The sequence below is a fragment of the Actinobaculum sp. 352 genome (assembly GCF_003957265.1).
Taxonomy (GTDB): Bacteria; Actinomycetota; Actinomycetes; order Actinomycetales; family Actinomycetaceae; genus Asp313.
Genome location: NZ_RQSN01000009.1, coordinates 57,672 through 104,273, shown reverse-complemented (window position 1 = coordinate 104,273; position 46,602 = coordinate 57,672). Strand labels below are relative to the sequence as shown.

Genomic DNA, 46,602 nt, shown 5'->3' with positions numbered 1-46,602 from the left:
CTCGCCGTCTCGTGGATCATTCCCCTGGCTCATCGACCGTTAGTATTCGCCGACGGGCAAACACTGCGACGATGATGCAGAGACAACAGTGCCAACCATGAAAACCAACAAGGACGGCGGCAAACACCGTCCCCAGCAGCACCTCGACCAAGATCCACCACGCCGACCCACAAGCCACATCACGCCGACACGGCTCGCCCGTGCCAACCCACCAACCAAATTTCCCGGGCTTTCAGCAAAACGCCGGATCATTCACGCAAAACCACGCAAAACCACGCAAAGCCACGGAAAACCCGAAGAACCCAACGGCACCCCACGACACGCACCACCAACACTCGCACACGCCACCAGCACCGCGCCACAGCGCCCGGCGCTCACCGCACCAAACACGAGCAACAGGCACACCGTCTAAAGCCATACCCGAGACCTAGCGAACACCCAAATGGCATTCCCACCTATGCCTAGAAGCAGGTACACTCTTAGCGTTGTCTCTACAACCATGATGCTTGCTTATAACTGAACCGCGAGGGTGGAAATGTCAGAGGATCAGAATACGTCGGGTGAATTCGAGCGCGAGGAGCGCCCATCCTCCGGGTGGCAGTCGGCCTCAGATCGACGCGCTAGGTCGTCCCGAGACGATGGTGGTCGTCGTCGGGATGATCGTGGGTGGAGTCGTGGTGATGATCGTCGTCGGGATGATCGACGCGGGTATGGCCGGGACCGTTACGAGCGTGGTGAAGGACGCCGCTGGGAAGACCGCCGTGACGACGACGGACGCGGTCGTGGTGGCTACCGGGAGGACCGGTACGGACACTCTGATTCCCGCCCACGCCGAGACGACCGCTACCAAGACCGTGGCGGCTACAAACGCAACGACCACCGAGACAACGACCGCCGCTGGGACAACGGCGACGGTTACCGAGGCCAACGCGAGAACCGGCGGGATCGTTACGGCGATGATGACCGGCGTGACTACCGCCCCCGCGGGCGCGACGACCGCGATGGTGGTCGTCGTCGGGATGATCGTGGGTGGAGTCGTGGTGATGATCGTCGTCGGGATGATCGACGCGGGTATGGCCGGGACCGTTACGAGCGTGGTGAAGGACGCCGCTGGGAAGACCGCCGTGACGACGACGGACGCGGTCGTGGTGGCTACCGGGAGGACCGGTACGGACACTCTGATTCCCGCCCACGCCGAGACGACCGCTACCAAGACCGTGGCGGCTACAAACGCAACGACCACCGAGACAACGACCGCCGCTGGGACAACGGCGAGGATCATAGGCAACATCGCGATTCTGAGCCCGAATTGCCGGAGACGGTATCAGCGAAGGATCTTGATTCCGAGTCGCGGCGGCACCTCATGGCTCTGCGAAAGGAAACCGCAGACAGAGTTGCGCGGCACTTGGTCTTCGCGGGTTCGATGATGGATGTCGACCCTGAGATCGCCTACGAGCACGCGCGCGCAGCGTATCGTCGCGCAACGCGGGTGGACGTTGTGCGGGAGGCCCTGGGGGTGGCGGCCTACCTGACGGGGCGTTATTCTGAAGCGCTTCGCGAACTGCGGACATATCGTCGCATGACAGACGACTATAGCCATGTTGCGCTGGAGGCAGACTCAGAGCGGGGACTCGGGCGTCCGGAGAAGGCGTTGGCATTCATATCGGAGATTCCGCTCAAGCGCCTTGCTCCCGAGGAGCAGATTGAACTGGCGTTGGTCACCTCAGGCGCACGCGCGGACAGTGGAGACTCTGCCGGTGGTCTGGCAGTCCTGGAACGTATCAAGGTCGAGAATCTAGATGAAATGTTGCGGGCTCGCGTCGAGCTAATCCGCGCTGATCGACTGGCGGAGTTAGGACGAGAAGAAGAGGCCGAGGAACTTCGTTCGACCTGGAAGCCGGTGTACGACGAGAACGGTGAGGTCGAGGTCCTTGAGGATGAGGAGCTTGTGTCTGAGGGTGAGGGAGAGATCGATTCCGCAGGTGCAGGTGAGGAAATGCTCGGCGACGTTGACGAGCCTGAGCTAAGCGAAGGCGATGACGATGATCAGCGAGAGTTTGAATGGGACGACGACGCGTTCGCCGAGGAAACCGCCAGCGCTGGGGCTGAGCATGGCGATGGTCCGGAGGGCGTTGATGGTCCGGAGGGCGTTGATGGTCCCGAGCGCATTGATGATGCGCGAGACACTGATCAAGAGGAGTACGAGTGATGACCGAGACTTCTGCGGCCCAGACTCTTGCCTCCCGGTTTGATGTAGGACTCTTCGACCTAGATGGCGTCACCTACACCGGGAAGAATGCGGTGCCCCATGCGGCCGAAGGCATTCGCACCGCCCTGGCCAACGGCATGCGTGTCGCCTACGTCACAAACAATGCCTCTCGCACCGGCGAACAGGTGGCTGAACAGCTTGTTTCCTTAGGTATGCCTGCACGCCCCGAAGAGGTGGTTTCTTCGGCTCATGTCGCCGTTGGTCTTGCGCAAGAACGGCTTGCGCGCGGTGCGCGGTTGATGATCATGGGTGGCCCGGGCTTGCACGATGCCGTTGCCAAGGCCGACTATTTCACCGTTGTGCAATCGGCAGATGACTATCCGGAAGCGGTTATTCAAGGCTTTTTTCCGGAGGTCAACTGGGAGGCACTATCCGAGGTGGCGCTGGCAATCGCCAATGGAGCCATGTATATCGCTACCAATCTGGATAAGAGCGTCCCGCGAGAGCGGGGAATCATGGTAGGCAATGGCTCTCTTGTACTGGCGGTATGCAATACCACCGGCGCTGTCCCGCTGTCTGCCGGTAAGCCAGAACCAGAGATCTATCGCATGGCGGCACGCTTCAAGAACGCGGAGAACCCGTTGTTCATCGGGGACAATCTGGATACGGATGTAAAAGGGGCAGTGACCGCGGGCATTCCGTGTCTGCATGTTCTCACGGGCTTGGCCTCTGCCCGCGATATCGTTCTGGTTGAACCTGCACGTCGTCCCACCTACTTGTGTGACGATCTACGCGGACTTAATGAGCCCTATCCGGAGCATAGTCGCGACGACGATGGCTGGCATGTGGTGGGAGACCGCCGCGCCCGCTGGACCGGCACTGCCTTCGAATTGGGCGGAGCGCAGTTGACGGACCCGCTTGACTTGAACACTTATCGTGCCCTGGCGGCGGCGGCGTGGGCGGCCAGTGACGCCGGTACCGATGCGAAGGCTCTTGCCGCTGCCGTTCCGGAACTAACAGTGCGCCGGAAGTCCGAGCACTGACAACATGACGACCGCACCATCGGCCCGGTCAAGGGACGTGCGATTGAGGCGGGAGGGCGGCAGCTCCCCGTCGTCTGCGTGCATTTGAGGCGAAGGCGCGCAGGTTTGGATCGCGGGAAACCCCGTCGTCGGCGCCATACAGCGATGCCCGTGTTCTAAAAGTGTACGCTTCTGTTGCGGATGGCGACAACCACGGAGAATTATCATGACTGACGGTACACCGGTTCCACAGGCTCCCCTTGATCCGGAAAAAGCACTACAGCAGCTTGCCGAGCAGGATCTTGATGGGCAGATCGAGTCACTTGAAGCAGTGCACTCGGCCCTGACACGTAAACTCTCGCAGGCACAGGGTTAGACCATGGCACGGCTCATCCGCGTCGATGCCGAGCTGGTCCGCCGCAAGCTAGCGCGGTCCAGACAGCACGCTGCAGAACTGATTTCGCAAGGGGCGGTCTACCTTGACGGAGTAGTTGTGCATAAGGCGGCTCGACAAATGGATCCCGCGCAGGCACTGGTAGTGAAAGAAGGAAGTGGCGAGTCCTATGTTTCACGCGGTGCCTACAAGTTGATTGGCGCACTGGACGCATTGGCTGGCGACGGTCCGGTTATCAAAGGAAGGCGTTGTCTCGATGCAGGGGCCTCCACGGGAGGTTTTACCGAGGTGCTGCTACGCCGGGGGGCTGAACACGTGGTCGCCGTCGACGTCGGATACGGACAAATAGCGTGGAAACTACGAGAAGATCCACGAGTTACGGTGATCGAACGGACGAATGTACGTACTCTTGATCCCGCCCTTGTCGCCCCCGCGCCGAGCCTGGTAGTCGGTGACCTTTCTTTTATCTCTTTAGCGCTCGTGCTCCCCGCGTTGATCGCAGCGGCCACACCGGATGCGGACTTCCTGCTCATGGTCAAGCCCCAGTTCGAAGTCGGACGTGAGCTGCTCGGCTCGGGTGGTGTGGTTCGTGACCCCGCCTTGCATCACCAGGCGGTGCTGCGCGTTGCACAGTCCGCTCGCGATGCAGGCCTCGCAATCAAGGCGGTAGCGGCATCGCCGCTGCCCGGACCCGCCGGCAATGTAGAGTACTTTCTGTATATGAAGGCGGGCGAGCCGGATAGACTCGGTGAGACCCTGTCACGTGCTATTCAAGAGGCCATTGAGACAGGGCCGGTCGGCCCAAGGGTAGGAGACTGATGGATCGAAAGGTGGCGCTGATCGCCCACCCGGCGCGCCCAGACGTGGACCGCTCCGTTAAGGCGGTAACAGATGCTCTCACGGCCAGGGGAATTCGGGTGGAACTGGGGGAGACCCCGCAGGCCGTACGCGGTGCGGAGCTGATCCTGGTGATCGGCGGTGACGGCACCGTATTGCGTGCCGCGGAACTCGGTCGACCGGAAGGAACCCCTATCCTCGGCATCAACTACGGCCACGTAGGCTTCCTGTCCGAGGCAGATCCGGATGATTTGCCACGCGTTGTCGATCAGATTGCCGAGGGCCAGTGGGCCGTTGATCGCCGCATGACCATCGATCTGACGGTCACACTTCCCGACGGGACGGTGTTGCGGGACTGGGCTCTTAACGATGCCGCTATCGAGAAAGACGAGACCTCACGCATGATTGAGGTAGAAATCGGTGTGGACTCTCGGGAGCTTTCCGCCTTCAAGGTCGACACCGTTGTCTTCTCGACACCCACCGGTTCCACCGCTTACAGCTTCTCGGCGGGCGGCCCGATCGTATGGCCCGACGTCGAAGCGATGCTCCTGACACCGATCGCTGCCCATGCTCTATTCACCCGGCCGTTAGTGGTCGGGCCGACTTCAACGTTGGAATTGCGTGTGCATGCCGATAATGCGCGTGTATGGTGCGACGGGCTACGGATCCTGCCGGCTCCCTGTGGATCAACTGTTACTGCGGTACGTGGTGAGCATCCGGTGTTGTTGGCGCGACTGAACGATTCGCCGTTCTCCGGCCGTCTGGTGACGAAGTTCCAACTTCCTGTGACGGGATGGCGTGAACAGAGCAACTTACGATAGTAGATGAGCTGCCACAGTCGATGAGTTGTCATACGGTGGTGAGGTGCAATGATAGAGCGGGTTCGAATCTCAAATCTGGGTGTTATCGAGCACGCCGAACTTGAGCTTGGTACCGGCCTGACTGCCTTAACCGGTGAAACCGGAGCCGGCAAGACGATGGCTGTGACGTCGTTGCAACTCCTATTAGGTGCAAAAGCCGACCCGGGCAGGGTTCGTCAGGGGGCAGACTTGGCGGAAGTGGAGGGAACTTTCGTCGTCCCCGCGGATGCCCAGATTCTCGCGCGAGTGGCCGAGGTCGGCGGGCAGTGGGACGACGACGGCGACGTGGCGGTGCTCATCGTGGCCCGCCATGTGCCCGCCTCCGGACGCTCCCGCTCCTTCATCGGAGGCCGGTCCGTTCCAACCGCGGTGTTGCGGGAGATCGCCGGCGATCTCGTTACCCTACACGGCCAGTCCGATCAGCTCCGCTTAGCTACCCCAGCGCAACAGCGGCGCGCACTTGACATGTTCGGCGGCCAAGCCGTGGCGAACGCCGCCCAGGCATGGGCGGACGCATGGAACCAGCACGCCGCAGCACAAAAGGCACTCGCGGACTTTGAGGCTGATATCCGTGGCCAAGCAGAGCAGCGCTTGGCCTACGAAGCGCTGGTCCAGAAAGTAGATGCGGTTCGCCCGCAGCCCGGTGAGGACGATGAACTGCGGGCACAGGCACGGTATCTGGAGATGATCGAGCAGAACTATGCGGGAATATCGGAAGCTGCGGCGCAGCTCGCGGGATCCGACACCGTGGAGGAACCAGCGTTGACAACCGTGGCCATGGCGCGGCGGGCCTTAGATGACGTTGCTGCCGACGACCGGTTGAACGAGCTCCGACTACGTCTGTCGAGCGCCGAGAATGAGCTCAATGATATCGCCGCCACGCTGGCAGATTTGGCGGCGCACACGGCAGCGGACCCGGAGAAGCTGGCAGCGATCTATGAACGTCGGCAAGAACTGTCGGGATTACGCCGCGAGCTCGGCATGGGCATTGACGAGGCCTTGGCGGCTACCGCACGGGCTCGTGCGGCCTTGGAGAGACTCGGCGACCCCGAAGCCACGCGTGAAGAGCTTGTTCGCGAACTGGAAGAAGCGGAGGCGCGACGGCGGCGCTGCGGAGCCGACCTGCACTCGGCACGTGCGGAAGCAGCACGCGGGTTAGCGCAGCTGGTTCAAGCCGAACTCACGGATCTTGCCCTCCCGGATGCCAGATTCGAGATTAAGGTGGCGACCCACGAACCCGCTCCGCACGGAGCAGACGCAATCAGCTTCTTACTTGCCTCCCACCGTGGCGCACCATTGCGCCCGCTCGGAGAAGGCGCTTCCGGTGGAGAACTCTCGCGTGTCATGCTCGCCGTTGAGGTTGCGCTAGCAACACGGGACCATGAAACGGACCACACCTTTCTGTTCGACGAAGTCGACGCCGGAATCGGTGGGCGCGCCGCCCTGGCAGTGGGAAAACGTCTTGCGAACCTCGGCAATACAAGCCAGGTCATCGTCGTCACTCACCTCGCTCAAGTGGCGGCATACGCCCAAACTCAGGCCGTCGTCGTCAAGCGAGACGGCGCCGAAGCGGCGCGCACGGACGTCCTTAGCGTCGAGGGTGAGGAACGCCTCAATGAACTGGCGCGGATGCTGGGGGGAACGGCCTCAAAGACGGCACGCGCGCACGCCGCTGAATTGCTCGAGGGCGTGGATGTGGCACGATGACTTTGTGGCTATTCATTTCCGGCGGAAAAAGGACCCGCAGGATCCCGGTGAATCGGCGGGACCCGCGCGGGTTGATGCGCGCACCAAGAATCTGACCAAACGCCTGGAAGCGGGCGACGTCGCCATTATTGATCACAGCGATATCGACCGCGTGGCGGCTGAGGCGCTGGTCGGTTGTAAACCCGCAGCGGTGCTTAACGCCGCGAAGTCGACGTCGGGACGCTATCCGAACTTGGGGCCGGGGATCCTGCAGGAGGCCGACGTCTTGTTGATAGACGACCTCGGTTCGGCGGTCATGGACATCCGCGAAGGGCAACATGTACGCCTGGAAGAGGGGCGCGTGTACGTCGGCGACGAACTTATCGCCGAAGGCGTGGTACAAACTGCCGAAACCATCGCGGCTGACCAGGAGGCCGCGCGGGCGGGAATGAGCGTGCAACTCAAGGCGTTCGCCACCAACACCATGGAATATGTTGAACGCGAGCAGGACCTCATTTTTGATGGCGTCGGCGTGCCCGACGTCAAGACCAAGTTCGAGGGACGCCAAGTACTGGTGGTAGTGCGTGGCTATCGGTACAAAGAAGATCTTGCCGCGCTGCGTCCCTACATTCGCGAAACTCGTCCAATCATGATCGGCGTGGACGGTGGGGCAGACGCAATCCTGGAAGAAGGATTGCCACTGGACATGATCGTTGGTGACATGGACTCGGTATCGGACAAGGCATTGGCATCGGGTGCGGAAGTCATCGTTCATGCCTACCGCGACGGCCGGGCCCCGGGCCGGAAACGCGTTGAAGATCTCGGTGTTCCCCATGTCGTTTTTCCGTGCACGGGTACATCTGAGGATGTTGCGATGCTGTTGGCCGACGACAAGGGTGCCAAGCTCATTGTGGCAGTGGGAACCCACAACACTCTTATCGAGTTCCTGGATAAGGGCCGCTCGGGAATGGCCTCCACTTTTCTGACTCGACTGGCGATCGGCGGTAAGCTGATTGATGCTAAGGGAGTTTCGCAGCTCTACCGTTCGCGAATCTCCAACTGGCAGATTTTCGCGCTCATCCTCGCGGGATGCGTGGCTATCGGTGCTGCACTGACCGCCACGGCGGCCGGCCAAGCGCTCGTTGAACTGGTGTCGGTGTGGTGCGGCGACATTGTGCGCTGGTTCCGGTCTATCTTCTGATGTAAAGGAATATTATGGTCGACTTCAGGTACCATCTGGTGTCTCTGGTCTCGGTGTTCATCGCCTTGGCCGTTGGGATTATTCTGGGCGCCGGGCCGCTCCAGAACACGATTGGAAACGCGTTGTCCGGACAGGTGGAGACACTGCGAGAGTCACGCGATGAAGCACGTGATGCGCTGGACGCGGCACAAGAGACGCTGGAGAATGAGAACACCGCTCTGAGCGCGGCCGGGACTCAACTTGTGGAAGGGACGTTGACCGGACGCAATGTCGGATTGATCATGCTGCCCGGTGTCGATGACGAAACGGTCAGGGGCCTCGAGGACAGGCTCGAAAGCGCCGGCGCGACCATCAGTGGTGAAGTCAGACTGACCGAGAATTTCGCCTCGTCAAACCAGTCAACCTACCGCCAAGCCCTTGCTTCCCAGTTGGCTGACTACGCCGATTCACTTCCAGACAACGCCGGTACGAATGAGATAATCGCGGTTTTTGTCGATATGTACCTTCGCAAGGGAACCAGCGACGGTAACGTGCAGGTGTTTGCGGATTCTCTCACCGCTGATGATAAGAAGCAGCTGGTTAATGTAACCCGTGAGGTAACGGCACCGGCAGATGCCATTGTGATCGTCACACCGGCAACCGCTGAGTCAAGTGATGCCACTGCATCGGCAAGCCCTGACGCAGCCGAGATCACTGCGCAAAACGGCGTCTATACATCCCTCTTTACGACGTCGGCGGGACGGGGACCGACCGTGGCCGTCGGGTCGATGGTTCAGGACGACGACCCACTGGTCGGCATGCGGCGGGCGGATGTCGGCTCAACGGTGGACTCGGTGGGAACAGTCTCCGCGAGCATCAATACATCACTTGCGGTCGCCGCCGAGATTGTCGGCACACATGTCTCGCTCGGGTCCCAGGAAGGCGCCGAGGCGGTGTTGGGCACTCGCGTGAACGCTGCGGCATCGGCGCAGAGCACAAGCGAACCCAGTGAGAACCCCAGCGACAGCCCTAGCGAGGACCAGTGACCAGGGTCGGGCTGAGAACGGGTACGGCCCGTAAAATGGGCGCAATCGTCATGGGTGCCGCCGCTTCCATATTGGCCAAAGCTGTGATTAAGCGGCGTGAGGCTTCCTTTCGCAGCTGGGAGAGAACATCGTTCTCCGGCGCGACCGTGACGCTTACTGAGGGAATCGAGGCTGCGGCCGGAGTCTTGGTGTCGAGCCTCGTCGTGCCGTCTCATGCACGGATGGGCGCCGTCTTCGCGGTAGGAGCCAGTGCGGCTGCAGGCTACATCGACGACCAGCTGGAAGACCGTTTCCCGGCGAAAGGGAAAGGCTTGAAAGGGCATCTCGGCGCGTTGCGACGCGGGCAACTGACCTCCGGGGCCCTGAAGATTGGCGTTATCGGCCTGGGATCTGCGGTTGGTGCCGCCGCCTTGCCACATGAAGGCGGGCATATGCGACGAATCGGTCAGTGGACGAATCAAGCGGCGTTGATTGCGGGAACAGCGAATCTGGTCAACCTCTTGGACCTGCGGCCCGGGCGTGCCCTGAAAGCATCCATGATGCTGGCAGGGCCACTGGCCGCAGGAGGAAACACAATTGGTGGCCCGCTTGCCTGTGGCGTTGTAGGAGCCAGTGCCGTCGCCTTGCCAGAAGACTTGGCCGGTGTTGGCATGCTGGGAGACCTCGGCGCCAACTGTGTTGGAGCAGCCACGGGAATGGCGCTGGCATCGCTGAAGAGCCCGCTCCTGCGGTGGGGAGCGCTTGGTGGTCTTGTCGGCCTGACTCTCGCCAGTGAGAAGGTGTCGTTCTCGAAGGTTATTGAGGAGAATCGGCTTCTGGCGTGGATTGACAGTATCGGACGGGCATGAGATCGCCTGCAGCATCCGTGCTTGGCGCGGCGGGATCAATCGCTGTTCTCACCCTGCTTGCGCGTCTGGTTGGTTTCGTGCGGACCTGGGCGCAGAACGGTGCACTGGGAGACACACTTGCCGGTGAGGCGTATTCCACCTCGAATACCGTGCCAAATGTTCTGTTCGAAGTGGCTGCGGGCGGCGCCCTTGCGGGCGCGGTCATCCCTCTGATTTCCGGTTTCTTGGCCAAACGTATGCGCCAGGAACTTGAGCGGACCGCCTCTGCCCTCATCACCTGGATCGCGCTCGTCGGATTCCCGCTGGCAGGTATTGTGGTCGTGCTGGCCGGCCCCATCACCCGTCTGCTACTGGGAAGCGGAGTAGATGCGGGCGAACTGGAGCTGGCCCAGCGCTTGCTGCAGATGTTCGCACTGCAGATACCGCTGTACGGGCTGTCAGTGGTTCTGACCGGCATCCTGCAGGCTCACAACCGCTTCTTGCTGCCGGCTGTGGCGCCCATGTTGTCGTCGCTGACCGTGATTGGTACGTTCGTCCTCTTTGGCCATTTGGCGAACGGCCAGCAGAACGCACCGGCGAATTTGAGTAGCGCCGCCGTGTGCTGGCTGGGGTGGGGAACGACGGCGGGTGTCGTCGCGTTCTCTGTTCCGCAGCTCATTCCCGTTCTCAAATTGATACATCTACGGCCCACGCTCCGGTTTCCAGCGGGCGTCGCCCGGCGTGCGTTGCGGCTCATGGGTGCGGGGTTGGGTGGCCTTGCCGCACAGCAAATTCAGATCGTCACAATCATGGTGGTTGCCAATGCGCGGGGTGGTACCGGCGCCTACCCGGTGTACACCTTCGCGAACGCGGTCTACATGGTGCCCTATGCGGTTTTGGCAGTTCCCATTGCCACTGCAGTCTTCCCTCGTCTTTCCGCGGCAGCTGCGCTGCCCGGCCGTCCGGGGCTCTCCGAGCTGACAGCGCGATCAACGCGGCTCGTGCTGGAGATTGGAATCGTATGCGTAGCACTGCTCGCCGTGCTTGCGACACCGGCACAGTTGATTTTTGATATTCTGCGGCCGGTAGCGGGCATGGATATCGCCATGCGCGCGATGGCGCCCGGCCTGGTTGGCTACGCCCTCATCTACCATTGCTCGCGGGTGCTGTATGCGATCAACGCACCGAAGGCAGTCGCGGCGGTGAGTTCGGTCGCGTGGCTGAGTGTCTGCGCGGTTCTCGGCGTTGCGATGGTGATCGGCGTGGAAGGCCGGTCATCGGTGCTCGTGGCCATTGGCATTGCCATCTCCGCGGGGATGACAATCGGTGCTCTCGGTGAAATAGTGGCAATCCGCAGAGCACTTGGACCCGAGGCGACCCGCGGATACGGCAAGTCGGCGCTCATGGTGGCCGTTGCCGTCTCGGCAGCCGCAGTGTTGGCGCATTTCGGGGTGCAGGGCCTGTTGGCACTACTGGGCAGTGGTCTTTTGGGTGCACTTGTGGCGGCAATGGGGGGAGCCATCATACTCATTGCCGCAGGAGGTGGCACTATTCTTCTCGTGGATCGCAGCGCACTGAGTCTTACCGGTCGACCGGATGCGGCTCGTCTAAAAGTGCGAAATGTGCTGCAATCCGAAGAAGAGCAGCAAAGGGACTGATGGCGGCTCGGGTAGTCTGCCGGAGGTGTACCGCAAGTCGTATTGTCAGCGGTGTCGTGATAGGAGGGGCTCCGTCACTCTGATAGTCTGAAGTTCCGTGGAACAAACTTCGGCCCGGCTCCCGGGAAACCAGAACTCGATCACTCGTCAGATTTTCGTCACCGGCGGCGTAGCCAGTTCCTTGGGGAAGGGACTAACCGCCTCCAGCCTGGGGCATCTTCTTCGCGCGCGCGGCTTACGGGTTGTTATGCAAAAGCTCGACCCCTATATCAATGTGGATCCGGGTACTATGAATCCCTTCCAGCACGGCGAGGTGTTCGTGACCAAAGACGGCACTGAAACTGACCTCGATATCGGGCATTACGAGCGTTTTCTGGATATCGAGCTCTCCGGGGCGGCCAATTCCACCACCGGGCAGGTGTACTCTCGCGTGCTGGCGAAGGAACGAGCCGGAGAGTACTTGGGCGAATGCGTGCAGGTGATTCCTCATATCACCGATGAGATTATCTCCCGTATGCGTGCCCAGGCCGAACCGGATGAGGACGGCCAGGTCCCGGATGTGATTATTACTGAGATCGGGGGCACAGTTGGCGACATCGAGTCGCAACCCTTCCTGGAAGCGGCCCGGCAAGTACGTCAACTCATTGGCCGCGACAACTGCTTCTTCATACACGTGTCACTTGTCCCTTACCTTGCTGCTGGGGGCGAACTGAAGACGAAGCCGACCCAACACTCGGTTGCGGCACTTCGTTCCATCGGTATTCAACCTGACGCGATCGTCTTGCGCTGTGATCGGGAGCTTCCGGAGAGCGTACGGCAGAAGGTTGCACTGATGTGCGACGTCGACAGGGAAGGCGTTATCGAGTGTCAAGACGCCGCTTCAATTTACGAGATTCCTGTGACCTTACATAACGAGGGGCTGGACGCATATGTCGTGCGTCGACTCTCCATGAGCTTCCGCGACGTCGACTGGACGGTGTGGGACCGTCTTCTCGACCGGGTGCGCCATCCGCGTCAGGATATCACCGTGGCGCTTGTCGGTAAGTACATCGACCTGCATGATGCGTACCTTTCTGTGGCGGAGGCGTTACGTGCCGCCGGATTCCATCACTATGCGCGGGTGACCATAAAGTGGGTCGCTTCCGATACATGCGAAACGCCCGAAGGGGCGGAAGAGCAGCTTTCAGATGTCGATGCGATTCTTGTTCCCGGAGGCTTCGGCGTGCGCGGGCTGGATGGCAAGATCGGCGCATTGCGCTACGCCCGCGAAAACGGCATCCCAACGTTGGGAATCTGCCTCGGGCTGCAGTGCATGGTGATTGAGGCGGCACGTAATCTCCTTGGGTTAGCCGAGGCCTCATCGACCGAATTCGACCCGCAGACGCCCGATCCGGTGATCGCAACGATGGATGAGCAGCGCAAATTCGTCGATGGCACCGGCGATCTGGGAGGTACCATGCGGCTGGGTGCCTATCCTGCCGCCCTGGGAGAGGGATCGCTGGTTGCCGAGTTGTACGGAACTCTCCATGTTTCAGAACGTCATCGCCACCGTTATGAAGTGAATGCGCAATACCGGGATCGTCTTGAGGAGGCTGGTTTGCACGTGAGCGGGGTGTCACCGGACGGCGAACTCGTGGAATTCGTCGAACTGGACCGAACGCAGCACCCCTATTATGTGGCGACACAGGCACATCCGGAATTCAAGAGTCGTCCGACGAAGGCCCACCCGTTGTTCGCGGGACTGATCGGTGCGGCATTGACGCGACGGCACGGCGCCGTGCCAGAGACCGCCGTCGCCGAATTCACCCCGGCACATGCCACCGAATTGTAGGCGCGGGCATGGAAACGATAGAACTACGCGACCAGCCGACGCCGCTTCATGCCCGGGTCACCGTTAGTGCGGCGCCGTATCGTGGGCATATTTTCGATGTTCTTGTCGACGATATTGTTTTAGAGACCACCGGCGCTACGATGCGGCGCGAGTACATGAAACATGACGACGCCGTTGCCGTGGTTGCCCTACGCCCCGGAGTCACCGGCGAAGAGATTCTGCTGATCCGGCAGTACCGCCACCCGGTGCGCGCCATGATGTGGGAGATACCGGCGGGTTTGCTCGACGTAGAAGGGGAAGACCCCGGCACCGCGGCGCGGCGCGAGTTAGCCGAAGAAACCGATCTGGTCGCGCAAACATGGGAACCGCTGGTCCAATTCCTCACCTCACCGGGCTGCTCCGATGAAGGGATTCACGTGTTCCTGGCACGGGAATTGCAACCGACCGAACAGAGATTCGCACGAGAAGACGAGGAAGCGGAAATAGAGACGCATTGGTTCCCCTTGGGCGATGTCGTGCAAGCTGTTCTATCCGGCAGGCTACGTTGCCCGACGTTGGTGGCCGGAGTTCTCGCCTATTGTGCGAAGCGGGGTGTGACTCAGCGAGAAGGCTGACCGCAGCCGCGTTGCGATCCCCTGACGACGGACCGACATTTCCGCGCGGAAGCGCCCTGCGGGATGCGCCCTAGCGTAGCACTTGTGTTTGACCTGTGGTGGCAGGCATTCTCAGTGGTAATCGCGCATCACGCCCTCCCGTGTCGCATATGGCGCCAAGGCTACTCGCCTACTTCGACGCACTCCGTCGGTAATTCGGTGTACCATCAAAGAAGTTTCGGATGTTCGAAAATTGGTGGAACAGTATGGGCGAACAATCCCGGGCGGACCGGCACACTCCGCAGCCTGCAGAAACAGGTGGGGATCCTTCGACGTCCCGCGTAACGGGCGGGCGAAGAAGGTTCTCCCGGTTCACCATGCTGGGACCGGGCTTCGTTGCAGCCGTAGCGTATTTGGACCCGGGAAACTTCGCCACCAACATCACCGCCGGCGCCACATATGGCTACCTCTTAGTGTGGGTGATTGTGGGGGCCAACCTGATGGCCATGCTCATCCAGTACCTCGCGGCGCGGATAGGTGTGCTCACGGGCCGTACTCTGCCCGAACTCATTGCCGAGCACTCGTCGAATCCGGTGCGACTCGGCTACTGGCTGCAGGCCCAAGTGGTGGCGATTGCTACCGACCTCGCCGAGGTCGTTGGCGGTGCGCTCGCTCTCCAAGTGCTCACCGGCATGCCCCTCCTGCTTGGTGCGGCGATTACGATATGTGCCTCCATGGTGATCCTCATGCTGCAGGGCGAGCGAAGGCAGCGACAGTTCGAGCGGGTTATCATCGCGATGGTCCTGATTATCGCCGGCGGTATCCTCTGGGACCTGCTCGCCGCACAGCCGTCCTTATCGGGAACGTTGTCTGGATTGACGCCGCGCTTCACCGGAGCGGATTCCTTAGTACTCGCGGCGGGCATGCTTGGTGCCACGGTTATGCCGCATGCCATCTATCTGCATTCCGCGCTCGTACGCGACCGTTTCGGCCGAGTCATGGACGAGGCGTCGGTCAACAATTTGCTCCGGGCCACCCGCCTCGACATCGTGTTGTCGATGCTTGTGGCGGGAGCGGTGAACCTGGCGATGGTGCTTCTGGCCGCTGGTGCGTTGCGGGGCAGTGCGGGAACGGACACGCTCACCGGCGCGCACAGCGCGCTGCTTGCGGGCCTCGGTCCGGGAGCCGCCGCTGCTTTTGCGGTGTCGTTGTTAATGGCCGGATTGGCCTCCACCACGGTCGGCTCCTACTCCGGATCGGTTATCCTCAACGGGCTGCTGCGCGTGAATGCCTCACCGCTGGTTGCACGTTTGATCACCGCTGTTCCGGCACTCATTGTGCTGGCGTGTGGGGTCGATGCAACACGAGCCTTGGTGCTGTCGCAGGTTGTTCTGTCCTTCGGTATACCGCTGGTGCTCATTCCGCTTGTCGGACTCTCCGCGCGCGAGGGTATTGCCGGACGAAGTTTGCCGCTGAGTGTTCGTATTCTCACATGGATATGCGTGACACTCATTGTGGCTCTGAATGTGGCGCTTCTTATCGCAACCTTCCGCGGTTGATACTGCCAGCTCCGATCCTACGACGTGCGAAAGTTCTCATAGGACCTCCTGCCTAGATCGGCGGGGTTGTGGATTTTGGCAAGGGAGATATTGTTAAATATATAGGTCGTGGAGAAGGAGGGCTGTATGAGCACTCAGTTTGACGCTGACGAAGGCACCCGTCAGCGGATTCTACGCCTCATCATTGAACGTGGCCCGATCACCTCGGCGGAGCTCGCACAGATCCTGGTACTGACAGCGGCGGCCGTTCGGCGGCACCTGTCGCAGCTGGAATACGACGGCGAGATCGTGGAGTTCAGGGGTGCGAGTTCTCGCCCGGCGCGGCGCGGTCGTCCATCACGCCGTTACGTGGCCACCGAGCAAGGGCAGGCGGCTTTTGGCGATTCCTACGGTGATGTCGCGACACAGGCTCTGGACTTCATTGCTGACTCCCTGGGGGAGGCGGGTATCCGTAGTTTCGTCGACGAGCGCGTCTCCGGGCTTGAAGAGCGGTACCGGCCGACTGTGGAAGCGGCCGGTGCGAATCTGGAAATGCGAGTCGACGCTCTGGCCCGTGTGCTGACCCAAGATGGGTATGCGGCGAGCGTACGACGTGGACCACGTGGGTTGACGTTGCAACTGTGTCAGGGACACTGCCCGATTCAGGAAATAGCCACGGCATATCCGGTGTTGTGTGAAGCGGAGACACAAGCGTTCCACCGGCTCTTGGATGTACATGTTCAACGGCTTGCCACCCTAGCAGGCGGAGAGCATGTGTGCACCCTGACCATTCCGCTCGTTTCACGTATCCGTGGGACGTCTACTCGTGCGAGAGGACAGTCATGACACAAACCCGGCATGAAGCCGCGGTTGCCGAAGCGATTTCGGAGCAGAACGAAACCATCGAGGCACTCGCCAAGAAGTACACCTTCGGCTGGCACGACCCCGATGAAGCCGGTCAGGCGGCTCGACGCGGCCTCGATGAAGACGTGGTCCGTGATATCTCCGCCATGAAAGGCGAACCCGAGTGGATGCTGAAGAACCGGCTCAAGGCGCTGCGCCTATTTGAGAAGCGGCCGATGCCGACCTGGGGTGCGGACCTGTCCAGCCTGGACTTTGACGAGTACAAGTACTTCGTGCGCACAACCGACGGGCCGGCGTCGTCGTGGGATGATGTTCCAGAAGACATCCGGAATACTTATGATCGGCTGGGAATTCCGGAGGCCGAGCGCGACCGCTTGGTGGCAGGTGTGGCTGCGCAGTACGAATCGGAGGTCGTCTACAACCAGATCCGGGAGGATCTGAAGGAACAGGGCGTCATCTTCGTGGACACGGATACGGCGTTGCGCGATTACCCGGATCTCGTCAAGGAGTACTTCGGTACCGTGGTTCCCGTCGGCGATAACAAGTTCGCCTCTCTGAACACCGCTGTGTGGTCGGGAGGGTCCTTCATTTACGTGCCGCCGGGCGTGCACGTGCAGATTCCCTTGCAGGCCTACTTCCGAATCAACACCGAGTCGATGGGTCAGTTCGAGCGCACGCTGATCATTGCCGATGAGGGCTCCTATGTGCATTACGTTGAAGGATGCACCGCGCCCATTTATCAGGCGGACTCCCTCCATGCCGCTATTGTCGAGATCGTTGTCAAGCGTGATGCGCATGTGCGTTACACGACCATCCAGAACTGGTCGAACAATGTTCTGAATCTTGTGACGCAGCGTGCCACCGTAGCCGCAGGAGGCACGATGGAGTGGGTTGATGGCAATATCGGCTCGCGCCTGAACATGAAGTATCCGTGTTGCGTGCTGCTTGGTGAGCATGCCCACGGCGAAGCACTCTCGGCGGCATTCGCCGGTACGGGTCAACATCAGGACACCGGCGCCAAGATGATTCACTTGGCCCCGAATACCACGTCGTCTATTGTGTCCAAGTCGATTTCACGTGGAGGGGGACGTTCCTCCTACCGTGGTCTTGTCATGGTCGGGAAGGACGCCCGCGGTTCGAAATCAAACGTTGTATGCGACGCGCTGCTCGTTGATGATATCTCGCGTACCGATACCTACCCGTATGTCGATGTGCGCACCGACGACGTCGAAATGGGGCACGAAGCAACCGTGTCGAAGGTCTCCGAAGATCAGTTGTTCTACTTGCAACAGCGAGGCCTGAGCGAGCAGGAAGCCATGGCCATGGTGGTGCGCGGATTTGTCGAGCCCATCGCGCGCGAACTTCCGATGGAATACGCTCTCGAACTGAACCGTCTGATCGAACTGCAAATGGAAGGAAGCGTCGGCTAATGACTGATGTCACGGATCTTGCCAGAGCTGTTGACCATTCCCGGGCACAGCTCGCCGATGAAGGTATTGGCACCGGTTCGTCACGAGCTGATCGACCGACGTCGTTCTCTTCTGCCGACTTCCCGGTACCGAATGGGCAAGAAGAGGATTGGCGCTTCACCCCGCTGGAAAGGATGGAGGAGTTCTTCGCCGCGGATCTAGAGGGATCCCCGGCACGGGTTGAGGTCAGCGGCGCGGTATCCGAGACTGTGGGCAGAGATGATCCGCGCCTGGGAACGGTGGGGGAGCCGGAAGACCGCACGGGCGCCGTCGCCTGGGAGGCGTTCAGCGAGGCACATGTCATCACGCTGCCCGCAGGGCAGGATAGCGACGCCGTCGTCGGCGTGCATGCCGGCGCGGGGATGAACACGGCACACTTCTATATCGAGGCTGAACCCTCCGCGACTGGAACGGTGGTGTTGGAACACGATGGCGAAGGTCTGCTCACCGAGGGTGTGGAGATTCGTGCCGGCGATGACGCGGACATCACCATAGTCAGCGTCCAAGACGCGGCGCGATCTGCGCGTCACCTGTCCAGCCAGCGTATTGAAGTGGGACGGAACGCGAAGGTGAAACATATCGTCGTCACCCTGGGCGGCGATCTAGTTAGAGTCACCACGAGCCTGTCCTATGCTGGACCGGGCGGCGAGGCGAATCTACTCGGCGCCTATATCACGGACGCTGCGGAGCACCAGGAACATCGCTTGTTCGTTGACCACGAGCCACCGAACTGCTATTCGCGAGTGACCTACAAGGGAGCATTGCAGGGACAGGACGCGCATTCGGTATGGATTGGTGACGTGTTGATCGGTGCGAAGGCCGATGATACGGACACCTACGAGCTCAACCGCAATCTTGTGCTGACCGAGGGTGCGAAAGCAGATTCTGTTCCGAATCTGGAGATTGAGAACGGCAACATCGTCGGCGCCGGGCACGCCTCGGCAACCGGGCGCTTCGACGAGGAGCAGCTGTTCTACCTGCAGGCCCGTGGTATTCCGGAAGACATCGCCCGCCGCCTGGTGGTGCGGGGGTTCTTCGCTGAACTCGTGGAACAGATCACCGTGCCTTCCGTACGGGAGAAGCTCATGGCGGCTATCGAGTCCGAGCTGGACCTGGCAACCGGAAACGCGTAGTAAGGACACAACCAGTGAGTATGCAACGTGTGTGTGGCATTTTAGACGTGGAACCCGCGGCAGCCATCCAAGTGAAGGTGCCCAATGGCATCGGCGACCGTATGGCCGTGGTGATTGTGCGTGATTCCGATGGCAGTTGGCACGCATTGGGGGATACCTGCACACACGCCAACGTATCTTTGGCCGGGGGAGAGGTTGCGGAAGGGACGATTGAGTGCTGGAAGCACGGTTCGCCTTTCGACCTCGCCACGGGGCGCCCGCTGGCACTTCCGGCAACCGAACCAGTACCTGTTTATACCATCACCGTTCGTGGCGACGATGTCTTCGTCGACGTCGACTCCACACTGTAAGAGGAGAACATACCTTGTCCACGCTCGAGATCCAGAATCTTCACGCTTCGGTACAGACACCGGAGGGGCTCAAGCCCATCCTGCACGGCGTCAATTTGACTATTGGCGACGGCGAGATCCACGCCGTCATGGGGCCCAATGGCTCTGGGAAATCAACAACCGCCTACGCCTTGGCCGGCCATCCGAAGTACGTCATCACCGAGGGAAAGGTATTCCTGGACGGAGAAGACATTACGGATATGACGCCCGACGAGCGTGCGCGCGCGGGCCTGTTCCTGGCAATGCAGTATCCGGTTGAGGTACCGGGAGTCTCCGTGACGAACTTCTTGCGTACCGCCAAAACGGCGATTGACGGGCACGCGCCGAAACTGCGCGAATGGACGAAGCGCCTCAAGCAGGCGAGCGATACGCTCAAGGTCGATCCGGACTTCGTCAAGCGCGACCTGAACGTGGGATTCTCCGGTGGCGAGAAGAAGCGCACCGAGGTGTTGCAAATGGAGCTGCTGGAGCCGAAGGTCGCGGTGCTCGACGAGACGGACTCGGGTCTGGATGTGGATGCGCTCCGTGTTGTCTCACGGGGGGTAGTAGACGTGCATGAGAAGACGAACAACTCGATTCTTCTTATCACGCACTATTCGCGGATCTTGCGCTACATTCACCCCGATTTCGTGCACGTCTTCGCCGGCGGCAAGATCGTGAAGACGGGCGGTCCAGAACTGGCGGATCGGCTCGAGGAATCCGGCTATGACGTGTTCGTGGAGGCCTAATGTCGTATAGTGCCGTTCCGCGTTCCGACTTCCCGATCTTTGAACGCACCGTTCGGGACGGGCAGCCGCTCGTTTACCTGGATACCGGTGCCACCTCGCAGCGTCCGCGCCAAGTACTGGAGCGCGTGTGGGAGATGGATACGCACTTCAACGGCGCTGTAAAACGTGGTTCTCATCTTCTTGCGGAGGAGGCGACGACAGCTTACGAGGAGGCGCGGGTAAAGGTCGCAACCCTGGTGGGTGCCGATCCGGAGGAGATCGTGTGGACATCGGGCTCCACGCAGTCTCTGAATCTGATCGCATACGTGTTGTCTAACGTAGCGGCAGGACGGGGAGGCGTCGAGGCGCAAAGACTGCGTATTGGCGCGGGCGATAATGTGGTTGTGACCCGCGCCGAGCATCATGCCAACCTCATTCCGTGGCAGGAGCTATGCCTTCGCACCGGTTCACAACTACGTTGGATGGATCTGAGCACCGATGGGCGCATTGATCTGAATACTTTGAACGTTATCGACGAGCACACGCGGCTGGTGGCGTTCACTCATGTGTCGAATGTGTCGGGTGCTGTCTCTCCGGTCTTGCAGATAGTGCAAGCCGCACGCGCGGTCGGTGCTCTCACGGTGTTGGACGCGTGCCAGTCGGTGCCGCACATGCTGGTGGACTTCCACGGCCTCGGTGTTGACTTCGCAGCTTTCTCGGGCCACAAGATGCTGGGGCCAACCGGGGTTGGGGTACTATACGGAAGGCGCGAGCTGCTCGAGATTATACCTCCGTACCAGTTCGGCGGGTCAATGATTGAGCTGGTGACGATGGAGAAGACGACATATGCCTCGCCACCTGCGCGGTTCGAGGCCGGCACACAGCCCGTCGCTCAGGTGGTGGGACTCGCAGCCGCGGCTGACTACCTGTTGGCGGTGGGGATGGACAAGATCGCCGCCCATGAGGAAGATCTGACTCGCAGACTCCTCGATGGTGTTTCCTCGATCCCTGGCGTGCGTCTGCTTGGACCGGAGGACACCTCCAACCGGGGCGGAGCGGTGTCAGTGGACGTAGAGGGTGTACATCCGCACGATGTGGGTCAGTTCCTCGATTCCAAGGGTATTGCGGTGCGTGTCGGGCATCATTGCGCCCAGCCGATTCACCAGCACTTCGGGGTCTACGCCTCTACACGTGCTTCGCTCGGCCCGTACAATACATCAGACGAGGTGGATTTCTTCCTGGACCACCTGGCTGAGGTACGTCGATACTTTCGAGTGGGGGACTGATGGACGATATTGATGCGATGTATCAGCAGATCATTCTTGATGCGGCGCATGAGCGGCACGGTGAGGGCACACTTGAGCGGTTCGACGGTGAATCACTTCAGGTGAATACAACGTGCGGTGATCAGGTGAACTTGCAGGTGAAACTGAGTGAGGATGGCACGCAGATCTGTGCTATTGGATGGGACGGTCACGGTTGTTCCATCTCGCAGGCTTCAATCTCGATCATGACCGAGATGCTCGAAGGCAAAAGTGTCACCGAGGCGATGGATCTGTACGACATCTTTCGCCGCCTCATGGACTCACGCGGCGAAGAACTCGATGAGGAAAGCGAAGATAAGTTGGAGGATGCCGGCGCCTTCCTCGGCGTCGCAAAGTTTCCGATGAGGATCAAATGTGCACTACTGGGCTGGATGGCCCTACGTGACGCAACCGATAAGGCTGTGACAGCTACCCAGGGAGGAGACAATGCCTGAAGAACTGGAAGCGGCTCCCCAGTACACATCGGGAGACGCGGCTGAGGACGGGGTTCTGCCAACGCTTGGCGCGCCAACCGTCGACGATGTTGAGGAAGCATTGCGGGATGTCATCGACCCAGAGCTCGGTATCAATGTTGTTGATCTGGGTTTGGTGTACGGAGTGAATATCTCCGGAAGCAAAGTCGTCATCGACATGACGTTGACGTCTGCTGCATGTCCGCTGACCGATGTGATTGAAGATCAAGCTCATCAAGCGTTGGATGGGCTCGTATCATCTGTGCGTGTGAATTGGGTGTGGCTACCGCCGTGGGGCCCGGAACGCATCACGCCGGAAGGGCGGGAAATGCTGCAGGCTCTCGGTTTCAACGTCTGAAATCTTGAGCGGGTCCGGAATATTCGGATCCGTTCTGCAGTGCTCACAGGTGTCTCAGGGTGTGGTGACGCTCCAAGTGTTACAGGAAGCAATCGATCCGCCGTTGTAGCCGCGCATGAGCCATTGCATGCGCTTCTCCGACGAGCCGTGAGTGAATGACTCCGTGTTCACCGTGAGGTCGGCGTTCTCCATGATGGCGTCATCCCCCACCGCAGATGCGGCGTCAATCGCGGTTTGTAGCTCCGCCTCGGTGGGCGGCACGAGGAATGGCTCCCCGGACTCCGGGTCAATAGTGGTGGAGGCCTGGCGCAGCCACACACCTGCCAGGCAATCGGCCTGCAGCTCGGAACGTACCTGCGTGCTATTCGCCCCCGTGTCTCCACGCTCGATACGGTCAAGATAGCCGAGTTCGTTTTGCAGATGGTGGCCGAATTCGTGCGCGACGATGTATGCCTGTGCCAAGGTCGAATTCTCCGTATTGAACTGTGTTTCGAGCTGATTGAAGAAACTGATGTCCAGGTACACGGTCTGATCCGCGGGGCAATAGAAGGGCCCAATGGAGGCTGTGGCGTTGCCACAGCCGGTTACAGTCGCTCCGTCAAAAATAACGAAGGACGGCTGACTATATGCGGTCCCGGTCTGGGCAGGCAGAGCATCTGCCCAATAGGCGTCCAGTGACTCGGCGGTGGCTACCATCCAACATTCGGTGTGTGCATTCGCGTCCGCGCCGGTGCGGCATTCCTCGCTGTAATCTGCACCGTCGGCGGAGGTGACATTGTTGTTCTCGGTTCCCTGGAATGTGGAGGAATCGGGCATTTGCCCCGTTAAGAGGAAATACACGATCATGCCTATGATTCCTACTCCGCCAATACCTGCGTAGGTGGCCGAACCTCGTCCTCGGCGTTGTACGCGTGCGCCGTCGATTTTGATTCCGTCGTTCATGGACATGTTCCGAGCATAGCGACACCGGAACACCGACAGGTTGATATTCGCCGGGACGTTGGCAGGATGAATACTTAGAAGAATCCGTGCGGAATGCACGTCACACGCGGCGGAAATGCCGAGCCACGTGCTTCTCAGTAGGCTAACGGGGTGATCAACGCCCAGAACCTGACCATGCGCATCGGCACCCGTGAGCTGCTCGGTAACGCCAATTTCCGCGTCGATAAGGGAATGCGGATTGGCCTGGTGGGCCGTAACGGTGCCGGGAAGACGACGTTAACACGGCTTCTGGCAGGCGAAGGCGTCACGTCGGATGTTATCGAATACACCGGGACCATCACACGCTCCGGCGAGATTGGCTACCTGCCGCAGGACACGCACACCGGTGACGCCGATCAGTTGGCGCGCGACCGTATTCTCTCCGTTCGTGGCATTGACGCGACCATCCGACGTATCCAGAAGGCTGAACATGACATGTCGACGCTGAGCGGCGCCCGGCAGGTCAAGGCGATGGAACGTTACGTGCGCCTCGACCAGGAGTTCACGAACGCCGGCGGGTGGGCTGCCAATGCGGAGGCGGCGCAGATGGCGGCCTCTCTGGGACTGCCCGGTCGCGTGCTCGATCAACAACTGGGCACACTATCGGGCGGGCAACGCCGCCGGGTCGAGTTGGCACGTATCCTGTTCTCGCAGGCACAGACGCTCCTGCTCGACGAGCCGACCAACCACCTCGATCACGACTCGATTGTATGGCTGCGTGAATACTTGCGGAACTACCGCGGCGGCTTCGTGGTGATCTCCCACTCGGTTGAACTATTGGAAGACACGGTGACCACGGTATGGCACCTGGATGCCAATCGGGCGGCTCTGGACGTGTACAACATGGGATGGTCGGATTACCTTAAGCAGCGCGAGACGGATGAGCGCCGCCGCCGTCGGGAACGGGCGAACGCCCAGAAGAAAGCGAGCGCATTACTGGCACAGGCGGACAAGATGCGGTACAAGGCGACCAAGGCGGTAGCGGCACAGAATATGGCACGCCGGGCGGAGAAGATGCTGGAAGGACTCGAGGACGCGCGCAAGGCGGACAAGGTGGCACATCTACGTTTCCCGGAGCCGGCCGCCTGCGGCCGCACACCGCTGACGGCGCAGGGGCTATCGAAATCGTATGGTTCACTCGAGGTGTTTTCCGGCGTCGATCTCGCCATTGACCGAGGCAGTCGCGTTGTTGTACTCGGACTGAACGGAGCCGGCAAGACGACTCTGCTGCGACTGCTTGCGGATATTGAAGATCCGGATACCGGGCAGGTGATCGCCGGGCACGGTCTGAAAATCGGCTACTACGCGCAGGAACACGAAACTATCGAGAGCGCGCAGACCGTGGAGGAGAATCTGCGGCGTGTTGCTCCGGAACTCGACGATACCCAGGCGCGTTCCATCCTCGGTTCGTTCCTGTTTTCGGGTGATGATGCCGCCAAACCGGCGAGCGTGCTATCGGGAGGGGAGAAAACACGCCTCGCCCTGGCGATGCTGGTGGTCTCGGCTGCGAATGTCCTGTTACTCGACGAACCGACAAATAACCTCGATCCTGCATCGCGCACCGAGATTCTTTCGGCATTGACGCGGTACAAGGGCGCGGTCGTACTGGTGACACACGACGAGGGCGCGGTTCAAGCGTTGCGCCCCGAACGGGTGCTCATCCTGCCCGACGGCGACGAGGACCTGTGGTCGGATGACTATCTCGACCTGATTGGATTGTCCTGATGAACACTCTGATTCTCATGCGCCATGCACAGGCCGAACGGGGTGGACATGATTACGACCGACCGCTCAGCGGTGCTGGGCGTGAACAGGCCACCAGGCAGGCCGCGGCACTCGTCGCTCGGGTTTCGGCGGTGGACTTGGCAATTGTTTCCGCCGCGACCCGTACGCGGCAAACAGCGCGTGCCCTGCTCTCCGGCGGCTTACCTATTGCGAGGATGCTGGAAGAACGGAGTCTGTACGTGTGCGACTGGACCGGGGTTCTGGAGCAAATCCGGCGAGTTCCGAGCGAGGTGAGCACCCTGCTGGTTATCGGTCACGAGCCGACAATATCGCTGACGACCCGCCTTCTAACGGCGCCCACCTCACCGATTGCCTCGCAGTTGGGAGTCGGATTCTCCACGGCAATGGCTGCGGTGGGGGAGGCGCCGCAGTGGAGTGAGGTCGATCGCTCCAGTGTGCGCATGGTCAGTGCGCTGCGCGCCCCTCTAACCCGATAGCGGCGGGGACCGGAGCCAGGGGAGCGTCCGCGCGCAATTCGGCTTTCAAATCCGGGTCGGACATGACCAAAGCAACCGTCTGGCAATCCTCCGGGCCGGTCACATAGGCCTGACACAGTGTGCAGGGCTCACCGTAACGCAGGAGGACACTGCGGCATATTGGCACGCCGTCGCGCACGTGTGGAGGCACGATTATTCTCGGTCAGCGTATCCAATTTAGAAGGTCACCGATTCGCTCTTGTCGAGTGTGATGCGAGGATTCTGTGTGCTGCGAGGACTCTGCGAGCGGGGCGAGAGCCCGGCGGCCAGCACGGCACGAACGGTCACCAGCATCGAATATAGCGGCGGTGTGCGTGTCGGGCCGCTTGGTGCACGGGCTCTCGCACTATCGGTCACACAATGGCATCAGATTTCAGCTGCGTACCCCCTTTCAGCCGTGTAGCGGCATATAGACCTCCGTTATAAGCTCCTCCGCTGGCACGGAGTCGGGCATATTGAGGTAAAGATTGAATGCACGGGCGGCCAGCGTGCCGTCGGCGAGAGGAACCAGCCCGTCGTTGGCGAGGCGGTCAGCGATCAGATCATGCGCCTGCGTGATTTGATCATAGGGACCGACCACACGTGCAACAAGGCAGTCCCTCTCCGGCAGATCATGCACCACTAACGGTGGAGCAACTTCGGTTCCGGGCGCGATCGGGAGGAAGATCTCCTCGTCGACATCGTGTTCGATGTATTCGTCGTGATGCTCGATAACACCGCACGGACCAGTGGCCTGCAAGCCCTGCCGGGTGATCTCCGGCATCATCCGCTGCCATAGCAGACCCTCATCGGCATAGGTCGGAACGATGCCCCGGAGGGCCACGATCGTCATGGCGGGAATAACCCGGCGCTCGATAGTAATGGACATGGTAGATTCTCCTTCGATTAGTCGGTTGATAAGAGTCAGCCGAGCCTGGGCGGCGCGCGTCTCCCCGAGCAGGGTCTCGCGTTGGAGTTCCAACGCGGACGACCATGCCGGGGTTCCGCGGGCGGCGAGGAGAGCTGAGATGGCGGAAACGCCGAACCCGACGTCGCGTAGATTGCGCACGTCGACCGCATCCTGCAGTTGATGTGGAGCATAGCGACGGTATCCGGTCCACGGATCCACATCGGCGGGTATCAGAACGCCATGAGCGTCATAGTGACGCAGCATCCGCACGGACAGACGAGTCAGGTTGCTGAACTCGCCAATCGTCATGAGTCTCGTGGTTTCGGCCATGGCCCCAGTATGGGGTCTGACATTGTGGCAGGGTCAAATGCGGCATCGACCGGCTCAGGCGATACCGCATGTGGCTTTGAACCGTTGATGCAGGGCGTGGTTGTGGACTTGCCGGGCTTATGCGCATGTGGCGGTCGAGCCGCTACTCGGCGCGCGTGTCACGAGGCGTGGAGGAAGAAGACTCAGCGGAGTCGGTGTCCCAACCGAGTAAGGCGAGCAACATGTCAAGTCGAGGGATGGTGATGGCAGCATCGGCCTCTTCGAGTACGACGGGTTTGGCACAGAATGCCACCGAGAGTCCGGCGATTCGCATCATGTCGAGATCATTGGCGCCGTCGCCTACCGCAACCACCTGTTCCAGGGGAATCGCGAACTCGTCCGCCCAGGCGGTGAGGGCCTCGGCTTTCGCCGCTCGATCGATAACCGGTCCCCGTGTATGCCCGGTAAGGAGCCCGTCGCTGACCTCCAGGCGGTTCGCGAGTACCTTGTCGATGCCGAGTGGCTCAGCAACACGATCTACCACTTCGTGAAAACCACCGGACACCAAGCCGAAGTATCCGCCCTGAGTGTGGACCACTCGAACGGTTTCAGCTGCCCCTGCGGTCAGGTCAACACCCGCAGCGATGTCAGAGAATACGGAGTCAGGTAGGCCGGCCAGGGTTGCCACCCGTTCGCGTAGTGACTGGGCGAAATCTAATTCTCCGCGCATGGCACGTGTCGTGATCTCGCGGACCATGCTCGCCGTACCGGCAGCCGCAGCCAGCATCTCGATGACTTCGCCCTGGATGAAGGTGGAATCGACATCGGTAACAATCATGCGTGGCCCGTGCACGGCGAGCGGGCCGGTAAGCAGGGCACAGTCCACGCCCAGCGCAATGGCGGGCCCGCGCAGCCGGGAGCGTACTTCGTCCAGGTCCTCCGGCAATGGCGCCGTCGTTGTGAAACTCCGTGTGTACAGGCCTGCAGATCGTGGCGCACTCTCAACGGCGCCGCCAAAGGCCTGTGTGAAGGCGTGACGCGTATGCGTGAGCAAGCCGTGCGGCAAGGGCCGCAAGGATGCGAGCGAAAACCGAACCGGGACGACGTCGGACATAACAGCAGTGTATGTGTCCGCGCCGCCCCGGTATGAAGATAGTCGGAAAATGAGTCCGGTGTCCGCTAGGCGGTGACGTGGGCGCCCTTCGGCACCACGGTCACGCCGCCGTCCGAAACATAGAAGCCACGTGCACGGTCGTGATCATGGTTGACACCCAGCTGTGCACCCTCGTCGATCGTCACGTACTTGTCAATGATGGATCGCACCACGGTGGCATTGCGCCCCACGTTAACGCCGTCGAGCAGGACGGATTCGCGCACAGACGACCAGGAATTGATGCGCACTCCCGGTGAAAGCACCGAACCGATCACTTCGCCGCCGGAGACGATAACGCCGGGTGAGATGATCGAGTCGAGCGCGTGGCCGAGGCGCTCGTGGTGGCCGTACACGAACTTGGCCGGCGGAAGCCCGGTATAACCGGTCAGTAGCGGCCAGCGGTTGTTATACAGGTTGAACACTGGGCTGACCGAGATGAGATCCATATTGGCTTCATAGTAGGCGTCAATCGTTCCCACATCGCGCCAGTAGTTACGGTCGCGATCACTAGCCCCCGGCACGTCATTGAAGGTGAAGTCGTAAACGCCGCAGTTTCCGTCGTCCACGAACAGAGGAACGATCGAGCCGCCCATATCGTGCTTGGAGGACTCGTCTTCCGCGTCGGCGACAAGGACTTCTCGTAGCGCTTCGGCGTTGAAGACGTAGTTGCCCATGGAGGCGAGGAACTGGTCGGGTGCATCCGGCAGACCAAGGCCGGTGGTGTCTTGTGGTTTCTCTAAGAATTCCGCCACCTTCAGCGGATTCTGAGCATCAGTATTGATAACGCCGAACGACGGCGCCAGGGAGAGCGGCTGCCGAATGCCGGCGACGGTCAGGTCGAATCCGGAGTCGATGTGCTGCTCCACCATCTGCGAGAAATCCATGCGATAGATGTTGTCGGCACCGGTGACGAGAACAATATCGGGGTGTTCGTCATCGAAGACGTTCAACGACTGGTAAATGGCGTCAGCGGAGCCGAGGTACCAGTTCTTTCCCATTCGCTGCTGCGCGGGCACCGGCGCGATGTAGTTCCCGAGCAGGTTGGACATGCGCCATGTGCGCGAGATATGGCGGTCAAGCGAATGGGACTTGTATTGCGTAAGCACCACGATCTTCAGATATCCGGAGTTGACGATGTTGCTCAGAGCAAAGTCAATGAGGCGGTAGATCCCACCGAAAGGTACTGCAGGCTTCGCGCGGTCCTGCGTAAGCGGCATGAGCCTCTTACCTTCACCTCCGGCGAGAACAATGGAGAGAACTTGCGGGTTTGCTTTCATATAGCCAGCTTATGCGAAAAAGTGATGAATCGCACGTCATTCTCACGTAATGTAGAGAGGTCTGCGAACGTGGTGCCGGAGCGCGGTAGAGTAGTCCTACCTACCTCGGCGACGACGCCCCGGAACAAGGAAGGAATAGAACTTATGCGCGTTGATCTGCTTACCCGCGAATACCCGCCTCATGTATACGGAGGCGCAGGTGTTCATGTCACCGAACTGTCCCGAGTACTTGCCAGCCGGGCTGAAGTTCATGTGCGTTCCTTCGATGGGCCGCGCGGTGCCGACGAAGCCGACAAAGTTCCGGCATTGGTGACGCTGCACGGCTACGACTACCCGCAGTCGCTCGATAGCGCAAATGCGGCGATCCGTACACTAGGCGTTGACCTCCAGATGGCTCAGGATTGCCAGGGGGCAGATATCGTTCATTCGCACACCTGGTATGCGAATATGGCCGGTCATCTCGGAGCCTTGTTATATGAGGTCCCGCATGTCATCTCGGCCCATTCTCTGGAACCCTTGCGTCCTTGGAAGCGTGAGCAGTTGGCCGGTGGGTATAACCTATCCTCCTGGGCGGAGAAGACGGCCTATGAAGCCGCTGCCGGGATTGTCGCCGTCTCCAGTGCGATGCGCGACGATATTCTGCGCTGCTATCCGGAGATTAATCCCAAGCGTGTGCGCGTTATTCGTAATGGCATCGATTTGGACAGTTGGCAGACCCCGAAAACGGAGGAGGAAATCGCGGCAGCACGGGAGTATTTCGCCTCCTACGGGTTGGACCCGGACAAGCCGACAATCGTCTTCGTTGGGCGCATCACCAGGCAAAAGGGTGTGCCCGGTCTGGTGCGGGCACTCGGCAAGGTATCGCCCGAGATTCAGGTAGTCCTATGCGCCGGTGCTCCCGATACACCGGAAATTGCGGCCGAGACTCGCGAGCTGGTTGAAGACTTGCAGGCGCGTCGCTCCGGCGTGGTGTGGATCGAAGATCACTTACCGCGGCGGCGTGTCATTCAACTTGAATCGTGCTCGACCACCTTTGTGACACCGTCGATTTACGAGCCGCTGGGAATTGTCAATCTGGAGGCTATGGCGGTCGGCTTGCCTGTGGTCGGTACGGCGACCGGCGGAATCCCCGATTGCATTGACGACGGCGTAACGGGCACCCTCGTGCCCATCGAGCAGCTGAACGACGGTACCGGAACCCCCCTGAACCCCGACAAATTCGAGGCCGACCTGGCGGCGGCGCTGGAAGACATGTGTTCTGATCGGCAGCGGGCGCGGCAGATGGGCCTCGCCGGTCGGCGTCGGGTAGAAGAGGAATTCTCCTGGGAGTCGATTGCAGATGCAACGGTCCAGTTCTATGACGACATCATCGCTGGTCTATGAGGTCTGATCGCCAAGCGCGGGCAGGGAGCCGGTAGGCTTAGGACCATGGGGGACGTTCTCACATTACGTGACGTTGCGGTGCGCCGTGGCGGCCGGAATATTGTTGACGGTTTGACCTGGGATGTGAATGCGGGAGAGCACTGGGTGATCCTCGGCCCTAACGGTGCGGGAAAGACAACCGTTGTCCAACTCATTTCCGGGCGGATGCATCCCACGCGGGGCCAGGTTGCGATTATCGGGGAGCGTTTGGGAGGCGTTGATCTGCGTGAACTACGTCCACTGGTGGGACTGACATCCGCCGCCCTGGACCAGCGCATTCCTCCGGGAGAGAAGGTGCTGGATGTAGTGCAAACCGCTGCTTATGGGAATCTGGCACGGTGGCGGGAACAGTACGATGAGGAGGACACGCGGCGCGCCGAAAAGTTGCTAGGCGAACTCGGCGTAGCCGCGCTGGCGGATCGCAGTTTCGCCACGTTGTCATCGGGGGAGCGGAAACGAGTCGGCATTGCGCGCGCACTCATGCCCAACCCGGAAGTCCTAGTACTTGATGAACCTGCATCCGGGCTGGACCTGGGTGGACGTGAGTCGCTGCTGCTAACACTGACAGCGTTGGCAGGAGATCCTTTTTCTCCCGCCACGGTGCTCGTCACCCATCATGTGGAGGATATTCCACAGGGTTTCACGCATGTCATGCTGTTAGCAGATGGTCGTCTTTTCGCAGCCGGGCCTATCGAAGAGATCTTAACCTCCGCTAACCTGAGTGCGCTGTTTGGAATACCGCTGACTGTTGCGCGTGACGGCGGTCGTTTCAGCGCCCGGGCAAACGTGTAGTCACGCAGTGAGTTCTCTTGGGGATTACTCCCCAGGGCCTGGGGCTGCTGTTGTCACCGAAGGCGGTTAGACTGGGTCCGATTGACAGTGCCACTCGAGAAGGGAGTACCCATGAGTTGGGAAATTTGGGGCATTATCGCTCTCGCATGCGTCATCATCGAGACATTCACGGTCGACTTCACCTTCCTCATGTTTGGCGGAGCGGCCCTTGCCACAGCGATTCTCGCTGCCTTCACCGGTGAGCTGGTATGGCAGATCATCATGTTCTCCGTAGTGGCGGCCCTGTTGGTCTTCTTCGCACGTCCTTGGGCAAAGCGGCACATTAATCCGCGGGGCGCAGCAGCGGGGAATGTATACGCGCAAGTCGGGAGGTCAGCGCATACGGTGACGGATGTGGACGAACGCGCGGGTCGTGTGAAGATCGGCGGTGACGTCTGGTCTGCACGCACCAACGGCGAACGGATTGAACGGGGCACGGATGTCGTCGTCTTGGCAATCGATGGCGTCGTCGCGGTTGTGGCCACACATGCGGACGCAACGGGAAGCGGGCGGCCGACACCGGAGAACAACGAGACTAGGTAAAGGAGTTACATGAATTTCAGCGAGAACCCGGCGGGAAGTTTCTTCCTTTTGGTTTTGATTCTGCTACTCGTCCTCGTCGTGATCGCCGCATTCCGCGCGGTGCTTATGGTGCATCAGGGCTATACGGTAATCGTTGAGAGGCTTGGCCGGTACCACAAGACGTTGCAGCCTGGCCTGCACTTCCTGGTGCCGTTCCTTGATTCGGCTCGCCAGCGCATTGATATGCGTGAGCAAGTGGTGCCTTTCCCACCGCAGCCGGTGATCACGTCTGACAATATCAATGTGTCGATCGACACGGTTATTTACTATCAGGTGACGGTTCCGGAGGCCGCGACTTACGAGATCGCCGATCCAATGACGGCTATTGAACAGCTGGCCGTGACCACTCTCCGTAACATCATCGGCACCATGGACATGGAGCAGGCACTCACCGGACGGGATCAGATCAATGGACAGCTTCGTGGCGTGCTGGACGAAGCCACCGGACGGTGGGGAATCCGGGTGTCACGTGTTGAGTTGAAGGCTATTGATCCGCCGCCGACCGTGCAGGGAGCGATGGAACAGCAGATGAAGGCCGAGCGTGACAAGCGCGCTGCGATTCTGACGGCCGAGGGTGAGAAGCAATCCGCTATTCTCCGAGCCGAGGGTGAGAAGCAGTCGCAGATTGTTACCGCTGAGGGTGAGAAACAGTCGGCCGTTTTGCGGGCAGAAGGTCAGGCGCAGTCCACCATCCTGCGGGCGCAAGGTGAATCGAAGGCTATTTTGCAGGTCTTCGAGGCTATTCACCGTGGCAATGTGGATTCCAAGTTGCTCTCCTACGAGTACCTGAAGACTCTGCCGCAGATCGCAAACTCGAGTTCCTCGAAGTTGTGGATCCTTCCGACAGAGCTTACGGCGGCGCTGCAGGCAGTGTCCCGTGGCTTCGGCGGTGACGCCGATGGCGAGGGACCTGGTCATGTTGACGCTGAAGGCGCTGCCGATATTGCGGAGTCGCTGGCAGAGACTGCTCTGCCCGATATCGATGAAGCGTTGGCAGATGCGAAGGGCGCGGTGAGCAAGGCTGCGGACGAGGCTGATGCGTCGGTTATTGCCGCCGGTGAGCCGTTCAATCCTGCTTCCGAAGCCGGACAACGTCCGAACTTGCCGAGCGGCCCGGATGCCCCGGAGCCTCCGATACCGCCGTTCGATCCGAACGATCCGCTCGGCGGAGGAAACCCGCTGCAGCGGTAGACGTACACGCCATGGGGCCGGAGCGATGTCATTCGTTCCGGCCCCTTCTGGGCGACGACGCGACTGTGTGCGTTTCAAGCACACGTGTGCACATTTGAGCGGCTGAACGGAGCGTGGCAGGCTGAGTGCGTGCTTGTAAGCGTTCGTGATCTGAATGATGAACGACTGGTCGACTACACCGGTTTAACCGATGTGGCTCTACGACGCCGCTTGGAGACGGCGCATGGTCTATATGTCGCCGAGTCCACCAAGGTGATTGTCCGCGCCATTGCCGCTGGTCATGTGCCGCGTTCCTTTCTCACCGCAACGCGGTGGCTTCCCGACCTGATTCCGGCTATTGAGAAGGCCACGGGTGCGCCCGACGGCGGTGCGACCCCGATTTTTGTGGCGGAAGAACACGAGCTGGAGCAGATAGTCGGTTTTCACCTCCATCGAGGCGCGCTGGCCTGTATGAATCGACCGCCGCTGGAAGATCCATTGCAGCTCCTGCGGCGTGTTGGCGACGACGGCGCACATCGCATTGTCGTTTTGGAAGGCCTCGTCGATCACACGAACGTCGGAGCGATCTTCCGCTCTGCGGCCGCGCTCGGTGTGGATTCGGTGCTTGTGACGAACGATTGCGCCGACCCCCTCTACCGGAGATCGGTGCGAGTGTCGATGGGGACGGTGTTTCAAGTCCCGTGGACACGAATTGCGGACTGGCCGCATTCCATGGCGCGGCTGCACGAGGTCGGCTTTGTTACCGCGGCGCTGGCGCTGGATGAGGATGCCGTGCCGTTGGATGACTTCGCTGCGCTTCCCCGTTGCTCGGGGGCCGATTCTCGCCTGGCGCTGATTCTAGGAACCGAAGGTGCAGGCCTACGCAAGTCGACAATAGGGCATGCCGACTACCGCGTGACTATTCCCATGGCAGGAGACGTCGACTCGCTCAACGTGGCTGCTGCCAGTGCCGTTGCCTGTTGGGAACTGCGCTATCGCCGGTCGGCGTGAGGTGCGGAGAATGAAAAAGTGCTGGTCAGCGGGGTATACCCCGTCGTCATAGAGGGGTTTACCCTCTGAAGCTAGGGGTATGGCTGAGTCCTCCCCTCTTGAAAGGTATTTCGCGTCGGTGCTGGCGGAAGCTTTGCGGCGCCGTCGGCGGGAACTCGGACTATCACAAGAGGAAGTTGCGTTGCGCGCAGGTATAGACCGCGGGCACTATCAGCTTATGGAGGCGGCGCGTTCTGATCGGCATTCGAATAAGGCGGCTAACCCGCGGTTCTTTACTCTGCTGCGTCTGGCGGAAGCGCTTGAGATACCGGTTGACGAGTTGCTGGGGCCGGTTGCAGAGGCGTACGAGGGTGGATCTGGAACCTCCTGGTTCTAGAAGCGCGCCGCTGTGTGGCATATGCCAGCGGAGGCCACCGGCGCGCGGTGAACTTCGGGTGCGAGCTCGGCATCGTATCAAGAGAAATCGGATGCGCCCGCGTAGCCGTTTTGCTTCCATGCCTCGTATACAGCTATCGATGCGGAGTTTGTCAGGTTGAGCGAACGAAGACCGGGCAACATGGGAATTCGCACCGCCTGCGTTATCGTGGGATGGCTGATGATCCGCGCGGGCAGTCCGCTTGGTTCAGGGCCGAATAGGAGCGCATCACCCGGCTGGTAGGACGCCGCGGCGAAGTTGTTGCTGGTGTGGCCGGTGAAGGCAAAGACACGCGCGGGTACAACGGTGCCGAGAAATGCATCGAAGTCTCGATGAATATGAACATTGGCGAGATCGTGGTAGTCGAGACCGGCCCGTTTCAGATGCGTGTCAGAGAAGTCAAAACCAAGCGGCTCAATGAGGTGAAGAGTGGAACCGGTGCAAGCGGCAAGTCGGATCGCGGCGCCAGTATTTCCGGGGATTCGGGGTTCGTAGAAGACGATATGAAACACGCCCATAGCTTAACGGCGTCAAGGCAGCTGACGGTATGCGGCGCGCGAGAAGCCGTGCTGGCGAAACGGGAATCCTCGGGCAGAGAGTGCCGCATATTCATCCTCTAGGCGCCCAGGCAAGGCACGGGCTTCATCCTCTAGGTGTACAGGCAAGGCACGGGTATGCTGGCCCACGTTCCGAGCTGATTGAAGCTAGTGTTGGAAGTGCGGCTAAGCGCCTGCACGCCGAAGTCGCGTATCGCCCCGTTGGGGCGGCGTACCTGAGCCCGTTTAGCGTTGGAAGGTTACGGTAAGGCGCGCTCGCGCGATGGTGTGGAAGAGTGTCTGGAAGGCAACGGCCGTCGCGGTGGCTTCCTGCGGGTTGAGTCCCAGGCTTGGCACATCTAGCGCGTGGACGGCGAAGATGTAGCGGTGTGGACGATCACCGGGCGGCGGAGCGGCACCCGTGTATGAGAGCGTGTTGCTGTCGTTGCGCACGTGATGGGCATCGCCGGGCAAAGCCAGATCGGAGGTACCCGCCCCGCGTCGCAACGAGGTTGTCTCGGCATCGAGATCAATGACAGTCCAGTGCCAATATCCGGCGGGTGTCGGAGCATCCGGATCGAAGCAATTGAGGGTGAAGCCGCGAGTGTGAGCAGGGAATCCTGACCAGCTCAACTGTGGCGAAATGTTGTCTCCCACACCGGCATACAACGGTGGCATAGGTGCACCATCTTCAAGATCCGCACTTGCGAGAGTGAAGGCAGGGAAGGCGGGAAGAATCTCATAGGGATCGGGCGCCATTGGTCGTGAAAGATCCATGTCTTTACCGTAGTCGCTCAACGCAAGGACGGCAATCGCTTGTTTCTACACGATGAGAGCGGCGGGGACACTGACAGCGGCCGAAGTCGGTAGTTTTGCGATCTCCTCCGCCATTCCACGGGCGAAGAGCGGGCGCTGTTTCTCACTCATGCGTTCGATCGGGGTGGAAATGGAGATGGCAATATCCGTGCTGCCGTTGATCGTTATCGGGATTGCGACACAGGCAATTCCGTCTTCGAATTCGCCAATGTCCTCTGTCCATCCCAGGTTGTCGAAACGGAGGAAGTTCTCGCGAACGGCTCGCTCAATATCGGTCTTGCGTTCAGGCGAAGATGACTGCAGGTCTAGGTCGGACATGTACCAGGGCAGGCTCTCTTCGCGTTGTGGTTGGCTGGCGATTAGTGCTCGGCCGAGACTCGTGCGTACGGCGCTGGCCTCGCGGCCAATCTTTGAGACGACGCGGATGGCGCGGTCGGGTTCTACCTTATCGAGATAGACGATGTGCTGGCCCTTCAGTGCGCCCAGGTGCACGAGCTCATTGAAACGGCGCGAGATGGCAACAAGTGATGGGTGAAGATCGTCGACGATACGTTGCCGGGCGGTACGGTACTCGGCGAGGGGACGAATTCCCTCGCCGAGCCGGTAGTGGCCGGTGGATGGCACCTGCTCCACCCATTCCCGCTCGCGCAACGTTGCGAGAGTGGAGTGGGCTGTCGCCTTGTTAATCTTCAGGTCCTTGGCAATTGTGGTCAGTGGTATGCCATCGTTGGTTCCTCTGGCGAGGTATTCAAGGATGGTCAATGCTCGCGCAACGCTCGCCAACTGTTTCGTACTTGCCATGAACGGCATTTTACCGTGTGTGAATATGACAAATTATCCAAGCTGGGTACACGGGCTGCTCCGTCCCTAATCGGCGCTACTGCGGCCCCGGCGGGCCGAGTGATCGCGTTCGCTCCTCATGGTTCCAATGGTCCGTATCGCCGTGGACACGATAGGGGCTCGTGCACGGCTCACGGCAATTTTGTGGGATGGCCCACAAAGCCTCTGCTGAGGTATCGCCTTTACCGCGAAGTGTGGATGATTGTATTGAAAAGACAAACGAGCGTTTTGCTATCGTAAACGCTAGGTAGACAGGTTCAATGGTGACCGTATGGAACTCAGTATCGCTGGGCTGAAACAAGGCACAGATTATGCGACGGCGGGTATTTCCGTGCCGACCTTCGACGTTGCACAGATGCAGACATCCGGAAGGGAAACACCCCGCTGGGTACATCTTGGCCCCGGAAATATCTTCCGGGTCTTCATTGCAAAGATCGCACACTCCATGATTGCCGATGGGAAGCGATGGCCCATCACGGCGGTTGTGCCGCGAGATGCTGCGAAATTAGATCTCCAATTGGCGCCGCACGATCTGATGACACTCGGCGTGACCCTCAATCCCGACGGTACGCGCAGTCTCGATGTGATTGCAGGTATGAGCGAGGCACTAGCCGCGAGTCGGATAGCCGATTTCGAACGTTTGATGGAGGTAGCGGTGCGGGAGGAGGTCACTCTTGTGTCCCTCACAATTACGGAGAAGGGGTACGCAGTGCGTGACTCTTCCGGCGATCTTGCCGCGGCTGCGCGTCACGCCATAACTGCGGATCCTCACCAGCAGCAGTCGCATGCCATGGCGCTTCTCGCTACCCTCTTGCTGCGCCGATGGGAGGCCGGGGGACCGCCGATCACCTTGCTGTCCTGCGATAACTTCAGCCACAATGGCGACAAGCTGCGGGACGCCATTTTCACCATTATCGCCGGCTGGGCGGAGCGAGGCGCAGTATCGCCCGAGTTCGTGGCGTGGGCACGCGATGGCAGCCGTGTCGCTTTCCCCATCTCGGTGATTGACAAAATCACACCGCTGCCGAATCAGTCGGTGGCCGATGGCCTTGCCGAGCTTGGCTTTTCCGACATGGGACTCGTGACCGCGGGCCAAACTCCGGTTGCCGGCTTCGTGAATACAGAGTCGGCTCAGTACCTTGTTATCGAGGACAATTTTGCGGCGCAGCGGCCACCTTTCGAGGAATACGGCGTGCAAATGGTCAGTCGCGAGGTATGCGACGCCTTTGAGCATATGAAGGTGACCACATGCCTCAATCCCTTGCACACGGCATTGGCAGTGACGGGCTGCCTACTCCGTTTTCCAACGATTGACGCGGAGATGCGTGATCCGCTGCTGGCGGAACTCGTCCATCGTCTGGGATGGAGCGAGGGTCTACCCGTCGTCGTCGATCCGGGAATCGTAAGCCCGGCGGACTTCTTAACAGAAGTGGAAACTGTTCGTTTTCCCAACCGGTATCTCCCTGACGATCCGGCGCGTATCGCCATGGACACGTCCCAGAAGCTTCCTATCCGCTTCGGTGAGACGATCAAACGATACCTCGAGCGTGGGCTTGGCCTGGAGCAACTGGAAGTCATTCCGCTGGTATTCGCACTTTGGTGCCGTTACCTCATGGGGATTGCCGACGACGGCGCGCCCTTCACGCCCTCTTCCGATCCGCTCCTGGAAGAGCTGCAAGCACATGTGTCGCATATTGCACTGGGCGACCACATTGATGTGCACGAGGCGCTCAACCCCATCCTCGCAAACGCGGAGATCTTCGCCGTCGATCTGTATGAAACCCCGCTCGCGGCGAAAGTCGAAAACTACTTCAGCCGACTCATCGCCGGACCGGGAGCAGTCCGGGCTGTTCTCGCTGAGGTTCTCAATAAGGAGAGTGAGTAGTCATGAAAATGACATTTCGCTGGTACGGCGAAGCCTATGATCCCATTCCATTGCAGTACATCCGGCAGATTCCCGGTATGAGCGGCATAATGGGCGTGCTCAACCAGTACGCAGCCGGAGAGGTATGGGCGAGCGAGGCGATCCAAAAGCTGGTTGCACAGGTCAACGCCTCCGGCCTGGAGTGCGAGGTGATCGAATCGGTTAATGTGCACGAAGAGATCAAACTCGGCAAACCTTCCCGCGACCAGTACATTGCGAATTACTGTCAGACCCTGAAAAACTTGGCTGAATACGGCATTCGAGTCGTGATCTACAACTTCATGCCGGTATTCGACTGGCTGCGCACCGAGCTCTACCACGAAAACGAGGACGGCTCCACCTGTCTCTATTACAACCACGCCGACGTGGAAGGAATGACGCCGGCGGAGATCGTCGCCCGCACTGCCGCCGGGTCAGGGGGATTCACATTGCCCGGCTGGGAGCCGGAGCGGCTCTCGCAGCTGGAATCGGTACTTGCCCAATACGAGAGTATTTCCGCCGACGACCTGCGTGAAAACTATCGCTACTTCCTGGAGGGAATCATTCCCACCTGCGAAAAAGTCGGGATCCGTATGGCGGTGCACCCTGACGATCCGGCCTGGGAACTGTTTGGAATCCCGCGCATATGTAACTCGCGTGACGACCTCGACAAGATTGTCCGTCTAGTCGATTCGCCCGCGAACTCACTGTGCGTATGTTCGGGGTCGCTGGGCTCCAATCCATCCAATGATGTGCCGACCATCTTCCGTGAATTCGGTGAACGCGGGCGCATAGCGGCTGCGCATGTGCGTAATGTGCGGCATCTGGGCGAAAAACACTTCCAAGAGGCGGCGCATCTCTCCTCCGACGGCTCGCTGGATATGGAAGCAATTATGGAGGCGATTCATGACACGTGCCCGGATGTGTATGTCCGGCCCGACCATGGCCGCATGGTCTGGGGTGAGACCGGGCGACCGGGATATCCGTTGTATGACCGGGCGATGGGTGCGGTCTACCTGAACGGATTGTACGAAGCAATTTCCAAGATTAAGGGGCGTGACTAGGCGTGCAAGATACGCGCGAAGAACAGATCGCTGAACTCCTGGCGGCAAATCCGGTAGTTCCCGTTGTTGTTATCGATGACCCGCGCGATGCCCTCGCTGCCGGCCAGGCACTTGTAGCCGGCGGTATTCACTGTGCCGAGGTGACCTTCCGCACCGAAGGGGCAGCCGCAGCTATCGAGGCAATGCGGCAGGTAGAGGGTCTGACCGTCGGAGCGGGGACCGTGATCCACGCGGTGCAGGCTGAGGCTGCAATTGCGCGCGGCGCCACCTTCCTGGTCTCGCCCGGCTTCTCTGCCGAGGTTGCGCAGGTCGCGCGGGCGCAGAACATACCGTTCGTACCTGGAGGAGCAACCCCAACGGAGATCATTGCAATTCTCGATGCCGGTATGACGACGGTGAAGTTTTTCCCCGCTCAAGCTATGGGAGGTCTGCCGGTACTCAAGGCGTTCTCGGCGCCTTTCCCGCAGGTGCGATTCCTTCCCACGGGTGGCATTAGCGCCGCGAATATGACTGAGTGGCTGGAGCAGCCCTTTATCCCTTCGGTCGGTGGCTCCTGGATGATCACCCGGTCAATGGTGGCACAGCACAAGTTTGATGAGATAACGGCCCTTTCGGCACAGGCGATTGCGATTGCTAGGGGTGAGAGATGAGTACCGGGCTTACGCTGCGCCCGGCAGTAGATTGCGCATATGACATTGTGGCTCTGGGAGAGGTCATGCTGCGGCTTGATCCCGGGGAAGGACGGATTCGCACCGCACGGTCTTTCGATGTCTACGAGGGAGGAGGGGAATACAACGTCGCGCGCGGGCTGCGTCGCTGCTTTGGAAAGAAGGGAGCAATCGTAACCGCTCTCGTGCGTGACGAGGTAGGAGCTTTGGCGGAAAACCTCATTCTCGCCTCCGGCCTCGATACGCGTTTCATCCAGTGGGTACCTTCCGATGGCGTCGGCCGCTCGGTGCGCAATGGGCTTAATTTCACCGAACGAGGTTTTGGTGTCCGTGGAGCGGTCGGCTGCTCTGATCGTGGAAACACGGCAGTTTCACAGATGGATGCCAGCAGCGTGGATTGGGACTATCTTTTCGGCAAACTGGGTGTGCGCTGGCTGCATACGGGCGGTATTTTCGCCGCGCTGTCCGAAACAACGGCCGCGGTGGCGAAGGCCGCGATGCGCGCTGCCAAGCGCTACGGAACCGCTGTGTCTTACGATCTGAACTATCGCCCGTCACTGTGGCAGTCAATTGGAGGTCAGGCCAAGGCGCAGGAGGTCAACCGCGAGCTGGCGCCGTACGTTGACGTGATGATCGGCAATGAGGAGGACTTTACCGCAGCGCTTGGCTTTGAGGTGGAAGGAATGGATGAGAATCTGTCTGTGCTTCCCGTCGCGTCTTTCCAGGAAATGATTGAGCGTGTATCGGCGTCCTACCCGAACCTTCAGGTTGTTGGCACGACTCTACGCGCGGTGAAAACGGCATCCGTTAACGACTGGGGTGCTATCGCGTGGTCGCGTAAGGAAGGTTTCGCGCAGGCGCTGCAACGCAATGATCTGGAGATTCTTGATCGCGTTGGAGGTGGTGACTCCTTCGCCTCCGGCCTGATCTACGGTCTGATGGAGTTCGACGACGTCGCCGTCGCAGTCGACTACGGTGCGGCTCACGGTGCGCTGGCCATGACGACGCCCGGGGATACCTCGATGGCATCGTTGGATGAGGTGGAGCGACTAGTGGCAGGTGGAGGTGCACGGGTTCAACGGTAAGAAAAATGCACGGCTACCGGCGGCCTATACCAACTGCGCGCAGTCGACCACTGCGGTAGCTGAACTAACACAGGTATAACAACACAACTGAAACCACCAATCTAGCCGCGTTACCAAGGGAGTGTGGGGAAGGTTCCTTCATTCCCGCGGTATAGCGCTGTGTTTATCTAAGCTGAACATCTGTTCAGCATGGATTGATTCAATCGATCTGTTTGGCAGGCGGAGAGAACTCCGGATCACGAACCGTAGGGCGACGGTGATACGAGGCTGCCGTCCCACATCGCAGGGTCCGGATGGCGGTTCCGCCGCAGCAGAAAAGAGTTCGCGCGATCCGCGCGACTGCACGTTAAGGAGACAACGTATGTCTGAAACAGTGAGCGAGCCGACGAAGGCTCCGCTTGCCGAGCGAACGACCGTCGACTTGGTCAAAGCGGCGATGTCGGGGTGGCTTGGAACGGCGCTCGAATTCATGGATTTCCAGCTCTATTCGTTAGCCGCTGCGCTGGTGTTCAAGGATTTGTTCTTCCCGGAAGGAAGTACCGGTGTTGCTGTTATGGCATCGATGGCCGTCTATGGCGTGGGATACTTCGCACGTCCAGTCGGAGCGTGGTACTTCGGCCGACTCGGTGACAGGGTCGGACGTAAACAAGTCCTCTTCATCACCATCACGATGATGGGTGTGGCCACCACGCTTATTGGCTGCCTGCCAACCTATAACCAGGTCGGCTTCCTTGCACCGCTGTTGCTCGTCATCCTGCGTCTGGTGCAGGGCTTCGGTGCCGGTGCGGAGATCTCAGGCGCGGCGGTCATGCTGGCGGAGTATGCGCCAACTAGGCATCGCGGAGTTATCTCGTCCCTGGTTGCCCTTGGAACGAACTGCGGCACGCTATTCGCATCGGCCGTATGGGGAGTCCTTGTGGCAGTTATGTCGGAGGAGGCTCTTATTGCGTGGGGATGGAGAATCCCCTTCCTCGGCTCGGTGCTGGTGATGGTAGCTGCTGTGTGGATCAGAATTCATTTGAAGGAGACTCCGGTTTACGAGGCGACGCAGGAGGAGCTGCTGGAAGCCTATGACCAGCCCATTCCGGAGAAAAAGAAGGATCTGGAGAAAGTTGTTGTCAGGCCGACGGCGAAGATCTCGGGTAAGGCATTCTGGTTTGCTTTCTTCCTACGATTCGGCCAGTCGGGTAATTCCGGCATGATTCAGACCTACCTGGTCTCCTTCATCGTCGATTTCTTGCTCTTCCCGCGTTCCGTTGCCACAAATGTCGTAATCTACTCGTCTCTGGTTGGGTTTGTCACGGTTCCGCTGATTGGTCTGTTGGGAGACCGATTCGGACGACGCGCTATCTACCGCACTATTACGGTCAGCGCAATGATTCTTGCCTTCCCACTATTCCACGTTATTGTTTCGCAGGAGCCGGGCAGCCTGACCTTCTACGTCAGTTATATTGCGTTGCACAACTTGTCGGTGCTTGCTTTCTTCTCGCTTGAGAACATCACCATGGCGGAGATGTTTGGCTCGCAACGACGTTACGAGGCGCTGGCGCTGTCCAAAGAGATTCCGAACCTCATCACGGCGGGAATGGGGCCATTCGTTGCCGCGACACTGGTGGAAGTTACGAAGTCGTGGATTCCATTGGCTTGCTTGATGGTGTTCTACTCTGCTTCGACCTTCCTCTCCTCCGTATTCATGCCGGACACGACGGGACGAGACCTTACCGATCCAAAGGATGCTGCATAATGAAAGCTGTAACTGTCTATGGCGCAGGTGACCTGCGCGTCACTGAAATCGAAGACCCCCAAGCCGGTCCCGGCCAGGTTCGTATCAAAATGGAGTATGGCGGGATTTGTGGATCCGACCTCGCGTATTGGAAACACGGTGCGTCCGGCACCGCCATTCTCCGGGAGCCGCTGGTGCTTGGGCACGAGGTGGCAGGTCGGATTGACCAGCTTGGCGACGGTGTAGCGGGCTTGGAACTTGGGCAGGCTGTGACGGTGAATCCCGCAACACCAGTGGGGGAGTATCATGTTCCCGCGCATCTGCGGGGGAGAGACAATCTGTGGCCTGAGGTCCGTTATTTCGGTTCGGCTGCTTTTCTACCGCACGAGCAGGGCGGTTTTTCCACCTATCGTGTGGTGCGTGCGGAAATGATTCGCCCCTTGCCGGAGAATGTTTCTACGCGGCATGGGGCGGTTGCGGAACCGCTTGGTGTGGCGATACATGCGGTTGGGCGTGCCGGGGGTGTGCGGGGTAAACGCATCCTGGTCAATGGCGCGGGTCCAATAGGATCGCTGGTAGTTGCTGCAGCAAAGCATGCTGGCGCGGCTGAAGTGTGGGCGGCCGATCTATCGCCGACGGCTCTTAGTATCGCCGAACAACTTGGAGCGGACCATGTGCTTGACCGGTCGGCGGGCCAGGAGCTACCGGTTGATGTCGATATTGCTTTCGATGCTTCTGGAGCTCCGCGCGCACTGGGCGATGTTTTTCTATCCGTGGTACGCGGTGGACGGTTTGTGCAGGTAGGCAATCTCCCAGCGGGCGAAGTGCCTGTAGCGCTGGGGCAATTGGTAACGCGGGAGATTGACTACGTTGGCTCCTACCGTTTCTCTGATGAGATTACGGATGCGATTGCGGCCACGGCAGATGGCTTGAATGTAGAGCCGCTGCTGACGCATACCTTCGATATAGAAGATGCGCTTGAAGCATTTGAAACCGCCGGGGATCGATCTACTGGATCGTCGAAAGTTCTCCTCAAACTGAGCTGACGGTTATGCTGCGCCGGACAAGCGGCGTACCCGTAATTTTGTGGCCGCAGGTAGCTCCGCCGGGAACTGCCTGCGGCCATCGGCGTGTGCGGTATGCATGTGTTACCCGGACCAATTTTGAGTAGAAATCTGTCGGAGGGGTGTTCTACCCTTGTTTCGAACAAAAGTTCGAATGGGGGTGAGGGGTATGACCGGTCGTCTGGAACGCTGTGACGATGCTGCAAGCAGATTGACTGCCGCACGGCAGGCGCTTGCACAGGCGGAAGTTTCGGTGGGGCTGACACGGTCGGCAGCGGTGCCATCCGCAGAGAAGGCGTGGCACGGTGCCACTTGGAATGTGCCAGAGGGAGTATCTTCTCTTTTTCCTTATGGGTTACCGCATGGTATGACCCTGGGCGTACGAGGAGCGCGTCTTGTAACCCTCCTCCTGGTCGGCACGGTGAGTGCGCAAGGCGCGTGGACCGCATGCGTGGGGATGCCGGATTTGAGTTGGGCCGCGGTGTCGCTTCTTGGCGGGGATCTGAAGCGGATGGTGCACGTACCAATGCCACAGCCTGCAGCGGTTACGCAGGTGCTTACGGCCGCGATTGATGGCTTCGATAGCGTCGTCGTCGGGCGGGATATTCTGCTTGACGGAAGGGAACGCCGGTTGCTCTCCCACAGGGCACGTTCTCGGGGCGCGCTGCTCCTCGCTGAAAATTGGGATACGCGGGAACAGGTTATGGGTAGCCTCATAACTGCGGAAGGAATGCGTGGCGGAAGCGGACATATCAGTGATCTTGTTCTGGAACTGAGCCGCCCGGCCAAATCATCCTGCCGTATACGTATTACTAGCCGTGGCTGGCAGCCTGAGCAAACTCTGCATGCCGTGCCGGAGGAGAGTACACGGTCCCGGCTGGTCATACCCAAAGAGTCCCTTCCCGCTACCGATGCCGTAGCGCCACGCGGTAGGCATCTGCGGTCACATCAGGGAGTCGGCGCATGAGACAGGGAGCAGTGTGGATACCTGATTGGGAGGTGACCGCAGCCGAAATTTCCGGTGAAGTGCCAGTCGGTACCCCGGCTGCCGTGTGCGGCGGAAAGGGCGTGCTGGCTGTTAACGCTTGGGCCAAGCGGCGTGGTATTCGTCCGGGAATGAGCCGGAGGGAGGCGCATGCGACTTGTCCGGAAACCGTCTTGCTTGCCCCTGACCCCGAACGGGGTATGCGGCGTTTTGAGCCGATATTGCAAGCTTTGGACCGTCACATCGCGCGGCTCACCGTACTGGAACCGGGCAGCGTGATTTTCACATCCCGCGGTGCTGTACGCACTGCGGGTTCAGAACAGGCATTGGCGGAGGCTCTGATCGGGGAAATTGCAGATATTGCTGGCTGTGAGGCAAACGTGGGTTTTGCGGAAGGAACTCTTGCCACACTGCTGGCGGCCCGGGAGAGTCTTATGCTTTCTTCGGCCGAATCAGCCGACTACCTAGCGGCGCAACCTGCCACACAGGTGTTGAATGCCCTTCCGGTAATGGGAAGAAAAGCGGAGGTCGAACAGTACATTGGCATACTCGCTCGGCTGGGAATTAGAACGCTGGGTGGTATTCACTGTCTCGGGGCAGCCGCACTTACCACTCGTTTTGGCGCGATGGGAAACCAACTGTGGGTGCTGGCATCCGGAGCCGATATGCGACTCCACCCGCAGGGCATGCGGGCACAAGACCTGGCACTATCACGCAGTTTTGAACCACCGTTGCAGCAGGCGGAGGCAGCGGCTTTCGCTGCTCGTATATTGGCGGAGCAGCTCAGCAATGAGATGGCGTCCCGGGGGCTGACCGGAGGTCAACTCACGATTACTGCTGTACTGGAATCGGGAGATGACCTCACCCGTTCCTGGATGATGGACGGTGGTGGCGCACGTGACATCACGGATCGAGTGCGCTGGCAACTTGCCAGTTGGATAGATGCAGATGGTGGCGGGTCCGCGATTTGTCGGCTCGAGCTACACATGGCAGATATGTTGCCCGCAGGTTACCGGCCGCAACCATTGTGGGGCGGGCGTAGTGCCGGTGACGAACTTGCTGCGCGTACGGCCGTGCGTATGCAGGCGCTGGTTGGTGAGGACGGAGTACGAGTTGCCTATAACGTTGGCGGGCGTCTACCTGCAGACCGCTACGAAGAATGTCCATGGGGACAAGTCTTCCCGAGCAGCGGGAAGGAAAAAGAGTTCCCTTGGCCGGGAGGAATCCCCGACCCCCCGC

General features: G+C 60.0%; 46 protein-coding genes (1 of these 46 cut by a window edge). 38 read left to right on the top strand and 8 right to left on the bottom strand.

Features of this window, described 5'->3' with window-relative positions; translation table 11 throughout:
* The first annotated feature begins 638 nt into the window (after window positions 1-638).
* From EKN07_RS12620 to EKN07_RS10070, 22 genes are all read left to right on the top strand, one after another.
* Window positions 639-1,427 (top strand): hypothetical protein, encoded by a 789-nt coding sequence (locus EKN07_RS12620; RefSeq protein ID WP_164546649.1) that lies wholly within the window; start codon window positions 639-641, stop codon window positions 1,425-1,427.
* Window positions 1,424-2,209 (top strand): hypothetical protein, encoded by a 786-nt coding sequence (locus tag EKN07_RS12880; protein WP_206435714.1) that lies wholly within the window; start codon window positions 1,424-1,426, stop codon window positions 2,207-2,209. Before EKN07_RS12620 ends, EKN07_RS12880 begins: the two co-directional genes overlap by 4 nt.
* Window positions 2,209-3,252 carry an HAD-IIA family hydrolase gene (locus EKN07_RS10160; RefSeq protein ID WP_108715682.1) on the top strand — a complete coding sequence of 348 codons (1,044 nt, stop codon included), beginning with the start codon at window positions 2,209-2,211 and terminating at the stop codon, window positions 3,250-3,252. The genes EKN07_RS12880 and EKN07_RS10160 overlap by 1 nt, the downstream gene beginning before the upstream one ends.
* A 205-nt stretch (window positions 3,253-3,457) precedes the next feature.
* Window positions 3,458-3,607 (top strand): hypothetical protein, encoded by a 150-nt coding sequence (locus tag EKN07_RS12615; protein WP_164546655.1) that lies wholly within the window; start codon window positions 3,458-3,460, stop codon window positions 3,605-3,607.
* Between the two features lie 3 nt (window positions 3,608-3,610).
* Window positions 3,611-4,444, top strand: coding sequence for a TlyA family RNA methyltransferase (locus tag EKN07_RS10155; protein WP_108715681.1), 834 nt, complete (start codon window positions 3,611-3,613; stop codon window positions 4,442-4,444).
* The gene (locus EKN07_RS10150; RefSeq protein ID WP_126146319.1) at window positions 4,444-5,283 is read left to right on the top strand and encodes an NAD kinase; all 840 of its coding nucleotides are present in this window, start codon (window positions 4,444-4,446) and stop codon (window positions 5,281-5,283) included. Before EKN07_RS10155 ends, EKN07_RS10150 begins: the two co-directional genes overlap by 1 nt.
* 48 nt (window positions 5,284-5,331) lie before the next feature.
* Window positions 5,332-7,029, top strand: coding sequence for a DNA repair protein RecN (recN, locus tag EKN07_RS10145; protein WP_108715679.1), 1,698 nt, complete (start codon window positions 5,332-5,334; stop codon window positions 7,027-7,029).
* 10 nt (window positions 7,030-7,039) lie between these two features.
* Window positions 7,040-8,209 (top strand): putative cytokinetic ring protein SteA, encoded by a 1,170-nt coding sequence (gene steA, locus EKN07_RS10140; protein ID WP_241228174.1) that lies wholly within the window; start codon window positions 7,040-7,042, stop codon window positions 8,207-8,209.
* Window positions 8,210-8,223: 14 nt separating this feature from the next.
* Complete coding sequence (locus tag EKN07_RS10135) at window positions 8,224-9,234, top strand: copper transporter (protein WP_108715678.1); 1,011 nt, start codon at window positions 8,224-8,226, stop codon at window positions 9,232-9,234.
* A gap of 35 nt (window positions 9,235-9,269) precedes the next feature.
* On the top strand, window positions 9,270-10,082 hold the full coding sequence (locus tag EKN07_RS10130; protein WP_164546654.1) for a hypothetical protein: 813 nt from the start codon (window positions 9,270-9,272) through the stop codon (window positions 10,080-10,082).
* Window positions 10,079-11,719, top strand: a complete 1,641-nt coding sequence (locus EKN07_RS10125) for a lipid II flippase MurJ (RefSeq protein WP_126146316.1) — start codon at window positions 10,079-10,081, stop codon at window positions 11,717-11,719. The genes EKN07_RS10130 and EKN07_RS10125 overlap by 4 nt, the downstream gene beginning before the upstream one ends.
* 97 nt (window positions 11,720-11,816) lie before the next feature.
* On the top strand, window positions 11,817-13,550 hold the full coding sequence (locus tag EKN07_RS10120; protein ID WP_108715675.1) for a CTP synthase: 1,734 nt from the start codon (window positions 11,817-11,819) through the stop codon (window positions 13,548-13,550).
* Window positions 13,551-13,558: 8 nt separating this feature from the next.
* On the top strand, window positions 13,559-14,164 hold the full coding sequence (locus EKN07_RS10115) for an NUDIX hydrolase (protein WP_108715674.1): 606 nt from the start codon (window positions 13,559-13,561) through the stop codon (window positions 14,162-14,164).
* 245 nt (window positions 14,165-14,409) lie between these two features.
* Window positions 14,410-15,702: an Nramp family divalent metal transporter gene (locus EKN07_RS10110; RefSeq protein WP_206435713.1), complete on the top strand. Its 1,293-nt coding sequence runs from the start codon at window positions 14,410-14,412 to the stop codon at window positions 15,700-15,702.
* Window positions 15,703-15,828: 126 nt separating this feature from the next.
* Window positions 15,829-16,527: a helix-turn-helix domain-containing protein gene (locus EKN07_RS10105; RefSeq protein WP_108715672.1), complete on the top strand. Its 699-nt coding sequence runs from the start codon at window positions 15,829-15,831 to the stop codon at window positions 16,525-16,527.
* The gene (sufB, locus tag EKN07_RS10100) at window positions 16,524-17,975 is read left to right on the top strand and encodes a Fe-S cluster assembly protein SufB (RefSeq protein WP_126146315.1); all 1,452 of its coding nucleotides are present in this window, start codon (window positions 16,524-16,526) and stop codon (window positions 17,973-17,975) included. The genes EKN07_RS10105 and sufB overlap by 4 nt, the downstream gene beginning before the upstream one ends.
* A complete protein-coding gene (gene sufD, locus EKN07_RS10095; RefSeq protein WP_126146314.1) occupies window positions 17,975-19,147 on the top strand; it encodes a Fe-S cluster assembly protein SufD in 1,173 nt (390 codons plus the stop codon). The genes sufB and sufD overlap by 1 nt, the downstream gene beginning before the upstream one ends.
* Before the next feature lie 20 nt (window positions 19,148-19,167).
* Window positions 19,168-19,497 carry a non-heme iron oxygenase ferredoxin subunit gene (locus EKN07_RS10090; RefSeq protein ID WP_126146324.1) on the top strand — a complete coding sequence of 110 codons (330 nt, stop codon included), beginning with the start codon at window positions 19,168-19,170 and terminating at the stop codon, window positions 19,495-19,497.
* Window positions 19,498-19,511: 14 nt separating this feature from the next.
* Window positions 19,512-20,264, top strand: a complete 753-nt coding sequence (gene sufC, locus EKN07_RS10085) for a Fe-S cluster assembly ATPase SufC (protein WP_108715669.1) — start codon at window positions 19,512-19,514, stop codon at window positions 20,262-20,264.
* On the top strand, window positions 20,264-21,529 hold the full coding sequence (locus EKN07_RS10080) for a SufS family cysteine desulfurase (RefSeq protein WP_126146313.1): 1,266 nt from the start codon (window positions 20,264-20,266) through the stop codon (window positions 21,527-21,529). The genes sufC and EKN07_RS10080 overlap by 1 nt, the downstream gene beginning before the upstream one ends.
* Complete coding sequence (sufU, locus tag EKN07_RS10075) at window positions 21,529-22,002, top strand: Fe-S cluster assembly sulfur transfer protein SufU (protein WP_108715667.1); 474 nt, start codon at window positions 21,529-21,531, stop codon at window positions 22,000-22,002. Before EKN07_RS10080 ends, sufU begins: the two co-directional genes overlap by 1 nt.
* Window positions 21,995-22,378 carry a metal-sulfur cluster assembly factor gene (locus tag EKN07_RS10070; protein WP_108715666.1) on the top strand — a complete coding sequence of 128 codons (384 nt, stop codon included), beginning with the start codon at window positions 21,995-21,997 and terminating at the stop codon, window positions 22,376-22,378. The genes sufU and EKN07_RS10070 overlap by 8 nt, the downstream gene beginning before the upstream one ends.
* Window positions 22,379-22,432: 54 nt before the next feature.
* Here the strand turns inward: EKN07_RS10070 and EKN07_RS10065 are convergent, their stop codons facing one another.
* A complete protein-coding gene (locus EKN07_RS10065) occupies window positions 22,433-23,326 on the bottom strand; it encodes a neutral zinc metallopeptidase (protein ID WP_126146312.1) in 894 nt (297 codons plus the stop codon).
* Between the two features lie 144 nt (window positions 23,327-23,470).
* On the opposite strand from EKN07_RS10065, the gene abc-f reads away from it, so the two are divergent.
* Both abc-f and EKN07_RS10055 read left to right on the top strand, forming a co-directional pair.
* Window positions 23,471-25,084 (top strand): ribosomal protection-like ABC-F family protein, encoded by a 1,614-nt coding sequence (gene abc-f, locus EKN07_RS10060; protein WP_126146311.1) that lies wholly within the window; start codon window positions 23,471-23,473, stop codon window positions 25,082-25,084.
* Window positions 25,084-25,581 carry a histidine phosphatase family protein gene (locus EKN07_RS10055; protein ID WP_108715663.1) on the top strand — a complete coding sequence of 166 codons (498 nt, stop codon included), beginning with the start codon at window positions 25,084-25,086 and terminating at the stop codon, window positions 25,579-25,581. The genes abc-f and EKN07_RS10055 overlap by 1 nt, the downstream gene beginning before the upstream one ends.
* Here EKN07_RS10055 and EKN07_RS13190 read toward each other — a convergent pair.
* From EKN07_RS13190 to glgC, 4 genes are all read right to left on the bottom strand, one after another.
* Window positions 25,550-25,747: a DUF6767 domain-containing protein gene (locus EKN07_RS13190; protein WP_346962694.1), complete on the bottom strand. Its 198-nt coding sequence runs from the start codon at window positions 25,745-25,747 to the stop codon at window positions 25,550-25,552. The genes EKN07_RS10055 and EKN07_RS13190 overlap by 32 nt on opposite strands.
* A 264-nt stretch (window positions 25,748-26,011) precedes the next feature.
* A complete protein-coding gene (locus EKN07_RS10045) occupies window positions 26,012-26,839 on the bottom strand; it encodes a MerR family transcriptional regulator (RefSeq protein WP_108715662.1) in 828 nt (275 codons plus the stop codon).
* Window positions 26,840-26,981: 142 nt separating this feature from the next.
* On the bottom strand, window positions 26,982-27,932 hold the full coding sequence (serB, locus tag EKN07_RS10040; protein WP_240611192.1) for a phosphoserine phosphatase SerB: 951 nt from the start codon (window positions 27,930-27,932) through the stop codon (window positions 26,982-26,984).
* 65 nt (window positions 27,933-27,997) lie between these two features.
* Window positions 27,998-29,248, bottom strand: a complete 1,251-nt coding sequence (glgC, locus tag EKN07_RS10035; protein ID WP_108715661.1) for a glucose-1-phosphate adenylyltransferase — start codon at window positions 29,246-29,248, stop codon at window positions 27,998-28,000.
* A 144-nt stretch (window positions 29,249-29,392) separates the two neighbouring features.
* Here glgC and glgA point away from each other — a divergent pair, with 144 nt between their 5' ends.
* The 6 genes from glgA (at window position 29,393) to EKN07_RS10005 (ending at window position 34,640) form a co-directional block, all read left to right on the top strand.
* Complete coding sequence (gene glgA, locus EKN07_RS10030) at window positions 29,393-30,631, top strand: glycogen synthase (protein WP_126146310.1); 1,239 nt, start codon at window positions 29,393-29,395, stop codon at window positions 30,629-30,631.
* Between the two features lie 45 nt (window positions 30,632-30,676).
* Complete coding sequence (locus EKN07_RS10025; RefSeq protein WP_108715660.1) at window positions 30,677-31,462, top strand: ABC transporter ATP-binding protein; 786 nt, start codon at window positions 30,677-30,679, stop codon at window positions 31,460-31,462.
* A gap of 111 nt (window positions 31,463-31,573) precedes the next feature.
* Window positions 31,574-32,044 carry an NfeD family protein gene (locus tag EKN07_RS10020; protein ID WP_108715659.1) on the top strand — a complete coding sequence of 157 codons (471 nt, stop codon included), beginning with the start codon at window positions 31,574-31,576 and terminating at the stop codon, window positions 32,042-32,044.
* A gap of 9 nt (window positions 32,045-32,053) precedes the next feature.
* A complete protein-coding gene (locus EKN07_RS10015) occupies window positions 32,054-33,274 on the top strand; it encodes an SPFH domain-containing protein (protein ID WP_108715658.1) in 1,221 nt (406 codons plus the stop codon).
* A 129-nt stretch (window positions 33,275-33,403) separates the two neighbouring features.
* Window positions 33,404-34,264, top strand: a complete 861-nt coding sequence (locus EKN07_RS10010; RefSeq protein WP_108715657.1) for an RNA methyltransferase — start codon at window positions 33,404-33,406, stop codon at window positions 34,262-34,264.
* A 79-nt stretch (window positions 34,265-34,343) separates the two neighbouring features.
* Window positions 34,344-34,640 (top strand): helix-turn-helix transcriptional regulator, encoded by a 297-nt coding sequence (locus EKN07_RS10005; RefSeq protein ID WP_108715656.1) that lies wholly within the window; start codon window positions 34,344-34,346, stop codon window positions 34,638-34,640.
* A gap of 77 nt (window positions 34,641-34,717) precedes the next feature.
* Here the strand turns inward: EKN07_RS10005 and EKN07_RS10000 are convergent, their stop codons facing one another.
* The 3 genes from EKN07_RS10000 to EKN07_RS09990 form a co-directional block, all read right to left on the bottom strand.
* Window positions 34,718-35,191, bottom strand: a complete 474-nt coding sequence (locus tag EKN07_RS10000; RefSeq protein ID WP_205647207.1) for a tRNA (cytidine(34)-2'-O)-methyltransferase — start codon at window positions 35,189-35,191, stop codon at window positions 34,718-34,720.
* A gap of 270 nt (window positions 35,192-35,461) precedes the next feature.
* Window positions 35,462-35,992 (bottom strand): YbhB/YbcL family Raf kinase inhibitor-like protein, encoded by a 531-nt coding sequence (locus EKN07_RS09995; protein ID WP_108715654.1) that lies wholly within the window; start codon window positions 35,990-35,992, stop codon window positions 35,462-35,464.
* 45 nt (window positions 35,993-36,037) lie between these two features.
* The gene (locus EKN07_RS09990) at window positions 36,038-36,832 is read right to left on the bottom strand and encodes an IclR family transcriptional regulator (RefSeq protein WP_164505480.1); all 795 of its coding nucleotides are present in this window, start codon (window positions 36,830-36,832) and stop codon (window positions 36,038-36,040) included.
* A gap of 310 nt (window positions 36,833-37,142) precedes the next feature.
* On the opposite strand from EKN07_RS09990, the gene EKN07_RS09985 reads away from it, so the two are divergent.
* The 8 genes from EKN07_RS09985 to EKN07_RS09950 form a co-directional block, all read left to right on the top strand.
* Window positions 37,143-38,756 (top strand): mannitol dehydrogenase family protein, encoded by a 1,614-nt coding sequence (locus tag EKN07_RS09985; protein WP_126146309.1) that lies wholly within the window; start codon window positions 37,143-37,145, stop codon window positions 38,754-38,756.
* 2 nt (window positions 38,757-38,758) lie between these two features.
* Window positions 38,759-39,838, top strand: a complete 1,080-nt coding sequence (locus tag EKN07_RS09980) for a mannonate dehydratase (RefSeq protein WP_108715651.1) — start codon at window positions 38,759-38,761, stop codon at window positions 39,836-39,838.
* Between the two features lie 2 nt (window positions 39,839-39,840).
* On the top strand, window positions 39,841-40,488 hold the full coding sequence (gene eda / locus EKN07_RS09975; RefSeq protein WP_164505479.1) for a bifunctional 4-hydroxy-2-oxoglutarate aldolase/2-dehydro-3-deoxy-phosphogluconate aldolase: 648 nt from the start codon (window positions 39,841-39,843) through the stop codon (window positions 40,486-40,488).
* A complete protein-coding gene (locus EKN07_RS09970; RefSeq protein ID WP_126146308.1) occupies window positions 40,485-41,591 on the top strand; it encodes a sugar kinase in 1,107 nt (368 codons plus the stop codon). The genes eda and EKN07_RS09970 overlap by 4 nt, the downstream gene beginning before the upstream one ends.
* Before the next feature lie 361 nt (window positions 41,592-41,952).
* The gene (locus EKN07_RS09965) at window positions 41,953-43,335 is read left to right on the top strand and encodes an MFS transporter (protein WP_108715649.1); all 1,383 of its coding nucleotides are present in this window, start codon (window positions 41,953-41,955) and stop codon (window positions 43,333-43,335) included.
* Window positions 43,335-44,360, top strand: a complete 1,026-nt coding sequence (locus EKN07_RS09960; protein ID WP_126146307.1) for an L-idonate 5-dehydrogenase — start codon at window positions 43,335-43,337, stop codon at window positions 44,358-44,360. Before EKN07_RS09965 ends, EKN07_RS09960 begins: the two co-directional genes overlap by 1 nt.
* A gap of 187 nt (window positions 44,361-44,547) precedes the next feature.
* Window positions 44,548-45,345 carry a hypothetical protein gene (locus EKN07_RS09955; protein ID WP_108715648.1) on the top strand — a complete coding sequence of 266 codons (798 nt, stop codon included), beginning with the start codon at window positions 44,548-44,550 and terminating at the stop codon, window positions 45,343-45,345.
* A protein-coding gene (locus EKN07_RS09950; protein WP_126146306.1) for a DNA polymerase Y family protein crosses the window boundary here: on the top strand, window positions 45,342-46,602 show its 5' portion. It continues 464 nt past the right edge of the window; the window shows 1,261 of its 1,725 coding nt (coding positions 1-1,261); it begins with the start codon at window positions 45,342-45,344; its stop codon lies off the right edge, out of view. The genes EKN07_RS09955 and EKN07_RS09950 overlap by 4 nt, the downstream gene beginning before the upstream one ends.

Coding starts and splice junctions, on each gene's coding strand:
- EKN07_RS09955 (WP_108715648.1), top strand. CDS start 44,548: ATGACCGGTCGTCTGGAACGCTGTGACGATGCTGCAAGCAGATTGACT.
- EKN07_RS10105 (WP_108715672.1), top strand. CDS start 15,829: ATGAGCACTCAGTTTGACGCTGACGAAGGCACCCGTCAGCGGATTCTA.
- EKN07_RS10115 (WP_108715674.1), top strand. CDS start 13,559: ATGGAAACGATAGAACTACGCGACCAGCCGACGCCGCTTCATGCCCGG.
- EKN07_RS10125 (WP_126146316.1), top strand. CDS start 10,079: ATGAGATCGCCTGCAGCATCCGTGCTTGGCGCGGCGGGATCAATCGCT.
- EKN07_RS10150 (WP_126146319.1), top strand. CDS start 4,444: ATGGATCGAAAGGTGGCGCTGATCGCCCACCCGGCGCGCCCAGACGTG.
- EKN07_RS10065 (WP_126146312.1), bottom strand. CDS start 23,326: ATGTCCATGAACGACGGAATCAAAATCGACGGCGCACGCGTACAACGC.
- serB (WP_240611192.1), bottom strand. CDS start 27,932: ATGTCCGACGTCGTCCCGGTTCGGTTTTCGCTCGCATCCTTGCGGCCC.
- EKN07_RS09960 (WP_126146307.1), top strand. CDS start 43,335: ATGAAAGCTGTAACTGTCTATGGCGCAGGTGACCTGCGCGTCACTGAA.
- EKN07_RS10055 (WP_108715663.1), top strand. CDS start 25,084: ATGAACACTCTGATTCTCATGCGCCATGCACAGGCCGAACGGGGTGGA.
- EKN07_RS10080 (WP_126146313.1), top strand. CDS start 20,264: ATGTCGTATAGTGCCGTTCCGCGTTCCGACTTCCCGATCTTTGAACGC.
- EKN07_RS10045 (WP_108715662.1), bottom strand. CDS start 26,839: ATGGCCGAAACCACGAGACTCATGACGATTGGCGAGTTCAGCAACCTG.
- EKN07_RS12615 (WP_164546655.1), top strand. CDS start 3,458: ATGACTGACGGTACACCGGTTCCACAGGCTCCCCTTGATCCGGAAAAA.
- EKN07_RS09985 (WP_126146309.1), top strand. CDS start 37,143: ATGGAACTCAGTATCGCTGGGCTGAAACAAGGCACAGATTATGCGACG.
- EKN07_RS10070 (WP_108715666.1), top strand. CDS start 21,995: ATGCCTGAAGAACTGGAAGCGGCTCCCCAGTACACATCGGGAGACGCG.
- EKN07_RS12620 (WP_164546649.1), top strand. CDS start 639: ATGGTGGTCGTCGTCGGGATGATCGTGGGTGGAGTCGTGGTGATGATC.
- EKN07_RS09995 (WP_108715654.1), bottom strand. CDS start 35,992: ATGGATCTTTCACGACCAATGGCGCCCGATCCCTATGAGATTCTTCCC.
- EKN07_RS09980 (WP_108715651.1), top strand. CDS start 38,759: ATGAAAATGACATTTCGCTGGTACGGCGAAGCCTATGATCCCATTCCA.
- glgC (WP_108715661.1), bottom strand. CDS start 29,248: ATGAAAGCAAACCCGCAAGTTCTCTCCATTGTTCTCGCCGGAGGTGAA.
- sufB (WP_126146315.1), top strand. CDS start 16,524: ATGACACAAACCCGGCATGAAGCCGCGGTTGCCGAAGCGATTTCGGAG.
- EKN07_RS10090 (WP_126146324.1), top strand. CDS start 19,168: ATGCAACGTGTGTGTGGCATTTTAGACGTGGAACCCGCGGCAGCCATC.
- EKN07_RS10020 (WP_108715659.1), top strand. CDS start 31,574: ATGAGTTGGGAAATTTGGGGCATTATCGCTCTCGCATGCGTCATCATC.
- recN (WP_108715679.1), top strand. CDS start 5,332: ATGATAGAGCGGGTTCGAATCTCAAATCTGGGTGTTATCGAGCACGCC.
- EKN07_RS10025 (WP_108715660.1), top strand. CDS start 30,677: ATGGGGGACGTTCTCACATTACGTGACGTTGCGGTGCGCCGTGGCGGC.
- EKN07_RS10155 (WP_108715681.1), top strand. CDS start 3,611: ATGGCACGGCTCATCCGCGTCGATGCCGAGCTGGTCCGCCGCAAGCTA.
- sufD (WP_126146314.1), top strand. CDS start 17,975: ATGACTGATGTCACGGATCTTGCCAGAGCTGTTGACCATTCCCGGGCA.
- sufU (WP_108715667.1), top strand. CDS start 21,529: ATGGACGATATTGATGCGATGTATCAGCAGATCATTCTTGATGCGGCG.
- EKN07_RS10110 (WP_206435713.1), top strand. CDS start 14,410: ATGGGCGAACAATCCCGGGCGGACCGGCACACTCCGCAGCCTGCAGAA.
- EKN07_RS12880 (WP_206435714.1), top strand. CDS start 1,424: ATGATGGATGTCGACCCTGAGATCGCCTACGAGCACGCGCGCGCAGCG.
- glgA (WP_126146310.1), top strand. CDS start 29,393: ATGCGCGTTGATCTGCTTACCCGCGAATACCCGCCTCATGTATACGGA.
- EKN07_RS10005 (WP_108715656.1), top strand. CDS start 34,344: ATGGCTGAGTCCTCCCCTCTTGAAAGGTATTTCGCGTCGGTGCTGGCG.
- EKN07_RS09990 (WP_164505480.1), bottom strand. CDS start 36,832: ATGGCAAGTACGAAACAGTTGGCGAGCGTTGCGCGAGCATTGACCATC.
- EKN07_RS10130 (WP_164546654.1), top strand. CDS start 9,270: ATGGGCGCAATCGTCATGGGTGCCGCCGCTTCCATATTGGCCAAAGCT.
- EKN07_RS10015 (WP_108715658.1), top strand. CDS start 32,054: ATGAATTTCAGCGAGAACCCGGCGGGAAGTTTCTTCCTTTTGGTTTTG.
- EKN07_RS09970 (WP_126146308.1), top strand. CDS start 40,485: ATGAGTACCGGGCTTACGCTGCGCCCGGCAGTAGATTGCGCATATGAC.
- EKN07_RS09965 (WP_108715649.1), top strand. CDS start 41,953: ATGTCTGAAACAGTGAGCGAGCCGACGAAGGCTCCGCTTGCCGAGCGA.
- EKN07_RS10135 (WP_108715678.1), top strand. CDS start 8,224: ATGGTCGACTTCAGGTACCATCTGGTGTCTCTGGTCTCGGTGTTCATC.
- EKN07_RS10160 (WP_108715682.1), top strand. CDS start 2,209: ATGACCGAGACTTCTGCGGCCCAGACTCTTGCCTCCCGGTTTGATGTA.